Genomic DNA, 56,924 nt, shown 5'->3' on the forward strand with positions numbered 1-56,924 from the left:
ACGCCGATCACCATCCAGACCGAAGCGTTCACCACGATCGAGTCCATCGCGTTCGGCACGATGTGGCGGGTCAGCACCTTCGGTTTCGATACGCCGAGAACACGCGCGGCCAGCACGTACTCACGCGACTGCTGAGACAGCCACGCCGCCCGGGCCAGCCGGCCGGCCGTGGGCATACCGGAGATCAGGATGGTCAGGAACAGGGCGAGCCAGCCCGGGCCGAGGACCGCCACCAAGCAGATGCCCAGCAGCAGACCCGGGAACCCGACCACCACGTCGAACAGTCGCTGCACGCCCTCGCCGAGCCGTTCCGAGATCGCCCCGGCCAGCCCAAGCAGCATCCCGAGCGCCATGCTCAGCGGTACGGCGGCGAAGATCAGACTGAGGTCGATCCGCAGCCCGTAGACGCTGCGGGTGAGGATGTCGCGGCCGAACTCGTCCAGCCCGAACGGGTGTGCGGCCGACATCCCGGTCAGCGACGAACTGCCCTGCTGGTCGTAGCCGCCGGGGAACAGTACCGGCGCCAGCACCGCCGCGAGGACGAGGATGCTCAGCAGGGTCAGGCCGATGATGCCGCGCGGGGTGCGGAATGCCGACAGGTAACGCGTCACCGTCGGGTTGAGCCGGCGGGTGGTCCGGGCTCGTTCTGTGGCTTCGATGCTCGTCATCTCTACTCTCCCAGCCGGATTCGGGGATCGAGGGCGGCCAGGATGATCTCGGTGAACAACTGGCACACGACGGCCACGAAGACCGCACCCAGGATCAGCACCTGCAGGACGGTGAAGTCCCGCGACTGCACACTCGTCACGGCCAGCTGGCCGAGGCCGTTCCGGGCGAAGATCGCCTCGATCACGACCGCACCGGCCAGCACGTGCCCCATCTGCAGGCCGACCGCGACGACCGCGCTGCCGAGGCTGTTGCGGAACACGTGCCGGAAGGTGATCCGCCGCCGCGACGCGCCCTTGCTGACGGCCAGATCGACGAACTCCGCTTTCCGCATCGTCGCCATCTCGGTCTGGATGAACCGGGCCACGACCGCCGCCGGACCGAGCGCGAGGGCGAGCGAGGGCAGCACCAGGTACTGGATCCCGATCGCCGGATTCTCCAGGATGCCGACCTCACCGCTGACCGGGAGCCAGCGGTTGAACACGCCGAACACGAGGATGAAGCCCAGCCCGACCACGAACGACGGAACGGCGACGAACAGGCTGTCGGTGAAGTCGAGCAGCGCCCGCACCCAGCCGATCCGGGCCGAGCCGGCCAGGATGCCGAGCCCGGCCCCGATGACGATCACGAACAGCGTGGACAGCACGGCCAGCTCGAGCGTGCTGCCGATCCGGTCCCCGATCAGACTGCCCACGCTGCGGTGCAACAGGAACGACTCCCCCAGGTCCCCGCGGAACAGTCCGCCGACCCAGTCGACGTACTGCACCACCGGAGACCGGTTCAATCCCAACTGCTCACGAATCGCCGCGATGGTCTCCGCGTCCGGGTTCTCCCCAGCCAGGACGACCGCCACGTCCCCCGGCGCGAGCCGGGGCAATGCGAACGCGATGATCGAACTCGCGAACAGCACGAAGAACACCGATGGTGCCTTGCGTAGCAGGAACCTGGTCATCAGGTCGTACCCTTCAGTCGCTCAGCCAGGCTTGGCCGAGGTTCAGGAAGCCCATCTGGGTCGGCGCGATGTCGTTCAGTGAGCTGGTCCGGACCGTCAGCGTCGGGCGGATGATCAGCGGCACCGCGAAGGACTCGTCCAGGAAGTAGGTGTTGAAGTCCTTCAGCGCCTTCTCCTGGTCGGCCTTCACACTCGCATTCGTCACCGCCTGGGTGAGCTTGGTGTACTCCGCACTCTCGAACTTGGAGACGTTGTTACTGGCAACAAGCTCGGGACGGGCCACCATCGCGGTGGCCGGCGAGTTGCCGTTGCCGGCCTGCATCAGGACCGCGGAGGTGGTGAACGTCCGGGTGGCGAGTCTCTGCTCGTAGTCGGGCACGTTCATGATCGCCGGGGTGGCGTTCAGGCCGACGGCGGTGAGGTTGTTCTTGACGATCTGGAAGATCGCGAGCGATTCGGGACCGTCCGCCACCGCGATGGTGATCGCCGTACCCGGCTTGACGCCCGCGTCGGTCAGCATCTGCTTCGCCTTGGCCTGGTCGTACTTGTAGTGACCCGCCTGGGCGGCGTCGTACCCGACCGTCGACGGTCGCCACGGCAAGCTGGCCGACTGGGCCTTGCCGCCTTCGACCTGCTGGACGATCCGGTGGCGGTCCATCGCGTACTGGACGGCCTGCCGGACGGCCTTGTTGTCGAACGGAGGCTTCGTCACGTTGAGAGCGAGCGGGAACGCCGCACCGCCGGAGCTGACCAGGGCGAAGCCCTGCTGCTCACCGAGACTGCGTGCGTCCACCGGTGGTACGCCGACCGCGTACTGCGCCCGTCCGCTACGGATCGCCGACACCAGCGCCGTCGGGTCCTTGATCATGCTGATCTCGATCGCGTCGAGGTGCGTGTTCGCCGCGTCGCGGTACTTGGCGTACTTGGCGAGCTCGATCTTGCCGCCCGGTGTGTACGACTTCCACTCGAACCGGCCGGTGCCGTCCACATTCTTGCCGGCCGCATAGTCGGCGTACGAGTCCTTGTTCAGGATCGGCAGCGTCTCGAACAGGTCGAAGACGTTCGGCAGCGGTTTGGCGAAGGTCAGCGCGAGCTCGGTGTCGCTCTTGGCCTCCACGCCGCTGATCTGGGCGGCGATCTTCTGGTTCGCGGCACCGACGGCCGGGTCCTTCGCCTTGTTCAGCGTGAACACGACATCGGCGGCGGTCAGCTTGCGGCCGCTGTGGAAGGTGACGTCGTCGCGCAGCTTGACCGTCATACTCTTGCCGTCCGAGGCCAGCGTCCACGACGACGCAAGCACGCCCTTGGGTTCAGCGGTCTGCGGATCGATCAGAGTGAGCGTCTCGAGGACGGCGTACTCCGACACGATGTTGCCGATCGCGGTCTTCAGGAACGAGCCCGGGTCGGCGTCGTAGGCCTGAGCGACCACCAGCGTGCCGCCGTTGCGGGCCGGCCCGGCGCTCTGCGCGGCCTGGCCGGCGTTCTGCGTGGCGGCACTGCATGCCGCGCCGGCCAGCATCACCGCGGCGGCCGCCGCCGCTACCGCTGTCTTCTTGAGTGACATCGAAACTCCTCGAGCTAGTCCTGACACCTGCCGTGAACGGGAGTGCGAAGCGCAGTGAGGAAACGCCGGGGCGGCGACCGGATCGGGTCCGGTCCTCGCAGTGATCGCCACACTGTAGGACTGGCGGATCGGCCCCGCGCCGCTCTCGGTTCGCTGACCGGAACACCGTCCGGCCGAGGCTCACGGGCGGCGGCTAGCGTCCGATGTCATGCCCCTCGCTTACGGCTTCACCTCGTACGGCGGCCCTGACGTCCAGCGCTTCCTCGACCTCCCCAGCCCCGAACCCGGACCCGGTGAGGTGCTCGTCGAGGTCCAGGCGGCCGGCGTGAACCCGGTGGACTGGAAGGTCCGGGAAGGCATGCACCGCGCGTTCCTTCCGCTCGAGTTTCCCGCCGTACTCGGTCGTGAGGTCGCCGGGATCGTCGTACGGTCCGGGCCTGATGCCGGTTTCGAGCCGGGCGATCGGATCTGCGGTCCCACGGTTGGCGGCTGCGGCGGTTACGCCGAGTTCGCGCTGGTCCCGGCGGAACGTGCGGCCCGGATGCCGGCCGGCCTGTCGTTCACGGATGCCGCTGTGCTTCCGATCGCGGCTGGTACGGCGTACGACTCGATCGAAGCGTTGGACCTCAGACCGGGTGAGAGCCTGCTGATTCTCGGGGTCGGCGGCGGTGTCGGCACGGTTGCCGCGCAACTGGCGGTCATGCGTGGGATCGAGGTGGCCGGGACGGCCAGCCCGGCGAAACACGTGTACGTCGAGTCACTCGGAGTCGTTGCCTACGACCATGATCAGGTTCCGCCACCGGCGGACGCCGTACTCGATCTGGTCGGTGGGAACGCTTTGCACAAGGTGACCGGCGACCGGATCCTCAGCGTGGCGGATCCGGAGGTCCTCGCACAGTACGGCGCTCGTCCGCTCCAGCGCAGCGGCGATCCGAGTGTGCTCGCCGTACTGACAGAGTTGGTCGCGAACGGCAAGCTCGACCCAGGTGTCCGGCACGTACTCCCGTTCGCCGAAGCGGGTGACGCGCTCGCGCTGGTCGAAGCCGGTCAGGTGACCGGGAAGATCGTGATCGGTTTGCCTACCGGACCACGAGGCTGACCGTGCCCGCCGATTCGTCCTTAGCATGCGGCGACGGCCTCACCCCGACGGAAGGACGACCATGACCGCACTGCCCGGCTCGCGTCTCGCGCTCAACCCCATCCAATGGATGGCCACCGACGACGGCTGGCTCGACCCGTCCAAGGCCCCCGAGACCCCGGAGCTGCTGGCGCTGGTGAAGAAGGCCGGGTTCGACGGCGTGATGGCCGCGGTCCCGGCCGGCTGGTCGGTCCAGCAGTACGCCGAGCTCGTCGCTGACACCGGACTGGAGCTCGCCCCCGGGTACGTCGTCTGCCGGTCCGACGGCCGCGACGGCAAGCAGGACGAGGTCGTCGAGAACGCGGTCCAGATCGCCCGGCAGCACGCCGAGCTGGGACTCGACGTGGTCGGCCTCGGCATGGCCATGGGTCAGGACGCACCCCGGGTCGCACACCCGGCGCAGGGGTACGACCTGCAGGCCGACCGGCTCGGCGCGGTGACCGAACTGATCGCCAGGATCGCCGCGGCGATGGTCGCCGAGGGCGTGCGGCCGGCACTGCACCCGCACGTCGGCACCTGGATCGAGACCAACAGCGAGGGCCGCGCCGTACTGGAGGCGGTGCCCGCCGACCAGCTCGGCTTCCTGCCCGACACCGGTCACCTCGCCTGGGCCGGCGTCGACGTCCGTGCCCTGATCAGCGACTACGCCGACCGGGTGCCCTTCGTCCACGTGAAGGACTGCCGGCTGAGCGTCGCGCAGGAGGGCCGCGCCGGCGACTGGGACTACAAGAAGATCGTCCGCTCCGGTCTGTGGGTCGAGCCGGGCCGCGGCGAGCTGCCGCTGGTCGAGATCCTCAGTGCCCTGGGCAACGACTTCGGCGGCTGGCTGATGGTCGAGGTGGACAAGCCCGACATCGCCGACCCGTACGAGAGCGCGGTCGCGTCGGCGACCTGGATGCGGGCCACGTTCGGAGGCGGTCGGTAGTGGCGGATCACCGGATCGGAATTCTCGGCAGCGGCAACATCTTCGGCCGCTACGTCACCGGGCTGAGCCGCTACCCATCGCTGACGATCGCGCGGGTCGGCGACATCGACACCATCCGGGCGAAGGAGGCCGCGAACGAGTTCGGCATCCCGGACTGGGGTAACGACGAGGACCTGTACGCCGACGACTTGATCGACATCGTCATCAACCTCACCCCACCGGTGCACCACGCGGCCACGATCACGGCCGCGTTGCGCGCCGGGAAGCACGTGTACGTCGAGAAGCCGGTGGCGACCACGGTCGACGACGCTCGCGCCGTACTGGCGGTGGCTGCCGAGACCGGGAACATCCTCGGCTCGGCGCCCGACACCTTCCTCGGCAGTGCCGGCCAGACCGCGCGGAAGGCACTCGACGACGGGCTGATCGGTTCGCCGATCGGCGCGTCGTTCTTCATCGGTCACAGCAAGGCCGAGAAGTGGCACCCGGATCCGCGGTTCCTGTTCCAGGCCGGCGGCGGTCCGGTGCTGGACATGGGCCCGTACTCACTCGCGATCCTGGTGAACCTCCTCGGCCCGGTCGGCTCGGTCGCTGCCTCGAGCCGGATCGGCGCGCCCGTGCGGACCGTGACGTCCCCGAACCGCGCCGTCGACACGATCGACGTCGACGTACCGACGCATGCGGCCGCGATCTTCACCTTCGCCTCCGGTGCGGTCGCCACTGCCCAGCTGAGCTTCGACGTGTGGGACAGCGAACTGCCGCACATCGAGGTCTACGGCACCAAGGGCACGCTCTCGCTGGCCAACCCGAACCACTTCGACGGCGATGTTCGCGTCAAGCGCCACACCGACGACGAGTGGATCGTCCTGCCGCCTGTCACCGAACTCTTCGGTGCCGTCGGGACGCGCGAACAAGCCCGCCGAGGTCTCGGGGTACACGACCTGGCCACCGCCATCGAAGGCGGCCCGCACCGGGCCAACGCTGCCTTCGCGTTCCACATCCTCGAGTCGCTCATCGCCGTACAAGAGTCATCGGACAGCGGCGCGACCGTCCACCTCACCAGCACCTGCGACCGCCCGGCCGCCCTCGCCTGACGCGAATCCTCTGACGATCAGCAGGACGCCCAGGATGAGCTCGAACAGGCCGCCGGGGATGGAGAACACGAGCCCGACGCCGTACCCGAGGAGCTCGAGGATCCCCCCGCCTGCCAGGGCGGTGTAGCCGATCAGGCCCAGCACGGCGAGGGGACGCGGGATCAGCCGTGCCGTCAGCAGCACACGGCAGAAGAACAGGCTGCCGAGGGCCAGGCCGATCATGGCGACCCAGTAGACGACCTCGCTGTCGTTCGCCGCGAGAACGCCGACGGCGAGCAGGACTCCTTCGAGAATCCTGCTCGCCAGGTAGGCGTAGGCGCCGAGCTTGTGCGTACGGCGGAGCACGGGGAATGCCAGTACGCCGATGGCGATGACGTCGACGGAGTTGAGCAGCATGAGCACGTCGACGCCGGAGCCGTAGAGGGCGAAGGCGAGCAGGAACAGTACGCCGATGAGTCGAGCCTTCATGAGGTCACCTCGAAGCGGCCGGCGCGGATCAGGAGCCAGATGGCGAGGAGGAGTTCGCCGAGGAACGTGTAGGTGGAGACGGCGAGGTCCAGGCCGAGCAGGGCGCCGAAGCCGTCGGCGAGATAGCCCAAGCCTGCGATCGCCAGCAGGATGCCCAGCCAACCGGGAAGGTGGCTCGAGCGGAACGCCAGGCAGCCGAGCAACAGCAGGTGCACACCGAAGAGACCGAGGCTGGCTGTCCACAGGTCGGAGAAGCCGTCGATGCGGTCGAGGACCTGTTCGTCCAGGTGGCGGAGTGCGTCCAGGAGGCTGCCCAACGCGACCATGAAGACGGCTGAGTAGACCAGCCTGAAGGCCGCCGCCAGCAGGGACAAAGTTTGGTCGACCGAGGTGAAGACGCGGTAAAGCGCGCAGGCGACGATCACATCGAGTACGACGACCAGGAACATGCTCGCCACGCCGGCCCGGAACAGACCTTCGGATGCTGCGATGTCCCGCGCGGTCTTCGCGGCATCGCCTGACGTCACCAAACCCTCGATGGCGGCGAAGTTGCCGAAGCCGGCCAGGGCGGCCATCAGGAGCAACCCCACTCCCCCGGCGACTGCCCACGCGCGTGTCGAACTCACAGTGCCTCCCCTTGTTTCGTACTTAGTACGGCCAAGGTAACGTACTAAGTACGAAAACGCGAGGGAGGAGGCGACGAGCGCCGCAGGGTCGAGCCCGGTCCGTCAGAAGGCGACGGTCCAGCCTGACCGTTCGGCCTGAGCCTTCGTGTAGGCGACGCCGTGGATCTTGAGGCCCTTCGGGTTGAGCAGGGTGATCTCGCCGCCCTTGTTACCGAGCTGCACATTCGGCGGCAGCGGTACGACGAGAGTCGCGCCGGCCGCGAGGACGCCGCCGGGGACCGGGCCGACGTGGAGGGCGCGATCGACGAGATGCCAGCCGGTCAGGTCGATGGCGTCGGGTGAAGCGTTGAGCAGCGTGACCGTTTCCGCCTCGGGGGCAGGGCCGATCGGGTTGATCAACGCGGCCACTATGCGCACCGGCTCCGCGCCGAACTCCTCGACCGGAACGTCGAGAGCGTGACCGGTCGTGTCGTCGGTGTGCCACGACTGGCTCTGGAACGCCAGGAAGATGGCCACCCACCGTTGCTGATCCGGCAACTCGATCATCAACGCGCCGTCCTGCCAGACACCGTCGTCCTTGCGGAACGTGCCGACGTTCCCCTGGTTCATGTGGATGTCGTGTACCCCGTTGCCGGGCCGGAAGTCGAAGACCTTGTCGGCCACGCCGTTCTCCGGTCCCCACCGTTCCCCGAACGCGTAGACGACCGCGGCCGGTTCGCGGATCGCCCGTCGGACCTGGTCGTCCAGCAGGTCGGCGAGATCGTTGCCCGGCCCCTCGACATCAGCGGGGAGGGGTCGGAGCAGGTTGCGATCGAACAAGGTCTGCCGGACGTAGTCGAGGTTCACCCCGCGCGGACCGGTGTCGAGCCGGTGCCAGCCCGAGGTGAGTTCGCCGAGCTGCGCGGTGACCGGATGCCGGAAGTCCTCGTCGACCCGGAACAGCAGCTCCGACGGGTACTCCTTCGACATCACGTTCACCGCGATCCGGTAGTCCACCGCGGCTTCATCGCGTAGCTGGACCTGATAGTGCGGCGTGTCCGTGCCACCTTCGCGGCGTGCGTCGACTGCTCGGCCGACCAGGACGCCGTACGACTTCAAGGGCATGACCTGCTCCTCTCCCCCAAGGTATGGAGAGGCCGGAACCCGTTGAAATACACCGGATTCCGCGGTCAAGCGTTTGCGCGGATCAGACCAGGGCGAAACCGCCGGTCCAGGAGGTCTTCTCGGCGACCGCGAGGGTGAGCTGCAGGAAGCCGAGGGCCTCGAGCTCACGGGCCCGCTTGAGCGAACCCGCGTCGACCGCGCGGAGTCCACCGGCGGCGACGATCCCGGTCAGCAGCGACTTCGCGTCGGCGTCGTCACCGGCGATCAGGACCGTGGTGGGCACGTCGCCGGCCTGGCCGGTCGCCAGCGTCGCGGCGAACGTGGTGTTGAAGGCCTTCACGACCTTGGACTCCGGCAGCCGGGCCGCGAGCGCGGCGGCAGCCGAGCTGTCCGCGGGGACGACGAGTGAGTCGAAGGTCTCGAAGTTCAGCGGGTTGGTGATGTCGACGACGATCTTGCCGGCGAACTGACCGGCGCGCTCCTCGAGCACCTGCGCGACGGCCGGATACGGAACGGCGAGGACGACGACCTCACCGGTGATCTTCTGATCCTTGTCGGCGGTGCCGAACTGCTCGACAGTGTTGCCGCCCTTGGCGACGATGCTCGCGATCGCCTGGCTCATGTTGCCGGTGCCGATGATGCTGACGTGTGCCATGACCACTCCTGGATGAACGTTGAATAGTTGTTCCTACAACCATCACGATAGCTCAAAAAGGTTGTCGCTACAAGTGTTAGCTGGAACACTGGTGGCATGGCGACACGATGGCTCGACGAGACACAGCTCACGGCATGGGTGCGGCTGGCCGCCGTACTCGAACTCCTGCCCGGAGTGCTCGACTCACAGCTGCGGCGGGACGCGGGGCTGACGCACTTCGAGTACTACGTCCTGGCGATGCTCTCGGAGGCACCGAAACGCACGCTCCGGATGACCTCGCTGGCCCAGCAGACGAACGCCACGCTCCCCCGCCTGTCCCACGTCGTGAAGAAACTCGAGGACCGCGAGCTGGTCGAACGCTTTCCGTGCCCGGAGGACGCCCGCGCCACGAACGCGCGGTTGACCCCGACCGGCTGGAAGAAGGTGTGCGAGACGGCACCGGGCCATGTGGCCGCAGTACGGCAGCATGTGATCGACGTACTGACGCCGGAGCAAATCGACCAGCTCACCGCGATCACCGACGCCATCCTCGGAGCCGTGGACCCCGACGGCACCATGACGCCGATCTACCAGCGGTACGACGTTCCGGAGAGCTAGGTGGTGTTGGATGCCGGGTATGAACCAGCTGAGTGATGTCGAGGTGGCGATCAATGCGGCCGAGGCGGGGGCGGCCGTCGTACAGGAGAAGTACGGCGCTGTCGTGAGCCGCTACGACAAGTCGCCGACCGACTTCGCCACCGAGGCGGACCTTGAGGCCGAGCGGGCGATCCTCGAGGTCATCCGGGCGGCCCGGCCGGACGACGCGGTGATCGGCGAGGAGTACGGCGCAACCGGTGAAGCGACTCGCACCTGGCTGGTGGACCCGCTGTGCGGGACGCTCAACTTCGCCGCCGAGACACCCCTGTTCTCGGTCAACGTCGCGCTGCCAGGCGCCGTCGTCGCCGCGGTCGCTCAACCCTTGACCGGGGAGGTGTTCTGGACGGACGGCACGACGGCCAACCTCCGCCGGAACGGGACCGACTCCCCCGCCCAACCATCCGCCACCTCACGGCTGGTCGACGTCGACATCGACGCCCCGCCCGGCGCCGACTTCCTCGGTGCCCAGCTCCTGACCGACGAGAAGTTCCGCGCCACCTTCGCCGGGCGCGTGTCCTCCAGCACCCTCACCCTCGCCTGGGTCGCCGTCGGCCGCCGAGCCGCCTACATCACCAACGGCACCCTGAAGGACAGCGTCCACTTCACCGCCGGTACGACGCTCTGCGCAGCAGCCGGCTGCATCGTCACCGACTTCCGCGGCCAACCCCTCCACACCGGGCCCGGGCTACTCGCGGCCGCCGACCCCGCCACCCACCAACGACTCCTGGACCTGATCGCACCCCACCTGCCCTGACGGTCAGCGGGATTCGAGCAGCGACTTGAGACGCGCGAGGTCCTTCTGGTTGGCCCGGCGCATGGCAGCCGACATCAGGGGTGCGGCGACCCCGGCAAAGCCTGACGGCTCACCGCGGTTACGAAGGCTCATGTGGGTCGACCGGTCGTTCGGGGCGGACCACTGGTAGCTCGTCTCCATCGGGAACGGCCCTTGCGCGGTCCGCATCACCAGTCGCTCGTACGGGACGAACTCGACGATCTCGTAGGTGTAGGCGATCCGGCGACCGAGGAAATGGGCCACGAAGTCCATCCGCGACCCGACCATGACCGGCGGCTCGGTCTGCCACTTGACCGACTCGATGTTCACGTACCACTCGGGCGCGTTGGACGGATCCGCGGCGTACTCCGCGACCACCTGCACCGGCCGGTCGATCACGATCTCGGTGAGCACGTCGACTGCCATCGTTCCTCCCAGGCCACGGGTCGAGGCTTAGCACCGACAGTACGCCGGATCGTTGCGAAGGCGCCGTATCGTGATCATTGGTTGACCGACTCCGGGTGGTTTGCGGATTAGCCTGGAGGTATGGCCACGTACGGGCACAGCCCTCGAGGCGAAGTGGGGCTGCAGGAACTGATCGACGCGTCGCCGGCGCCACGGGCACGGATGTCCGCCGCCGCCGAGACCGCGCTCGTGTGCGGACTGGGAGCGGTGCTCACAGCAACGTTCTCGATCCTCTTCGGGGTGTCCCTGGTGTTCGGCGTGCTGGCAGTGCTGACCGGCCTGGTCGGCCTCATCAGCACCCACCGCCCGGACGTCGCAGGCAGCGCCCTCAACGTCTTGGGCCTCTTGCTGGGCCTCCTGGCCATCGCCGTCATCGGCGTCCGCTACCTAGGCATCGACACCGCCATCGGCGACCCCCTCATCCCCTGGCTCACCGACCAACTCCACCACTGGAACACCAAACTCCCCCAGCCCTGATAGTGGCTCACCTGAAGTCGCGGGAGGTTGTTTTGGCGGCTAGGGGGAGGCGTTCGAGGTGGTCGGCGGAGAGGTTGGTGACGTCGCCGGCGCGTTCGACCCGGCCGCGGATGATGAGGGCGCCGGAGGTGCGGGCGACGGTGGCGTGGCGGTGCCAGCAGCCGACGGTGATGACGATGTTGGCCATGCCGGTTTCGTCCTCGAGGTTCATGAAGGTGACCCCGGAGGCGGTGGCCGGGCGCTGTCGATGGGTGACCACCCCGGCGACCCGGACCCGGCTGCCCGCGGGGGCCTCGCGCAGTTGGGCGGCAGAAAGAATGCCTTCGGCCCGTAGCTGGTCGCGGATGCGCTGGATCGGGTGACTGGTGGTGGTGATCGCGGTCGACCACAGGTCGGCCATGTCGGACTCGATATCGCTCATCCCGGGCAGCGTCGGCGGCGGCCCGGCGGCGGTGATCCCGGCGAGCTGACCGGGGCGTTCCTCGGCGGCCCGGCCGGCCTCCCACAACGCCTGCCGGCGATCGAGCCCGAAGCAGTCGAAGGCCCCGGCGGTGGCCAGCGCCTCCACCTGCGCGGCAGTGATCCCGGTCCGACGGACGAGGTCGGCCATCTCCGCGTACGGGCCACCGCGATCGCGTTCCTCGACGATCAGCTTCGCCCCCTTCGCGCCGATCGTCCGCACCTCCGACAACCCCAGCCGGACCGCGAACGCGCCGTCGCGGCGATGGAGGGTGGTGTCGGACGGCGCCTTCGGATCGAACGTACCGACCAACGGCTGCGGATCCACCAGACAGTCCGGCGAACCGGTCGGCCCGGTCAGCTCCTGCCCCTCGACCAACTGCTCGAGCCCGGCGTCGATCCCGGAGAGGTGCAGGTCCGGCCGCCGTACCTCCACGCCGTGACGACGGGCGTCGGCGACCAGGGACTGGGGTGAGTAGAACCCCATCGGCTGGGCCCGCAACAGCGCGGCCAGGAACGCGGCTGGGTAGTGCAGCCGCAACCACGTGCTGGAGTAGACCAGCAGGGCGAAGCTGATCGAGTGGGACTCGGCGAAACCGAAGTTCGCGAACGCCTCGATCTTGTCGTAGATCTCGTCGGCCAGGTCCCCGGTGATCCCGTTGCGCGCCATCCCGGCGTACAGCTTCTCCTTCAAGGACGAGATCTTCTCGATCCCGCGCTTCGACCCCATCGCGCGCCGGAGCAGGTCGGCCTCGTCGCCGTCGATCTCGCCGACCGCCATCGCCATCTGCATCAGCTGCTCCTGGAACAGCGGCACGCCCATGGTCCGCTCCAGCACCGGCCGCAGCTTCGGGTGCAGGTAGGTGACCGGCTCCTCCCCGGTCCGGCGGCGGATGTACGGATGGACCGCACCGCCCTGGATCGGGCCGGGCCGGATCAACGCGATCTCGGTGACCAGGTCGTAGAACTTCCGCGGCTTCAACCGTGGCAGCGTTGCCATCTGCGCCCGTGACTCCACCTGGAACACCCCGACCGAGTCCGCCCGGCACAACTGGTCGTAGACGCCGGCCTCCTCCTTCGGGATCGTGTGCAGCAGCCACGACTCCCCCACCTGCTCGCGGACCATCTCCATGCAGTACTGCAACGCGGCCAGCATCCCGAGCCCGAGCAGGTCGAACTTCACCAGCCCCATCCAGGCGCAGTCGTCCTTGTCCCACTGCAGGACCGTCCGGTTCTCCATCCGGGCGTGCTCGATCGGCACCACCTCCCCCACCGGCCGCTCGGTCAGCACCATGCCACCGGAGTGGATCCCCAGATGTCGCGGGAACTTCAGCAACGCGGTCGCCATCTCCACCACCCGCGGCGGGATGTCGTGCTCGGTCGAGGTGATCTCCGGGCTCCACCCGTCCACCTGTTTCGACCACGCGTCCTGCTGACCGACCGAGTACCCGAGGGCCTTGGCCATGTCCCGTACGGCGGACTTCGGCCGGTAACTGATCACGTTCGCGACCTGGGCGGCGTTCCGGCGGCCGTACTTGCCGTAGACGTACTGGATCACCTCTTCCCGGCGGTCGGAGTCGAAGTCGACATCGATATCCGGCTCCTCGGTCCGGGTCGAGGCGAGGAACCGCTCGAACGGCAGGTTGTAGAGGATGCTGTCGACCGCGGTGATCCCGAGCGCGTAACAGACCGCAGAGTTCGCCGCCGATCCCCGGCCCTGGCACAGGATCCCGTTCTCGTGGGCGAATCCGACGATGTCCTGGACGATCAGGAAGTACCCCGGGAAGCCCTTCTCCTCGATCACCGCCAGCTCACGCTCCAGTCGCTCGTACGCATCCGGACGCTCCGCCCGTGTGCCGTAGCGCAGAGCGGCGCCCCGCCAGGTCAGCTCACGCAGCCACGACATCGGGGTCTCCCCCTTCGGCACGTCTCGCAACGGCAGCTTGGGTTTCGCCCGGGCCAGATCGAAAGCCAGCTGGTCGGCCAGTGTCACCGATCGCGCCACCGCCCCCGGGAACTTCTGGAACCGGGTGGTCATCTCGGCCCCCGACCGCAGGAACGCCATCCCGGCCGGCGGCAGCCAGCCGTCCATCGAGTCCAGGTCCCGCCGGGCCCGGACCGCGGCCACCGCGGCGGCCAGCTTGTGCTGCGCCGGGGTGGCGTAGTGAACGTTGTTGGTGGCAACTACCTGGAGACCGCAGTCCGCCGCCAGGCCGGCCAGCACTCGGTTCCGGGTCGAGTCGGCCGGTAGGTGGTGATCGATCAGCTCGACCACCACCCGATCCTGACCGAACAGGCCCACCAACCGGTCCAGCTCCCGTTTCGCGGCGGCCGGACCGTCGGCGTACCCACCCAGCTCCAGGGCCTGCCGGACCAGTCCTTTCCGGCACCCGGTCAGGATCAGCCAACTGTCGCGACCGCGCTCGGCGAGATCCTCCAGGTCGTAGACCGGGCGGCCCTTCTCACCACCGGCCAGCTGCGCCTCGGTGATCGCGCCCGCCAACCGGTGATACCCCTCCTGCCCCTCCGCCAGCACCAGCAGGTGACTGCCCTCGGGGTCGGCAACACCGTTCTGCGGGCCGGTCAGGCCGAGGGAGAGCTCCGCCCCGAACACCGTGGGCAGCTCGTACGCCGCGGCCGCCTCGGCGAACCGGGCCGCGCCGTAGAACCCGTCGTGATCGGTCAGCGCCAGCGCGTGCAGACCCTGCCGGACCGCTGCCTCGACCAGGTCCTCCGGCTGCGAGGCGCCGTCCAGGAAGGAGAAGTTCGAGTGCACGTGCAGCTCGGCGTAGGGCACCGCGTGCTCCGGCCTGCGGGCGGCGTGTGGCACATACGGTCCGCGATGCTGCGACCACGCCGGGCTGTCGCCGCCATCCGCCGTCACCGGGCGGTCGCCGTGACTGCCCGGGCGCGAGCGATCCGACAACTTGCGCTCCAGCTCCGACCACTTGATCGGCGGATTGTTGTAGCCCATCGCCCACACCTCCCGTCGACCACAAGACTAGAACATGTGTTCGAGGAAACACCAACGGCGTGCACACAGTTCACGCGTGAACTCTTGCCAAAGCAACTATTGCCAGGTACTACAGTCTCGGCGAGCGGTTGCAAACCACGAGCGGAAGGGGGCCGGCCCATGCTGAGGCAGGTCGCGGAGGGTGTGCTGGTCCATCAGAGCGAGTTGATCCAGAACAACACGGTTGTCGTCCAAGGCACGGCCGGTGTGTTGGTCATCGACGCGGGGATCACGGGCGATGAGATGGCTTGTCTCGCGAACGATCTTCGCGAGTTGGGCCAGCCCGTGGTGGCAGGCTTCTCGACGCATCCTGATTGGGATCACGTGCTCTGGCACGCCGACCTCGGCGAAGCTCCCCGTTACGGTACGGCCCGCTGCGCGGCTTTCATGCGAGATCTGCTGTCGGACCCGGACTGGAAGGCCAACGTCGCCGAGGGGTTGCCGCCGGAGATCGCCGAGGAGACACCGCTGGACCTGTTCGGCCTCATCACCGGTCTGCCTGCCGAAACCACAAAGCTTCCGTGGGACGGCCCTGAAGTCCGGATCATCGAGCATCCGGCCCATGCCCAGGGTCATGCGGCGCTGTTGATCGAGGACCGCAGGGTTCTCGCCGCCGGCGACATGCTTTCTGATGTCTTGATCCCGATGCCCGACTTCGGCACCGCTGACCCGATCGAGGACTACCTCGCCGGGCTGCAGCTGCTCGAAGGTGTGGCGGACGACGTCGATGTCGTCGTCCCGGGTCACGGGTCCGTCGGAGTTGATCAACTCCGCACCCGGATCGAACAGGACCGCGCGTACGTGCATGCCCTGCGTGACGGCAGTGTTCCCGACGACCCGCGGCTCGGCCCATCGGCCAAGCCTGGCTGGGAATGGGTGGACGACATCCACACAGGGCACCTGCAGCAGCTCGCCAAGAGACACCAATCCTGAGGCATCTGGTCGGTCAAGACAGGAGCTCGACGTACCCGTCAGTCCCGTGCACGCGGATCCGCTGCCCGTCCCGGATCAGCCGGGTGGCCTGGTCCACGCCCACGACGGCCGGCAAGCCGTACTCCCGGGCGATCACCGCGCCGTGGGTCATCAGGCCGCCCACCTCCGTCACCAGACCCGTGATGCCGACGAACAGGGGCGACCAACTGGGGTCCGTGTAGGCCGTGACCAGGATGTCGCCCGCTTCGAGATCGGCCTTCGCCAGGTCGAGGATGACGCGGGCTCTGCCCTCGATGGTGCCGGCGGACACCGGCAAGCCGACCAGGGCACCGTCCGGTACGTCGTCGCGCCGGTACGAGCCGACGATGGCCTCGCCGTCAGAGGTGAGCACCCGGGGCGGCGTCAGCGCCTCATAGGTCCGGAACGCGTCCTTGCGTTGCTGGATGAGCCGGTCGTCCACCTGTTTGGTGCGTACGACGTCCTGGAGCTCCTGGAAGGTGAGGTAGAAGATGTCCTCCTTCTCGGGCAGCACGTTGGTCTGCACGAGGCGCTCGGCCTCTTCCAGCAGGGCCTGCTTGTAGACGAAGTAGCGGCTGATGATGTTGTACTTCGGGTATTCGCGGTAGCCGATGAAGGTCCGGAGCCGGTCGATCATCCGTGCGGTCTCGTCGGCTTTCTGCTCCCCGTCCGGCAGCGCCCGCAGGCGTTCCAGCAGGTCCTCCTGCTTATTCTGCGCCTCCTGCCGCCCCTGCTCGAAGCGCCGCTGGGCGGCACCCGGCTCGAAGAGCTTGACGTTGTCGAGGATCAGCGGCACCAGCGTGCTGGGGCGTTCGCTCCAGCGCGGCCTGGTGATGTCGATCTCGCCGACGCAGCGCATGCCGTACCGGTCGAGGTAGGCCTCGATGGCGTCGCGCGCTTCGGTCCCGCCCGCGAACTTCGGCAACTCGTCCAGGAAGGCGTCGTCCTCGACCTGCTGCAGGAACGCGACCAGCTCCGGATACGGGCGGATCACATCGGCGACATCGAGCAGCGCCAGCCCCATCTCCGACGTGATGTTGTTGGGGGCGGACAGCGTGAGTGTGTCAGCCGCGTTCTTCTCGCCCAGCCATTCCTGCAGCTGGTCGTTGAGCCACCAGGTGGCCTCCATTCCCGCCATGATCGCCTGCATGGTCAGCGGATCACCGAGGACCCGCTTGTGCTCCTGGAAGGCCTCGAGCAGGACGTCGAACAGCGCCGGTCCGCTCTTCGATCGGAGGTCGCGCCGCAGGGCGACGATGGACGCCTCGCTGCGCTCGATCAGCTCGGTGACGATGACCGGATCGGTCTCCATCGATGCCGACGCGCCGCGGACCGGCGCGCCGCCGCCGGGACCCTCGTCGGGACGCGTCGGGATGAAGTCGCCGCGGTCGAGGACGGTCTCGACCGCGTCCGCGAACAGCGGATCGGATCTCCCCACCACGTCCAGGAAGGCGGCCCGGCTCGCCGGCGAGGCCAGCCGCGGGGTGGCGTCGACGAACAGCCGCCCGCCGGCCTCGAGCATCGGTGCCATCGCGGTCAGCTGCCACACGGAGATGCCCAGCGGTTTCATCGCGTCGGTCATCATCTGCTGGTGACCGACCGAGAGGTAGACGTGGTTCTCCTGGTCGCTGCTCTCGGGGATGGGGAACAGGGTGGTGATCGGCCGGCTCTGAACGATCTGGAAGCCGTCATCGGCCAGGCACCATTCGATGTCCTGCGGGCGTCCGAAGTGCGCTTCGATCCGCCGCCCGAGTTGCACGAGCCGCACGACCTGCGCATCCGTCAATGCGGGCTGCTCCTGCCGCTGCGGGTCGATCGCCAGCTGCTGCGTCCCACCCGTCGGCAGCGCCTGGATGGCGAGTTGCTTGGCGGCGATCGTCTTGGCGATGACCTCCCCGTCGCGCACCTTGAAGACGTCCGGGTTCACCAGGCCGGAGACCAATGCCTCGCCGAGGCCGAAGCCGGCGTCCACGGCGGCGACCCTCCGGTTGCCCGTGACGGGGTCGGCCGTGAACAGGATGCCGGCCGCCTGCGAGAAGACCATCTGCTGCACGACCACGGCCATGTGGACCTTCCGGTGGTCGAAGCCGTTCCGCAGGCGGTAGGTCACGGCCCGCTCGGTGAACAGCGACGCCCAGCACCGAGTGATGTGCTGGAGGATCGCCGCCAGGCCCACGACGTTCAGGTACGTGTCCTGCTGGCCCGCGAAGGACGCCGTCGGCAGGTCCTCGGCCGTCGCGCTGGACCGGACGGCGTACGCCGCCTGGTCGCCGAGCCGGGCGAGCGCGTCGGTGACCGCCGCCGCCAGATCGTCGGGGACGGCGACCTCTTCGAGCGTCTGACGGATCTCCGCACTGAGCGCGGAGATCGCCTCCCGGTCGTCCGGGTTCAGGCGCGACAGCCGATCGAGCCGATCGTCGATCGACGGCGCCGCCGCCAGGAAGCGCCGGAAGGCGGCCGTCGTCACGCAGAACCCGGGCGGCACGCGGATGCCTTCGATCCGCGACAACTCCCCCAGGTGTGCGCCCTTACCGCCCACGACCGCGACCTGCCGCTCGTCGATCTGGTGAAGGTCCAGCACGTACTGCTCGATCACGGGCACGTCCTCGTCTCTGGTCGGCTTGCCTCGGCCGACGATTCTGCGCCACGACCCGGTCCTTGCCGCAAGCCCACCCCTGCGCTATAACCTGAAAATGCAAGGAGATCCGTCTCCTTGCATTTTTCGTCTGTGCCCTCGCGCCATCGCACACACCTCCTGTCGACCACAAGACTAGAACATATGTTCGAAATAGCGCTAACCTGGGACCATGCTTGGGCGGTTCACGGTGCGACCTGCCGACGACGGATCGAACAGATTCGGCGTCTGGGACGGCGCGGTCAACGGGTGGCGGGCGACAGACATCGACGACGAGACGGAGGCACACCGGATAGCCAGTGATCTCGACGTCCAGTACGACGCTCACGGTCCGCGACCGGCCGACGCCGTACGGAAGGTGGACCCGGCCCAGCCGGTCCAGCGAGCCCAGTGGCAGAACGGCGAGCTCGACGTCTGGATCCGCGACAACGGCGAGTGGCTCGGCCGGGTAAGGGACAAGGACGGCCGGGTCACCTGGATCCCCGGCACCGACCTCCGCCCGCTCTAGCGGGTACGCCGTACCGGCCGGCGGGATCAGCCCGCGAAGCCGTGATGGAGCATCACATGCTTGATCCGCGTGTAGTCCTCCAGCCCGTACATGGACAGGTCCTTGCCGTAACCCGAGTGCTTGAAACCGCCGTGCGGCATCTCCGCGATCAACGGGATGTGGGTGTTCACCCAGACGCAGCCGAAGTCGAGCCGGGCGGACATCCGGGCCGCGGTGTTGACGTTCGTCGTCCACACCGACGAGGCCAGGCCGTACTCGCTGTCGTTCGCCAGCCGCAGCGCCTCCTCCTCGTCGGCGAACTTCTGCACCGTCAGCACCGGACCGAAGATCTCGGTCCGGATCAGCTCGTCGTCCTGGCGGAGGTCGGCGACGATCGTCGGCTCGTAGAAGTAGCCGCGGTCGCCGATCCGGTGCCCGCCGGTCGTCACCCGGGCGTGGTCGGGCGCCCGCTCGACCAGGCCGGCCACGTGCCCGAGCTGGTTGGCGTTGTTGATCGGCCCGTAGAGGATGTCCTCGTCGGCCGGGTCGTAGCCGGTCCGGGTCTGCCGGGCGGCCTCGGTCAGCGCGCCGACGAACTCGTCGTAGACGCCTTGCTGGACGAGCACCCGGGTGGCCGCCGTACAGTCCTGCCCGCCGTTGAACAGGCCGCCGACCGAGATCCCCTCGATCGCGCCCGGGATGTCGGCGTCGTCGAACACCACCACCGGCGCCTTGCCGCCGAGTTCGAGGTGGGCACGTTTGACGTCGGCCGCGGCCGCCATCGCGACGGCCATCCCGGCCCGGGTGGATCCGGTGATCGATACCAGCTGGGGCACCTTGTGCTTGGTCAGCGCGGCACCGGTGTCGCGATCGCCACAGACCAGGTTGCACACCCCGGGCGGGAAGATCTCCTGCATCTTCTCCACCATCCAGTACGACGACGCGGGAGTCGTGTCGGACGGCTTCAGGACGACCGTGTTCCCTGCGGCCAGGGCCGGAGCGAACTTCCAGACCGACATCATCATCGGGTAGTTCCACGGCGCCACCTGGGCCACCGGGCCGATCGGTTCGCGCCGGACCGACGAGGTGAAACCGCGCATGTACTCACCGGACGACTTGCCCTCCAGCACCCGCGCGGCACCGGCGAAGAAGCGGATCTGGTCGACCATCGGCGGGATCTCCTCCGACCGGGTCAGGGCCACCGGCTTGCCGGTGTTCTCGCTCTCGATCGCGATCAGTTCCTCGGCGTTGTCCTCGATCACGTCGGCCAGCTTCAGCAGTGCCCGCTGCCGCTCCCCCGGCGTCGACCAGCGCCACTTCTCGAACGCACCGGCGGCGGCGCGGAAGGCCAGGTCCACGTCGTGCTCGTCGGAGTTCGGCGCGGACGCGTACACCTCGCCGGTGGACGGGTTGACGATGTCCATCATCGCTCCGGACTCGGCAGCCTGGACGGTGCCGTCGATGATGTTGTGGAAGACCTTCTTGTCCGGCATGACAACAACCCCCTAGCGGCACCAGTCCCCCGTTCCCTCAATCTAGGCCCACCCACTCACGAGGAGAAGCCCATGGCGACGCATCCGCTCGAGCCCCTCGACGAGCAGTCGGAGAGCGACGACGGGATGACCCGGTGGATCGCCGACGACGAGTCGCTGGAGAACACCGACGTGGTGCTCTGGTACGTGTTCGGCATCCACCACATCACCCGGGTCGAGGACTGGCCGGTGATGCCGGCCGACACGATCGCCTTCTGGCTCAAGCCGTTCGGCTTCTTCGACCAGAACCCGTCGATCGACGTGGCGCCGGCCCACGGGCACAACCATGAGAGGACATCATGAGCATCAGCGGAGGTCCGGACCTTCCCCAGCGGCGGCAGGTGAACACGCCGATCCCCGGTCCGGCGTCACAGGCCCTGCAAGCACGCAAGGAGGCGTCGGTCGCGCGCGGAGTCGGCACGACGCTCCCGGTCTACGTCGTCGCCGCCGGCGGTGGCGTCATTGTGGATGCCGACGGCAACCACCTGATCGACCTCGGCTCCGGCATCGCGGTCACCACCGTGGGCAACAGCGCACCCCGGGTCGCGGCGGCGGTGACCGAACAGGTGCAGGCCTTCACCCACACCTGCTTCATGATCACGCCGTACGACGGCTATGTCCGGGTCGCCGAAGCACTCAACCGGATCACCCCGGGCAGCCACGACAAGCGCACCGTGCTGTTCAACTCCGGCGCCGAGGCCGTCGAGAACGCGGTCAAGATCGCCCGGTCGTTCACCGGCCGGCAGGCGGTCGTGGTGTTCGACCACGCCTACCACGGCCGGACCAACCTGACCATGGCGATGACCGCGAAGGGCATGCCGTACAAGAGCGGCTTCGGGCCGTTCGCCGCGGAGATCTACCGCGCTCCGCTGTCCTACCCGTTCCGCGACGGCGGCCTCGACGGTGTGGCCGCCGCGGAACGCGCGATCGACGTGATCGACAAGCAGGTCGGCGCCGGCAACCTGGCCGCGGTCGTGATCGAACCCATCCAGGGCGAGGGTGGCTTCATCGTCCCGGCGGCGGGTTTCCTCCCCACGCTGCTGGACTGGTGCCACGCCAACGACGTCGTCTTCGCCGCCGACGAGGTCCAGACCGGGTTCGCCCGCACCGGCGCGATGTTCGCCTGCGACCACGAAGGCGTCGTACCCGATCTGATCGCCACCGCCAAGGGCATCGCCGGCGGGCTGCCGCTGTCGGCCGTCACCGGCCGCGCCGACATCATGGACGCACCCCACGTCGGCGGTCTCGGCGGGACGTACGGCGGCAATCCGCTCGCCTGCGCCGCCGCGTTGGCCGTGATCGAGACCATCGAGGCCGACGGGCTCGTCGACCGTGCCCGCGCTATCGGCAAGACACTGCTCGAACGACTCACCACCCTGCAGGCACAGGACAACCGGATCGGGGATGTTCGCGGCCGGGGCGCCATGGCCGCGATCGAGCTCGTCATTCCCGGCACGAGCGAACCCGATGCCAACCTGACCAAGCGCATCGCGGCAGCGGTCCATGCCAAGGGCGTCGTGGTCCTCACCTGCGGAACCTACGGCAACGTACTGCGCTTCCTGCCACCACTGGCCATCCCCGACCACCTGTTGCACGAGGGCCTCGACGTACTGCGGGACGCCTTCGCGGAAACCAGTTAGCCGGGCGTGGGCGTCGTTGTCGGTTGGTCTGGTTGGCGGTACTTCGGGTCGCCCTCGACGATCTTCTTGCTCGGCGCGACGAAGCGCTCCAGCGGCATGCCCTTCAGCGCGCCTTCCATCGCGGTCTGCCAGAGCGGACCGGCGGTACCGGAGCCGGTCGGGTCGGAGATGTCCCGACCGTCCAGGGTGTGGCGGTACATCAGGTTCGTGTACGGCAGGTTCGCGTCGGCCACGACAGCGGCCGCGGCCAGGTTCGGCGCGTAACCGGCGTACCAGACCGCCTTGTTCTCCTGGATCGTTCCGGTCTTGCCGGCCAGGTCCCAGTTGCCGAAGTTCAGCCGGCCGCCGGTGCCGCCGGGCTCCATCACCGCGCTGAGCACCCGGTTCACCCCGTCGGCCACCTCAGGCTTGAGGACCTGCTTGCAGTTCATGGCCGGGGTGTCGATCGGCCGGCGGGACTTGTCCTGCAGGCCGATGACGAGCAGCGGCTCGCAGTACTTGCCGCGGGCCGCGAAGGTCGCGTACGCGTTGGAGAGCATCAGCGGCGTGACGTAGCCGACGCCGAGCGTGTAGGAGATCACCTGGTCCAGCGGCTTCAAGGTCTGCCCGTTGTACATCCCCAACGCCTCCGCCGTCTTCGCGATCGGACAGAGGCCGACGCGCTGCGCCAGTTGGAGGAAGTACGTGTTCGTGGAGTACCGGGTCGCCTCGACCAGCGTGATGTTGCCGCCCCTGGTCGAGTTCTGCGGCCGGTACGACGGATCCCTCGTCCAGCCCGAGCAGGTCTGGAACCTCTTGCCGCTGAGATCGATCTGCTGCGGCGAGTTGATCCGGTAGCCCAGCGGAACGCCCTTCGAGATCGCGGCGGCGAGGGTGAACGCCTTCATCGTCGAGCCGTTCTGGAACCCGCCGAACCCGCCGGGGTAGGACTTCTCCACGTTGTAGTTGTAGGCGGTCTGGAAGCGGCCGTTGCCGTACGGCCTGCTCTGCACCATCGCCTTCACCAGGCCGGTGCCGGGCTCGACGACGGTGATCGCGGCGACGGCACTGTCGGTTCGCCTGCTGTGCTCGTTGATCGACGCCTGGGCGGCCTTCTGGATCCGCCGGTCGAGTGAGGTCGTCACGGTCAGGCCGCCGGTCTTGAGGTAGTGCTCCCGGTCCTTGACCGTCCGGCCGAGCTCCGGGTTCTGGAGCAGCTTCGAGACGACGTACTCGCAGTAGAAGGGGTAGCGGGAGTTGGCGCAGCCGTTCGGGACCTTCAGCACCTTGGCCGGGTCGATCACCGGCGTCTTGAGCGCGTTGTTCGCCTGGTGCAGCGAGATGACCTTGAGCTCGAGCATCCGCTTGATCACCACGTCGCGGCGGTCCTTGGCGCGCTTCATGTCGTTGGTCGGGTCGTAGCCGGTCGGGTTCTTCACCAGTCCGGCCAGCAGGGCGGCCTGCGGGAGGGTGAGGTTCTTGGCGGTGGTCCGGAAGTAGTGCTGCGCGGCGGCCTGGACGCCGTACGTGCCGTCGCCGAAGTTGACCAGGTTGAGGTACCGCTCGAGGATCTGGTCCTTGGAGTACTGGCTCTCGACCGCGATCGCGTAGCGCAACTCGGCCAGCTTGCGTGCGTACGTCACCGCCGTGGCACGCCGGATCTCGGTGGCGTTGCGGGCCTTCTCGATCAGGCTCAGCTTCACGTACTGCTGGGTGATGGTCGATCCACCCTGCTGGACCTCACCCTCGGTCTGGTTGCGGACCATCGCGCGCAGCGTGCCCTTCAGATCGAGGGCGCCGTGCTCGTAGAAGCGCGAGTCCTCGATCGCGATGATCGCCTTGCGCATGATCGGGCTGATGTAGCTCAGCGACACCGGGACGCGGTTCTGCTCGTACAGGGTGGCAATCAGCGTGCCGTCCGCGGCCAGGATCCGGCTCCGGACGGCGACCGGCTCGATCTCCAGCTCACGCGGCAGCGTCTGGACCGTCTCGACGACCTTCTCACTGCCGAGCCCGGCCATGCCGGCGAACGGGACCGCCAGCCCCGCGGCCAGCGCACCTGACATCACGCTCACGATGAGGAATGTCACCAGTGCGCGAATCTTGTTGCCACCGCCCGTGTCGGTGCGCATACCTCCAGGTTAGGCGCCCCCGTGATTACGGGCCAATCCAGCGGCGATTGCCTCGATCAACTGCGGCCGCAGCTCGTGTGCGCTGATCACCGCATCGACCGAGCCGACCTCGACGGCCCGCTGGATGCTGTGCACCCGGTCGAACCCGGTCGCGACCTCGCCGAGCTTCTCCGACCGTACGGCGGTCCGCACCTCGGCCAACTCGGTCGCCAACGCGGCCCGCTCCGCACCGGTTGCCTCACGCACCCGCTCGGCCAGCGACGCCACCCGCGGGTCGGACGCGGTCCGCGCGTCGACCTCACCGGCGAACACGACCGCGGCCGCCGGCGCACCACCGATCACCGACGCGAACGAGCCCTCGACCGCGAGCACCGTCATCGACGGGTTCAGCGCCTTGGAGAACACCACGAATGCGCCGCCGTGATAGCGCGACACCACGCAGAACACGATCGGGCCCTCGAAGTTCACGATCGCCCGGCCGATCTCGGCGCCGTACTCGAGCTGCAGGTTCCGCATCGAGTCGGGCGAGCCGTCGAAACCGGACAGGTTGGCCAGCACCACCAGCGGCCGGTTCCCGCTGGCCGCGTTGATCGCCCGGGCCGCCTTCTTCGACGAGCGCGGGAACAACGTGCCCGCGGTGTAGGTGTCCGGGCCGTCGGTGGGCGGGAAGCCCCGGCGCGGCACCGACCGGGACTCGATCCCGAGCAGGCAGACCGGGTATCCGCCCAGCCGCGCGTCCTGCACCACCGCGGTGTCCGCGTCGGCCATCCCGGCCCAGCGCTCCAGCACCGGGTGGTCCTGGTCGGTGACGGCCCGCATCAGCGTGCGGATGTCGAACGCCTTCTTGCGTTCCGGGTTCGTCGCCGCCGAGAAGATCTCGCCGACAGTGCGGAAGTCGCTGCCCGCGACGTTGTGCGGGTACGTCGTGACATCGCGATCCACCGGGTCGGACGTCTCCGCCCGACGCGGCCCCGTCTCCCCAGGTACGACGTACGTGTGGTCGTAATGCGCCATCAGCACATCCCGGGCACCCTTCAGATCGGGCGCCCAGTACTGCGCCTGACCGTTCGGGCCCATCACCCGGTCATAACCGCCGATACCGAAGTTGTCCTCCGCGGAGACGCCGCCGGAGAAGTCCAGCGACTGCTTGCCGGTCAGCACCATCGCACTGTCCGGCGTCATCACCAGGATGCCCTTGGTGTGCATCAGCATCGTGGCCTCGGCGTTCCAGTACGGCTGTGCGCCGACGTTGATACCGGCCACCACGATGTTGATCTCGCCGCCGTCCTGGGTGAACTCGACGATCCGCTTCAGCGCCTTCGCGACCCAGTCCATGTTCTCGGTGCCGGAGTCCATCGAGATCCGGGCACCGGCGGACAGCGAGTACCACTCCACCGGCACCTGCATCCGCTCGGCCAGGTCGAGTGCCGCGATGATCCGCGAGCACTCCCCTTCCGCCACCGCACCGAGTGCCTTGGTCGGGTCGCCGCTGAGCACGACCCGGGTGACACCCTCGGGATGCCGGGAGGTCGGTGTCGTGACCACACCGGCGATCAGGCCGGCCTTGTTCAGTCCGCGCGGCCGCTCCGCCGGCACCAGGGCACCGGCGTCGTCCAAGTCGTACTCGGTCCAGGTGCCACCCGGTCCGGCCACCATGCCGGCGACCTCGTACGGGTAGACGGTGTTGCGGCGGCGGGACCGCTGGACCTTCTGCGCGTAGTCGTCGAGCGGCTTCAGTCGCTCGGTCGGCGGCTGCTCCACCGACGTGACGACACCCGCGCCGTGCTGGTAGTAGAACCGCGCGGCCAGCAGGTTGAGCGAGCCGTCCGGGGTCGCCACCCGGCCCTGCACCAGGACCTCCTCGATCCCGGCGCCGGCGGTCATCGGTGCGATGTTGCGGCGCAGGGCGGTGAGCTCGTCGACCTGAGCGTCGACCTGCGGCCAGATGTGCACCCAGACGTGGTTCATGTCGAGCTTGGCCCCGGCCGCGCCGCGCTCGGTGCGGGCCCGGCGGATCGCCTCCAGACAGTTCGCGATCGCCCGCTCGGCGTGCGGCAGCGAGGTGACCTGCCCGTCCTCATCGCGGACCACAGCGAACTGGCGGACCTGGGCCAGTGCGACGAGCCGCTGGTCGGCCTCGTTGTCTCGGGCGACACAGTGGTAGAGCAGTACGTCCTCGGGCGCGTCCAGCCGGGTGATCCGGAAGTCGTGCAGCCGCCACAGGGTCAACCGGCGGCCGACCATCGGGTGCACCCCGCGGACGTTGTCGTCCTCGAGTACGTAGCCGCCGGTCGGGCGATAGGTGAAGTACGAGACCGGCCGGTCCTGACCCGGTGCGATCGCGACGGAAAGGCGCCGTACCTGCTGAGAGACCGGCAGGGCGGCGACGAGGTCGCGGAGGTGGTCGGACGCCTCCTGCTGCGCCTCCGGGATGTCCGGGCCGTAGAGGTAGAGCTCGGCCACGGCCTCGTGGCCGGCCGGGCGGGCCTCGACCTGCGCGGTCAGTGCCTGGACCAGCCCGCTGTCCGGGTCGGCCAGCTCGGCCACCGTGCCGACCGTGGTGACCAGGTGGCTCAGCCGGTCGTCGATCGAGTAGTCGGCGGTCGCGAACGGCCGTCCGTCCACGGCGAACTCGGCCAGGTCGTGCAGCTCGTACTCGCGGTAGTGCCGGCGGATGAGCACCTCGAGCATCGGCTCCCGCTCACCCCAGCCCCGCTCGAGTCGCTGGGCCAGGAAGCGGACGATCGGCTCCGGGATACTCGCCAGCGCGTCGATCCGCTCCTTGCGGTTCGGCGCGGCCGGGTCCGCGGCGAGTGCCGCGACCTCGTCGCCGACACCCGCCAGCACCGAGGCTCGATCCGCGTCCACCAGCGGCTGGTCGTACCAGCGGAACCGCACGCTCCGGGCCAGGTCGCCGATCACCGGGAAGCGCAGCTGAGTGGCCAGGACGAGCCGGTCGAGCAGCTCGTGGGCGCGCTCGTCCAGCGTGGCTTCCGGCCGCGACTCGGCGATCCAGCGCTGCAGCACCGACGTCACCAGCAACACGTCCGGGGTGGATCGCTGCTGGGCGAGGAAGATCCGGAAGACCGCTTCCTCCAGCTCGGTACTGCGCTCGAAGTCGGTCACACCGTAGTGGCCGAGCACCCGGCCCAGCCGCGCCTCGAACTCGGCCGGCAGACCGCCCCGCTCGGTGTCCAAGCTCTGCAGGTAGGTGTGGAAGTGCTCACGCGGGCTGTGCACCCGGTTCTCCGTGTTGATGTCCGCATCGGCCGGCCGGTTCCGGCTCAGCTCGGCGAAGTCGGCGAACACCTGCAGCAGCTCGATCTCGGCGTCCACCGGCGGCTCCGCCAGCTCCGACCGCGCGGCGAGGTAGTCGGCCAGCATGCCGCCCTCGTCCCGCGGGTCGATGTCGAACCCGAGCAGCATGCTGCGCAGGTCGTCCAGACCCCGCTCGACCCGCTCGGCCGCGGACTTCTCCCCCGACCCGTTCGGCAGATCCAGCTGTACGCCGTTCTCCACCGGCGCAGCCTCTTCCACGGCATCGTCGTCGACGGGCTCGAGCCGGACCAACGGTGCACCGGTCTCCACCTGGCTACCGGTGGAAACCAGCAACTCCTTCACCGTGGCCTTGAACGGCGCGTTCAGCACCGTCTCCATCTTCATGCTCTCCAGCACGAGCACCGGAGCACCGGCCTCGACCACACTGCCGCTCTGGATCGGCGTCGCGACCACGAGGGCCGGTGCGGGAGAACGCAGTACGCCGCCTTCGTCCCGGCTGACCCGGTGGGTGACACCGTCGACCTCGACGAGGTGCACCGGCCCGTGCGTGGCGGTGACCAGGCGGAACCGCTGCCCGCCGACGACGAGCCGCCCGGTGTAGGCGTCCAGCCTTTCCAGCTCGGCGTCGACCACCTTGAACGTGTCGCCGCTGCCGACACCGACCCGGAACCGGTCCGGACCAATCCGCGCGACGGTCACCCGGTACACGACCCCGCGGAGCTTCAGGTCGATCGCCCGGCCCACCTCGTGCTGAACCTGCGGGCGGCCGCCGTGCGCCGTTTCCAGCAACCGCGTCCGCTCGACCTGCTCGGCCTCCTCGTACCCCTCGATCGCCGCCGCGACCAGCGCGACGCCGGAGTGCCGGTGTGAGACCAGCCGCCCCTCGCCGCGAACCCGGTCGATCCACCCGGTGTCGGCGATGCCGTCGATCACCTCAGGCTGGTCCAGCAGCTCGAGGATGAAGCTCTTGTTCGTGGTGCCGCCGTCGATTAGCACGGTGGTCGCGGCCATCGCCCGGCGCAGTCGCGCGAGTGCCTCCTCGCGAGTCCGGCCGTAGGCGATGATCTTCGCGATCATCGAGTCGAAATCGGCCGGGATGCTGTCCCCCGCGCTGACCCCGGTGTCCACCCGCACCCCGGGCCCGGCCGGCAGATCGAGTACGGCGATCCGGCCCGGCGAGGGCGCGAAGTCGCGGTCCGGGTCCTCGGCGTTCAGCCGGGCCTCGACGGCATGCCCGGTCTCGGCCGGCTTGGTGCCCTCCAGCCGGCCGCCGGCGGCGACGTGCAACTGGGCCTTCACCAGGTCGAAGTCGGTGGTCAGCTCGGTGATCGGGTGCTCGACCTGCAGCCGGGTGTTCACCTCGAGGAAGGCGAAGGTCTTGTCGCCCGGGTGGTACAGGAACTCGACTGTCGCGGCACCGCGGTAGCCGACCGCGAGCGCCAGCCGCTCCGCCGACGCCTTCAGGTCCTCGACCTGCGCCGCGGACAGCAGCGGGGAGGCGGACTCCTCGATCACCTTCTGGTTCCGGCGCTGCACTGAGCAGTCGCGCACACCGAGCGCCCAGGCGGTGCCCTGACCGTCGGCGATGACCTGCACCTCGACGTGCCGGGCGCCGGTGACCAGGCGCTCCAGGAAGACGACGCCACTGCCGAAGGCGCGGGCCGCTTCGTCACTGGTCCGCGCGTACGCGTCCTCGAGCTCCTCGGCCGACCGGACCACTCGGATCCCCCGGCCGCCACCGCCCGCGGTGGCCTTCAGCATCAGCGGGTAGCCGATCGACGCGGCCGCCTCCAGTGCGGCGTCCAGCGACTCGACCGCACCACGGCTCCAAGGAGCGACCGGTACGCCGACCTCCTCGGCGATCAGCTTCGACCCGATCTTGTCGCCCAGCTTGCGCATCGCCTCCGGCGGCGGCCCGATGAACGTCACGCCGATCCGCCCGCACAGCTCCGCGAAGGCGGGATCCTCGGCGACGAAGCCCCAGCCGACCCAGGCGGCGTCGGCCTCGGTCTCACGCAGCGCCCGCTCGAGCACCTGCAGATCGAGGTACGGCCGCGCCGACGCCGGGCCGAGCGGGTAGGCGATGTCGGCCTCCCGGATGAACGTAGCGGTCCGCTCACCCTCCGTGTACAGAGCGATCGTCTGGATGGGCTCACCGCCCTCGGCGTTGAGCTCTCGCACCGCGTTGATCAGCCGCATCGCGGCCTCGCCCCGGTTCACCACTGCGATACGCTTGAACATCGACCGCCTCCGTGTCTCACCCTGCATTCTGCGGACAGGATCGCCGTCCGCTGGCACAGGTTTTCAGTCCGGAAGCCCTACCGTCGAGTCGGGTCCCTCTTCGGGAGCGTCGTCACGCGTGGTAATCAGCCCAACAGCGCCTTCGTAGCCGGTACGACGTCCTCCGCAAACCGGCTGATCTGGGTCAGATCATGCTGCTCCGGCCAGAAGATGAACGTCCGGAACGGCTGCTCGGTCGCGAGCCGGGCGAAGAAAGCTGCCCACTGGTCCGGAGTGCCCCGCAGTGGAGCCTCGCCACGCGTGGTGTCGGTGTCCCCGGGTACGTCGGTGATCGTCCCGACGACCTGGGCGATCCGGACCACCTCAGCTGGATCTCGGCCGGCCTTCTTGGCCGCCTCGTCGATGATCGCGTTCGCACCGGCCCATTCGTCGTACGGGAGGTAGTGCGGGATCGGCGCGGCCCAGCCGTCGGCCAGCCGGCCGGTGAGTCGCATCGATCGTGGTCCGACCGAGCCGACCCAGATCGCGATGTCGTGCACAGGCTTCGGCCCGGGTCGCAGGTTCAGCGGGTAGTACTTGCCGTCAGCAACCACTCGGTCGGCCTCCGTCCAGAGGCGCCGGAGCAGGCCGATCCCCTCGGCGAGGGCTTCAAGCGCCTCGGCCGGCGTACGGTCCGGGCCGCCGATACTGGTGATGCCGCGCCGGAACCCGCCGGCGCCGAGTCCGAGCTCGAACCGTCCTCCCGACAGTACGTCGAGTGCCGCGGCCGACTGCGCCAGCAGACCTGGCGGCCGGAGCGGCAGTGGCGCCACGTCCGGGAAGAACCGCAGCCGCTCGGTCCTGGCCAGTAGATCCCCGATGAGCGTCATCGCGTCGATCTGGCTGGGCGCGTACGGATGGTCCTGCACCGCGACCAGGTCGAGCCCACCTTCCTCAGCCGCCGCGACCAGTTCCCGATGGAGGCCGACCTCCGCGGTCGGCGTCACCTGTACTCCGAATTCGACCATGCCGAAAGGATGTCAGTTGAAGAGCACTTGAACTCAAGCCAGCTGGATGGAATCCCCGGAGACCTTGATCTGCTTGGCGGCCAGCGGCTGTGGGGCCGGGTCCTTGACCACCGAACCGTCGTTGATGTCGAACTTGCTGCCGTGGCAGGTGCAGTTGATCGTGCCACCCTCGACACTGGCGACCTGACACTGCTGATGCGTGCAGACCGAGGTGAAGGCCTTGAACGTGCCCGCGGTGGGCTGCGTGATCACTACCTGGCTGTCGCCGATGATCAACCCGCCGCCGACCGGGACGTCAGCGGTCTTCGCGAGCACCGTGTCCGCGGGAGCCGAACTGGCCGGTGCACTGGTCTTCGGTTCGCCGTACGTGCTGCACCCGGCGACCGTCGCGACGGCGGCCGCGCTGGCGGCGAGGACAGTACGGCGACTCGGTTCGTCCACAGCGGGTCCTCTCAACGAATGATGCCGAAGGTGGTGAAGAACCACAGCGACGAGGTCAGCCACAGTCCGACCAGGCCGGTGAAGACAGCCCCGCCGACCACCGGCAGCAGCCAGCGCGGCAGGTCGTTCCGGCTCAGCGTCAGCATCTTGGCCGCGAACGCGCCGTAGAAGAAACAGCCGAGCAGCGAGTGCAGGAGGACGCGCGGCTCGTCGTACCGGAATCCCAACGCATAAAGGCAATGCGCGACCACCGGCAGCGTGACCGCAACGGCGGCCCGTCCCGACCACCGATGCAACGGTCCAACCCATCGCCGGCCCGACAGCCCTTTCAGGTGACCGAACAAAGCCAGGGCCGAGATCAGCTGTACGACGGCCAGCACCAGAGCCGCCGTGGCCAGCCAGGCCTTCACCGACTGTGGACTGGAGAAGCCGGCCACGTTCACCGCGACGCCGGTCGGATCGTGCAGCCGACCGTAGACACCGAGCGCGACCGCGACCGCGGCTCCGACGGACAGCGGGATCACGACCCTGCTCGCGGCCCGGACCGGCACAGTCGTCGTCATGGCTCCCCCTAGAACGTCTCGTCGCCGGTGATGGAGGTGGCCGTGACCGCGGTACCGCCGACGGTCGCCGTACCGCTGGCCGGGTCGAGCGGCGGCGCGGGAGCCGGGGTGCCGTCGTTGTCGATGCCAACCTGGCTGCCGTCGGGGAGGACGATCCAGCCGATGGTGTTGCTGGAGGTCTTTGATCGGTAGAGGCCCGCCGGTGGGGCTGCCTTCTCGATCGTGAAGGACCACTGCCGACCGCGCACCGTGACTGTGCCGGTGACGGCGTCCGCCGCGACTGTGCCGGCGAGTTGGTCACCGGCTTTGGAGCGGAGCGCGAGGCGGCCGGCTGTGTGTGTTCCGGTCAGCCAGGCCTCGACGCGGCGGCCGTCACAGACGTACGCCGCGGCCCGGCCACCCTTCACCGCGATCGCGAGGGTGGCCTCGCGTCCCGTCGTACGCCCGGTGTAGACCGCGACGATCTGCTGTGTCGGAGTTGTGGCGGGCGGAGTCGTCGGCGCAGATGTCGGAGCGGGAGCCTCCGAGGCCGGCGGTGCGCTGGTTGTGGCGGGTGCGGTGGTCGCGGCGACGCCCGGGCCGGTTGTGCCGGTTTGCGTGCTGTTCACGACAAGCAGCGCCACCAGGCCGACTGCTGTGGCGCCCAGCGTCACCAGCGGACTGCGGTATCCCATCTCCCCCACCACCCCCGCATCGAGAATCCTGTAGCCCACGCCTCGCCGTCAACGGCTGACGGCCCGTTGCTACATTCGGCAAGTGAGTCAGCACGGACACACCCACCGACTGGACCTGGACGACGCCACGCTGCGGGAGTGGGAGGCGGTCGTCGTCGGCGTCGATCCCGACCGCGGCATCGTGCTCGACCGGTCCGCGTTCTACCCGGGCGGAGGCGGCCAGCCGCCGGACCAAGGCGTCCTGCTCTGGGGCGGCGTGCGGACCCGGATCATGGGCACGGTCAAGGGTGACGACCTCTACCTGGTGCCGCACGAGGACGACCCGGTTCCACCAGTGGGTACCGCTGTCCGCGGTGCGCTCGACGACCAGCGCCGCACCGAGTTGATGCGGACGCACTCCGGCCTGCATGTCCTGACCGGCGTGGTCTTCCGGGACTTCGGCGCGCTCGTCACCGGCGGCAACATGGAGCCGCTGACGGCCCGGATGGACTTCGACCTGGCCGAGGTACCGCCCGACTTCAAGGACCGGGTGGCCGAGGCGGTGAACGCGGAGATCCGCACCGACCGCCGGATCACGGTGGCGAACCTGCCGCGGGAGGAGGCGTTCGCGATCCCCGACATCATCCGCACCGCCACCAACCTGCTGCCGCCGGACATCGAGATCGTCCGCATCGTCGACATCGCCGGCCTCGACACCCAGGCCGACGGCGGCACCCACGTCGCCTCCACCGCGATGATCGGCCGGATGGACGTCGTGAAGATGGAGAGCAAAGGCCGGGGCTTCCGCCGCCTCCGCGTCCGCATCACCTGACCCCTTGGAGGGGCAGACTGCGGGGTTGGAGAGGGGAGGCTCTTGATGACTGGAATCGTGGAGCAGCTTCGGGGTGTGGTGGCGGGTCCGGTGTTCGGGCCGTCGGATGAAGGTTTTGCCGAAGAGGTGGCGGGGTTCAACCTCGCCGCGCGGCACACGCCTGAGGTGGCGGTCGGGATCACCTCGGAGGCGGATGCGGTCGCGGTGGTTCGGGCGGCCAGGGACAGCGGTACGCCGGTCCGCGTACTGGCGACTGGTCACGGGGCACCTGTCCCGATCACCGACGGTGTCCTGGTCACCACCTCTCGGTTGTCGAACGTCACGATCGACGGCCGGATCGCACACATCGAGGCCGGCTGCCGCTGGGCCGAGGTCATCGCGGCCGCGGGCGAGCACGGGCTGGCGCCGATCACCGGCGCGTCCGACGCCGTCGGCTGCATCGGCTACACGCTCGGCGGTGGTCTGGGACCGCTGACCAGGACGTACGGCGTCTCCTCCGACTTCGCCCGCGGGTTCCGCGTCGCCACCGGCGCCGGTGAGGTCGTCACAGCCAACGCCGAGGAGAACTCCGACCTGTTCTGGGCACTCCGCGGCGGCAAGGGCGGACTCGGCCTGGTCGTGTCGATGGACTTCGAACTCGTCGAGCTGAGCACCCTGTACGGCGGTTCGCTCTTCTTCGCCGCGGACGACCTCCCAGCCGTCTTCACCACCTGGGTCGAGTGGACCAAGACTGCTCCGGAGACGGTGAACTCCTCGGTCGCGATCCTCCGCCTGCCGCCGATCGAGGCCATCCCGGAACTGCTCCGGGGCAAGACCAGCCTCACCGTCCGCTACGCCTTCGCCGGCGACCCGGCCGAGGGCGAGCGCCTGCTCCAGCCGATCCGGGACGCCGGTACGGCGTTCATCGACAGTGTCGGCGAGATGCCGGCGAGCAACATCGCGCTGATCCACAACGACCCGAAGGATCCGGTCACGGCGTGGGACCGCGGCATGCTGCTGTCCGACCTGGACGCGGACTTCGCTACCGCGTTTCTCGACATCGCCGGGCCGGACCAGCAGCTACCGCTGGTCGCGATCGAGATTCGGCTGCTGGGTGGCGCGATGCACCGCGACGTACCCGAAGGAAGTGCGGTCGGTGGACGCGGCGGGGCCTACAGCCTGGTGTTGATCGGCGTGCCCGATCCGAGCCTGTTCGAGAAGGTCCTGCCCGCCGCGGCCGACGGCGTACTCGCACCTCTGTCCCGCTGGATCTCGGCCGAGCACACCGTCAACTTCGCCGGTGCGTTCGCCCTGCCGGGTTCGTACGAGGGGTCGTGGCCGGCCGACACGTTCAGCCGGTTGGCCGAGGTGCGGACGACGTACGACCCCGACCGGGTGTTCCCGTACGGGCCCTAGTCGCGCCAGGAGTGCTGCGGGTCGTAGCCGAGGAGTTTGCGGGCCTTGTCGATGGACAGCAGGGTCTCGTTCGGTCCGAACGGCCGTTTCACCGGTACGCCGGGGAAGACCTCGGCCAGCAGCTCCTCGTTCGGCCGGGTCATCACCGTGTCCGCGTTCGCGATGATGAACACGTCCGTGCCGGTGACGTCGTACTCGAGCGCCTTGCGGACCGCCTGGGCGCCGTCGCGGGCGTCGATGTAGCCCCACAGGTTCCACTTGCGCGACCGGGCGTCGGCGTCGAACGACGGGAACTGCGCGTAGTCCTCGGGGTACATCACGTTGGAGAACCGCAGCCCGATCAGCTTGAGGTCCGGGTGCCACCGGACCAACTGCCGGGCCAGCTCCTCCTCCAGCGTCTTCACCAGCGAGTAGGTGCTGTTCGGCTGCGGCGGATACTCCTCGTCCACCGGCACGTACGGCGGGAACTCGTCGAACGGCAGTCCCAGCACGGTCTCGCTCGACGCCCAGACGATGTTGCGAACACCGGCCCGCAACGCCGCCGAGAACACGTTGTAGGTGGCCACCATGTTGTTCTCGAACGTGGCCGCGTTCGGCCGCAGCCCAGGCGCCGGGATCGCGGCCAGGTGGACGACCGCGTCGACACCGTCGTGCCGGTCGTCGATGCCGGCCAGCGCCTCGTAGGTCTGGCCGAAATCGGTCAGATCGACCCGCGTCGACGTGACGCCGGCCCGGGCCGGTGGCACCTGGTCGAGGGCGACCACGTCCCAGCCGTTGTCCAGTAGGTGATCGACGACTGCCCGACCGAGCTTGCCGCTGCTTCCGGTGACCGCAACCCGTGCCATCCACACTCCTTCTCGAGCTGTTGGTCCCGATGATTCCACGCCGGGCAATCGATATCAGCTGATAGTCAAAGGGTGGACTAGGCTCGGTCCTGTGAAACTAGCTGGGCGGATGGAACGTCTCGGGACCGAGTCAGCGTTCGAGGTGCTGGCCAAGGCCAAGGCCTTGGAGGCGAGCGGCCGGGAGATCGTGCACCTCGAGATCGGCGAGCCCGACTTCGACACCCCGGCGCACGTCGCGGCCGCCGCACAACAGGCCATCGACAAGGGCCACACGCACTACGTGCCCGCCCCCGGCATCCCCGAGCTGCGGACCGCGGTGACGGACTTCCTCGAACGCACCGGACGGCTCAGCACCTCGCCTGACCGGGTGCTGATCACGCCGGGTGCCAAACCCATCATGTTCTTCGCCATCCTGGCGCTGTGCGAGGAGGGCGACGAGGTCCTCTACCCGGACCCGGGCTTCCCGATGTACGCCTCGATCACCGCGTTCGCCGGCGCGAAGCCGGTCCCGGTGCCGCTGCGCGAGGAGAACGGGTTCGTCATCGACCCCGAGGAGCTGGCGTCGCTGGTAACCCCGCGCACCAAGCTGCTCATCCTCAACTCCCCGCACAACCCGTGCGGCAGCGCCTCGACACCCGAGCAGCTCGAAGCGATCGCCGAGATCGCCATCCGGCACGACCTCGTCGTGCTCAGCGACGAGGTCTACTGGGCGCTCCGGTACGACGGCGAGCACCACAGCGTGCTCGACATCGACGGTATGGCCGAGCGGACGATCCTGCTCGACGGCTGGTCCAAGACGTTCGCGATGACCGGCTGGCGGCTGGGCTTCGGCGTGTTCCCGCAGCCACTGGTCGAGCCGATCACCCGCCTGGTGATCAACTCGGTCTCGTGTACGTCGGCCTTCAGTCAGCACGCCGCGATCGCCGCTCTCGAGGGCCCCTGGGACGACGTTGACACGATGCTCGACGCGTTCCGGCAGCGCCGCGAGGTGATCGTCTCGGGCCTGAACGCCGTACCAGGCGTCTCGTGTGTCGAACCGGGCGGCGCGTTCTACGCGTTCCCGAACATCACTGAGCTCGGGATGTCCGCCGCGACGCTGGCCGACCGCCTGCTCGAGGAAGCCGGCGTCGCCTGCCTGCCGGGCACGTCGTTCGGCGCGTACGGCGAGGGCCACCTGCGCTTCTCGTATGCGAACTCGATCGAGAACATCCGCCGCGCCTTGGCGGCCTTCACCGACCTCACGTCCTAGAGCTCAGCCTCGGCGGGCTCGAGGTGCCGTTGGCCCGAGTCGCGTTCGGGGCTCACGGTGATGGTCGGAGGTGCTTCACCGGCGTCGATCATCCGGCTGAGCAGTCTCTCCCGCAGTCGAGTCGCGACGTGGGCGTGTGAGCGGTAGCCGATGAGGTTGTCCAGCTCGTACGGGTCGGCCATCAGATCGAACAGGTAGGTCTCGACGTAGTGGTCCGAGCCGGGTGCGGCGGGATCGCAGTCCGGTGCGACAACGCCGTACTTCCACCGCTGGGTCCGCACCGCGCGTGCGGTCTCGGACTCGCTGACCTGGACGAAGACGTCGTCACCCCACTCGGACCTGCGGTCGTGCAGCAGCGGTACCGCGGACCTCCCCTGCATCTCCTTCGGCACTGGCAGTCCGGCGGCGTCGAGCAGGGTCGGCGCGAGGTCGACGTGGCTGAGCAACTGATTCACCTTGCCGCCGCCGGTGAAGATGCCGCCGGTCGCGACGGTCGGGACCCGGATCGAGGCGTCGTGGACGGAGCGCTTGTACTCGGAGTTGCGCGTCTTGAAGTGGTTCCCGTGGTCGGAGCTGAACAGGACGATCGTGTCGTCCCGCAATCCGAGGCTGGTCAGTGCATCGAGCAACCGTCCGTATGCCTCGTCGATCCGCTTGATCATCCCGTAGTACCCAGGCAATTGCCGGTACGACGTCCCACCCAGCGTCGCCAGGTCGGGCGGCGTCCACGCACCGCGATAGGTCTCTTCGTAACCCTCGGGAGCCGGGTAGTCGTCGCGGCGGTTCTGGTGATGTGGTTCGAGCAGCGAGAGGAACAGGAAGAACGGGCGGTCTTTCGGCTGGGCGACGTACCGGATGGCGGCGTCGGTCAACGCGTCGACGCGGTAGCCGGGCAGCTTCACCTCCGTGCCGCTGTCGTCGTACACGATCGTGTTGTAGGAGTCCGAGGTGTGTTCGAGCGCGTTCGCGGCCAGCCAGTACTCGTACCCGCCGCGTTGTGCCGGGGCGACCGGGCCGCGGGAGGCGGAGTCGCCCAGATGCCACTTACCGACGTACGCCGTTCCGTAGCCGGCGGCACCGAAATGGTGCGCGAGCGTCTTGGCGTCTGTGGGCAGCGGAATGCCGTTGCGATGCGGGCCGGCGGTCGTCGGGTAGAGGCCGGTCTGCAGGGTCGCGCGCGCCGGGGTGCACAGCGGCTGGTTGGTGAACGAGTTGGCGAAATGCGTCCCGGCCCGCCCGATCCGGTCCAGGTTCGGCGTCAACCCCATCGGGTTCCCCTGCAGCCCGGTGGTGTCCCAGCGCTGCTGGTCGGTGAGGAAGACGATCACGTTCGGGCTCATGGTGTCGATCCTTTACCGATGCGCCCGCGGGTGTCACGGTGAGTGGCAGGAACCGGTCGCACCTGTGGAGGTCGGCATGAAACCGTTCGCGTCCTCGGCTGACCTGGCTGAGAAGACCGAGACGCTCGAGATCCTCGCCGACGGGGTGTACGCGCTGACCGCGGAGGGTGATCCGAACGTCGGTGCGATCGAGGCCGAGGACTTCGTGATCGCCTTCGAGGCCCGGGCCACGCCAGTCGCGGCCCGGGAGTGGCTGGACAAGCTGCGCGAGCACACCACGAAACCGGTGCGGTATCTGGTGCTGAGCCACTACCACGCAGTGCGGGTGCTGGGCGCATCCGCGTTCGAGGCCGACGTCATCATCACGCACGACAACACCCGCAAGCTGATCGCGGAACGCGGCCAACAGGACTGGGACAGCGAGTTCGGCCGGATGCCGCGACTGTTCAAGGACCCCTCCTCGATTCCCGGGCTCACCTGGCCTTCTTTGACGTTCTCCGATCAGCTGACCATCGACCTCGGCGGGCAACGCGGTCAGCTCGTCCTTCAGTACTGCGGTCGCGGCCACACGGCTGGAGACATCCTGGCCTGGCTCCCCCAGCAGCGTGTGTTGTTCGCCGGTGATCTGGTCGAGGCGCAGGCTGCGCTGTACACCGGTGACGCCTTCCACACCGATTGGTCGACCGGGACGCTCGACCGGGTGAAGGCGTTCGAGGCCGAGGTGCTCGTCGGCGGCCGTGGCGCCGTACCGCGGGGGCGTGCGGCGGTCGACGCTGCGATCGAGCAGACCCGGCATTTCCTGTTCGTGCTGCAGGAGAAGGTCGGGGCGGTGCACTCGCGTGGTGGGACGGTCCGCGAAGCGTTCCAGGACGCGCATGACGCGCTGGCTCCGCAGTACGGTCAGTGGCCGATCTTCGAGCACTGCCTGCCGTTCGACGTACAGCGTCTGTGGGACGAACTGGACGGCATCGACTGGCCACGGATCTGGACCGCCGAACGTGACCGCGAGGTGTGGGACAGCCTTGTTTGACGGCACTCCGGTCGCGGTGATCGGCAACGGACCGGTCGGGCAGACCACCGCGTTGCTGCTGGCTCGCTGGGGTATCCGGGTGATCCTGCTCGACCAGCGACCGGCCCGGGACGTCGTCGGCTCGAAGTCGATCTGCCAACAGCGGGACGTGCTCGACATCTGGGCCTCCGTCGGTGCGGACCGGATCGCCCGCGAAGGTCTGGCCTGGACGACGGCGCGCACGTTCTACCGCGACCGCGAACTGTTCTCCTGGTCGTTCGCGGACCCCGGTCGCTCGGCGCTGCCGCCGTGCGTGAACATCTCGCAGAGCCGCACCGAGGAGATCCTCGACGAACGCATCGCCGCTCAACCGCTGATCGACGTACGTTGGGGCCAAGAGGTCACCGAGATCTCGCAGGACGACAGCGGTGTGACGGTGACCTGCTCCGCGGGCAGTGTGCAGGTTTCGTACGCCGTTCTGTGCGCCGGGGCGCGGGCGGAGACGCTGCGGCAGCAGCTCGGGGTCACGTTCGAGGGCGAGAGCTTCGACGACCGGTTCCTGATCTGCGACATCCGGGCGGACCTGCCGGGGTGGGAGAACGAGCGGCGGTTCTACTTCGACCCGGTCTGGAACCCGGATCGCCAGGTCCTCATCCATCCGTGCCCGGACTCGACGTACCGGATCGACTGGCAGGTGCCCGAGGACTTCGATGCTGACGCCGAGCGCGCTGATGGTCGATTGGATGCGCGGATCCGGCAGATCGTGGGCGATCGTCCGTACGAGATCGTGTGGCAGTCGGTGTACCGGTTCCAGTCCCGGTGTGCGGACCGGATGCGGGTCGGCCGGGTGCTGCTCGCCGGGGACTGTGCACATCTGTACGCGCCGTTCGGCGCCCGCGGTCTCAACTCCGGAGTTCCCGACGCCGAGAACGCGGCCTGGAAGCTCGCTTTCGTCCTGCACGGGTGGGCGCCGGAGTCACTCCTCGAGACCTACCACCTCGAACGGCACGCGGCCGCGCTCGAGAACCTCGCCGTCACCAGCGCGACGATGCGGTTCCTGGTACCGCCGGACTCGGACCATTGGTCGCGGCGCCGCGCCCTGCTCGACGCTGCCGCCGCCGATCCGGCCAAGGTGGCGGACGTCGACTCGGGCCGCTTCGCCGAACCCTTCTGGTACGTCGATTCCCCGCTGACGACCGCCGATGCGACCCGCCCGTTCGCCGGCCGACCACCACGCGGCCAACTGCCGCAGCCCGGTCCGGGCATCCTCATCCCCGACGCGCCGGTCACCGGCGGTGGCCGCCTCCGTGAACTGGTCCGCGACGGATTGTTGCTCCTGACAACTGTGCCGGTCCAGCTCACCGGATTCACCACCGCACCGCATCGCATCATCAGCCTGACGGACCTCGGCCTCGACAACGCCGTACTCGGCGCACGTCCGGGCGAAGCCTGGCTGATCCGACCGGACGGCTACGTCTCCGCCGTACTGACCGACCTGTCACCAGAGTCTGTTAGCGCGGCTGCCCGCCGTACCCTCAACGACCGGAGAACACAAAGGGTCAATCCCGGCGCCACCACGCGCCACTGAGATACTTCGCCGGTGGATACGAGTGACGTAGTGCAGCAGCGGACTGCTTGGGGCCGCTGTGTGGATTGGGCGCTGCGCCCCGCCGAACCCGCCGATGTCGAGGAGATCGCCGAACTCCGGGCCAAGGTGATGCGCCCGGACCTGGAGCGCTTGGGCCGGTACGACGAGCATCGAGTCCGGCAGCGACTGCGCGACTCCTTCTCATCGCAGCACACCTCAGTCATCGTGGCCGACGGCACCTTCGCGGGCTGCGTCACCGTCCGCCCGGCCGACGACGGCCGATGGCTGGAGCACTTCTACCTCGCCCCAGACCTCCAGGGCCGCGGCCTAGGCTCAGCCGTCCTGCGAACCCTCCTGGAACAGATCGACGCCGAAGCCGTCCCCGTCCGCCTGAACGTCCTGCAAGGCAGCCCCGCCCAACGCCTCTACGAACGCCACGGCTTCACCGTGGAAGACGAAGACCCAGTAGACGTCTACATGGTCCGCGAGCCGCACGCTACGCGGTGAGCACACCCGTGCGGCGGAGCCAGGATTGTCGTGCAGGCAGCTGGCGTTGACACCCAGCGCGCGAACCGCTCGACCAGAGGGCAGAGTTGCCGTTGGCCTACTGCTCGCGGGTTTGTTCCTTCTGGCGGGCCGCTTCCTTGCGGACGTCGGCCTGGATCGCGCGCTCGTGCTCGAGCCAGTCGGGGTTTTCGGACTTGAGGGCTTCGATCTCGTCGGTGGTGAGGGCCTCGGTGATTCCCGCCCGGGCCAGGCCGCTGATCGAGACGCCCAGCTTGGCGGCGACCACGGACCGCGGATGCGGGCCGTCGCGGCGGAGGTCCCGCAGCCACTCGGGCGGGTCGGCCTGCAGCGCGTTCAGCTCGTCGCGGGACACGACGCCCTCCTGGAAGTCGGGCGGAGTGGCCTGGAGGTACACGCCCAGCTTCTTCGCCGCTGTAGCGGGCTTCATCGTCTGGACTGCCTTACGCGACGTCATGGCGCAAGAGTAGCGAGCGGGTGCCCGGCCGCCGATCACGCCCGGTAACCTGAGCACGTGACCGGGTCGCGTATGTCGTTCAGGCTCGGGTACGTCCCGGGGGTGACACCGGCCAAATGGGCGCGGATCTGGCAGGAGCGGTCGCCCGGGATCCCGCTGGACCTAATCCAGGTCGCGGCCGCCGACGCCGTCGCCCTGATCCGCAGCCACGACGCCGACGCCGCCCTGCTGCGGTTGCCGATCGACCGCACAGGCCTCCATGCGATTCCCTTGTACGTCGAGACGACGGTCGTCGTGGTCCCCAAGGATCACGTCGTGACGGCGGTCGAAGAGGTGACCGCCGAGGACCTCGCCGACGAACTCATGCTGCACCCGCTGGACGACGTACTCGACTGGGAGCGTCCACCCGGCCGACTGATCGATGAGCGGCCGCCGACGACCGCGGACGCCATCTCACTCGTCGCGGCCGGCACCGGGCTGGTCGTCGTACCGCAGTCGCTCGCTCGGCTGCATCACCGCCGAGATCTCACCTATCGGCCGCTCATGGACGCACCGGAGTCAGGCGTCGCGCTGTCGTGGCCGGAGGACGAGACGAGCGAGCTGATGGAGCAGTTCATCGGCATCGTCCGCGGCCGCACCGCCAACACCAGCCGCGGCCCCGCCACCCCCGCCAAACCGGCCGCCCAGAAAACCACCCAGAAGCAGCCGCGGAAGCCCGCGAAGTCGCCGGATCGCCGCGGCGGTCAGCGCCGCAAGCCCCGCCGCTAGCACCTCCCCTCGAGCAGGCGCGGAACCCGAACTGGCATAAAGTTGAGTCTTCAACTATCATCAGGAGGTGCAGTCGACGAGAAGGAGTACGTCATGGCGATCTTCCGGTTGAACCACGCGGTGCTGTTCGTGCGCGACCTGGCCGCCAGCGTCGCCTTCTACCGTGACGTGCTCGGTTTCGGGTACACCGAGAGCGGCGACTCGTTCCAGGGCGCCGCGTTCCTGCGCGCACCGGGCTCGACCAACGACCACGACCTCGGGCTGTTCGAGCTCGGCGCCCAGGCCGGTCCGTCCGGCGCCGGGCAGACGACGGTCGGGCTGTACCACCTCGCCTGGGAGGTCGACACCCTCGGCGATCTCGAGGACCTGGCCACGACCCTGCGCGAGGCCGGCGCGCTGGTCGGGGCGTCGGACCACGGCACGACCAAGTCGCTGTACGGCAAGGACCCGAACGGGCTGGAGTTCGAGGTCGTCTGGATCATCCCGGCCGACCTGCTCACCGACGAGGACCGGCAGAAGTCCGGAGTCAGCCGGCTGGACCTCGCCGCCGAGGTCGCGAAGTACGGCCGCGACGCCCGCAGCGGCGTCGGCATCTCCCGCGTCCTCGGCTGACCGCTCGAGCCGTTCAGCCGACGAGGTGCTCGGCGATGCGAAGCGAGTTGGCCAGGACAGTCAGCACCGGGTTCACACCACCATTGGTCACGTGCACCGAGGCATCGGCGATCCACACGTTGTCGTGCCCCCAGACCCGGCCGTAGGGATCCGTCACCGACCGCGCCGGATCGTCACCCATCCGGCAGCTGCCCGCCTGATGCTGTCCGACACTCGCTTGCTGAGTAGTCCCAAGACCGTTGATAACAGCCCGCACCGCACCCGCCTCGACCAGCCACTGCCGAGCCTTCTCGCTCATGAACGCCTGCACCCGGACGTCCTCGGGATGAATCGACCCGCTGATCACCACGACCGGGTTCCCGAACCGGTCCACGACGCCCGGATCCACCCGAACCCTGGACTCCGCTGACGTGACCTCCTGGATCGGCCCGACCACCCGCATCGTCCGCCGGGCCTCACGCCGCATCGCGTGTTTCCCGGCCGCGCCGGCCCGCGGGATCAGGCCTGCCGAGGTCAGATAGTCGTACGTCGCTGCCGGCGTCGGAACGAATTCGTTGGCCAGCATCCCGCCGCCTACGACCCCGTCGTTGCCGTGCCGGAAGTCGCACGTCGCGATCGACACCCCAGGCCCGACCAGATCGGACACCTCGTCGTCGAACAGCCCGACGGCACCGGCGTACACATGCGCCTGGAGATACCGCCCGACCTGATCCTGGTTGTTGCCGAGCCCGTCAGGCTCACCGTCGTGCGCGCTGTTGAGCAGCAACCGTGGCGTCTCGGTGGCGCCCGCAGCGACGACCACCTCCGCGCAGTTCACCGTACGACGCCAGACGCGACCGGCCTCGTCGTACCCGACCAACGCCACCCCAACAACCCGGCCGTGAGAGGTCACCAACCGCTCAGCCGTCGTCGAGGTCACCAACGTGCACCGACCTGTGGCGAGCGCGGCCGGCAACGCGGTGTTGTGCGTTCCGCTCTTGGCCTCGACCGGGCACGCGAACCCGACACACTGCCCACATCGCACACAGCCCGCCCGGCCTTGGTACTCGACGGAGTTGATCAGCAGCGGTACGTCGAGAGTCCCCCAGCCCAACCGCTGAGCCGCGGCCGCGAGGAGTTGAGCCGGAGCAGTCCGAGGTAAGGCCGGCATCGGCAACGGAATCGACCGCGCGCCATGCCACGGGTCCGCTCCCCCGCCGCTGACGCCGAATCGCTGCTCGGCCAGGCTGTAGTGCGGCTCCAAGTCGTCGTACGTGATCGGCCAGTCGGCCAGGCTGCTGCCAGACGGAACCCCGTACGTGCTGGCCATGGTGAAGTCGCGCGGGACGAACCGCCACGCCTGCGCGCCGTACACCCGGGTGCCGCCGCCGACCGTGAAGGCGTTGTTCCCCCAACCAGGATCCGGCGGCAGGACAGTACGTCGTACGCCGTCCATCACCGCGATCCGCGGTCGACCGTGCGGATCCGGGTCGGTCGGGGCCGGGAGGGCGGACCAGGAACGCGGGTTCCGCAGGTGGTCGTGGGTCAGCGAGGCTGTCGTCGGGTAGCCGCCGGTCTCGACGACGAGCACCGAGCGGCCGGATTCGGCGAGCACCTGCGCTGCGGCGCCACCGCCTGCACCCGAGCCGATGACGATGGCGTCGTACCGATCGACCAGCGCCGAGGGCGGCGTGATGGCGAGCTCGGTCTGCACCACCTGACCGCCGCCGGGTTCCCACCCGACCACCGTCCAGCCCGGCGGTTGGTTGCCGTAGGCATCGGGAATGTGCCCGTCACCCGCGTAGTACCCCTGCACGACCAGCCGAACGAGCCAGGCGCCGTCCTCATCCGCGAGCACCGCGTCGAGATCCGGCTCATCCCCGGCCACCTCCAACGCCCGCTCCACCCGCGGCCGCCAATCCGGCCGATCGACCGCAAGCACCCGCTCGACGAACGCGACCGCACCGACGTCCGCCGCCGAAGGAAACTCATCCGCCGGAACAGCCACCTCAGCCAACCGCCCGAGTACCACCCGCTGCCATGCCGAGAGCCCATCCACCGCGCATTCCCTTCGCCGCCGTCGCCCCCAGCCTTCCAGACGGTCAGCCGCAGCGGGCTGAGAGGCCGCCGTCGACAGGCAGGCACACCGCGTTGATGTACGACGCGTGGTCGGAGGCGAGGAAGACGGCCGCGTTGGCGACGTCGTACGGCGAACCCATCCGGCCAGTCGGGCTGCGCGCGTGCCGAGCCGCGAGGGCCTGCGGGTCGTTGAGCAGCTGCGCGAGCGGCGTGTCGATCAGGCCCGGGAGCAGGGCGTTGACGCGGATCCCCTGCGCCGCGTACGTCAGGGCGAGCGAGACGGTCAACTGGTTCACGGCAGCCTTGGTGGCGCTGTAGGCCGGGTAGACATAACCCGTGTCGCGGATGGCGGCTACCGAGGACACATTCGTGATGACGCCTCGGCCCGCGCTGAGCATGTGCGGCAGGATGTGGCGGCAGGTCAGATAGGTGCCGGTGAGGTTCACCGCGATGGAGGTGTTCCACGCCTCCGTGCCGGTGTCGATGATCGAGCCGAGATGGACGATGCCGACATTGTTGTGCAGCACGTGCGGCGCACCGAACTCCGCGACGATCGCCGCCACGGCCGCCATGACGTCGTCTTCGGACGAGATGTCGGCGGTGACCGGAAGCGCGATTCCGCCACGTTTCTCGACGACTGCCGCGACCCGGTGGGCCTCGTCGGGGTTGCGATCGACGACCGCTACAGCGGCTCCAGCGTCCGCATAGGCCAGCGTCGCGGCCTCGCCGTTGCTGACGCCGTTGCTGGATCCGTTGCTGAGGCCGCCGCCACTCGACCCCGCGCCGATCACGACCGCCACACGTCCCTCGAGAACCCGGCTCACGTCGTACTCCTTCCCGGACAGAAACGTCTCTCCTCCCAGCCGGCAAAGCACCCGCCCGCAGGCGAGATCAGCCGGCGCCGGTTCCTCTCTCTGTAGAATTCGGGCGTGCCCGGGGACGAGATCCAGCGCGCCGTCGACGAGCTCGCGCATCGGTTGCGCCGTTCGGTGGTCATCAACGACCCGGCGGTGCACCTGCTCTACACCAGCCCGCACTTCGGCGATGAGGACGAGGTCCGGATCCGGGCCGTGCTGCAGCGCGACGCGGGCACCAAAGCGATCGGGCACGTCCTTGCCCAGGGCGTCACGACCTGGACGACGGCCGGCGTGATCCCGCCCAACGACGAGCTCGGCATGAAGGCGAGGGTCTGCGTACCGATCCGCTGGCGCGGTGAGCTCCTCGGCCTGCTGATCGTCATGGACGCCGACGGGTCGCTGACCACCGGCGAGCTGGCCGGCATCGACCAGGTGGCCCGGGACGTGGCCCCGGTGATGTCAGCGCAGAGTACGACGTACGACGCCGCCCGGGAGCAGACGGTGCTCGACCTGCTGACCGGTGAGCCCGCAGTACGACGGCGTGCGCTGGCCGACCTGGCGCCCCGGGACACGGACCGGTTCACGACGGCGATCGCTTTGATCGTACGGCGAGCCGAGGCCGCGGCACCGGCGCACGTCGAAACCGCACTGCGCAACGCGTTACAGGCTCCGTTCGCACCGGCGCAACTGCTCGCGGTCGACGGCCGGAGAGGCTTTCTGCTGGTGGGCAGCGCGGCCCCGCTTCAGCCGGAGGCCGTGCGGATGAGGACCGCGGGGATCCTCGAGCGGGTCCGCGACCTGGCCGCCGGGCACTTCGACTGCGTGGCGGGGACAGGCACCAGCGTGCCCGGCCTCGACCGGGCTCATGAATCGGTCGAACAAGCCCTGCTCGCGGCTCGCGCCGCCGGGTCGCTCTTCCCGCAGAACGCCGTACCCTGGACCGACCTCGGCGCGTACGGGCCGCTGCTCCGGATCCCGCCCGAGCGCCTCACGCCGGACGCGTTGCCGGCCGAGATTCAGCGGCTGCTGGCCGTCGACCGGGACGGCACCCTCACCGACAGCCTGCGGGCCTACCTCGACCACGCGTGTCTCGCACCGGCGGCCGCCGACGCGTTGCACATCCACCGCACCACGCTGTACTACCGGCTCGGGCGGATCAGCGACCTCACCGGTCTCGATCTGACCGACGGACGGACGCGCCTGGTGCTGCATCTCGGGCTCACGATGCTGACGATGATGGACGCCGACCTTCGACAATGAGAGGAAACCACGCTCGGTGATCTCATCGCTGTGCTGTGGTGAGGCGAGCGGCTCGGGTCGATGCTGCTGTCACATCGCCGGGATCGTAGGGAGGATGTCGGATGACCGGAGAGTTCACCACCCGCGACGGCTGCGTGCTGCGGTACCGCGACACCGTGACGGGAGCCGCGACCGTCGTACTGCTGCATGGCTGGTCGCAGTCGCAGGCCATGTTCGACCGGCTGTTGCCCGAGTTGCCGGCGGAGTTCCGGGTGATCAGCTACGACATGCGGAATCACGGACTGTCCGGCCGCACCGATCGCGGTGCGCGCGTCAGCAGCCTCGCCGCCGACCTCCGCGAACTGCTCGACCACCTCGGTGTCGAGCACGCCCACTTCGCCGGGCACTCGATGGGCGCCTCGGTCCTGTGGTCGTACATCGACCAGCACGGCACCGGCCGGCTGGACTCGCTGACCATCATCGACCAGCCGAGTGTGGTCGCGATCCTGCCGGGGATGGATCCCGCGGACGCGCCCACTGTCGGCGCGATCCTCGACTTCCCCGGCGTCGAGGGATTGTGCAACGCCGTGATGGGCGAGAACCAGGCCGCGGTACGACGTGAGTTCCTCGCCTCGATGGTGACCAAGGACATCCCGGCTGACGACCTCGACTGGATGTACGAGCAGAACCTGCTGCTGCCGATGCCGTGGGGATCGGAGTTGCTGCGGGACCACGCATTGCAGGACTGGCGCGACGTTCTTCCGCACATCGACGTACCGACGTTGGTGATCGGAGGTGAGGTCTCACATGTCGCCTCGACCTCGCAGGCCTGGATCGCGTCCCAGATCCCCGGCGCGCAACTGAAGGTCTTCAGCAAGGACGAAGGCGGGGCCCACTTCCCGTTCTTCGAGTCCCCGAAGGACTTCGCCCCGGTCTTCACCGACTTCATCAACGCCCACGCCTGACTTCTGTACTTGTGGGTCCATTTTTTCCGGGCCACGATCGAGGACATGTCACTTGATCAGTACTACCTACTGGGCCGGTCCGGGCTTCGGGTGAGCCGATTGGCGCTCGGCACGATGAACTTCGGGACCGGCGGTTTCCACGCCGCGTACGGGAAGACCGCGGACGAGGCCCGACCCATCTTCCGGCGGTACGTCGATGCCGGGGGCAACTTCATCGACACGGCCGACTTCTACACCGCGGGTGAGAGCGAGACGATCCTCGGCACGCTGATCGAGGAGGCCGGCCTGCGGGAGCGGATGGTGCTCACGACCAAGTTCACCAACAGCGTCGACCCCGGCGATCCGAACGCGGGCGGCAACGGCCGCAAGGCAATGATCCGAGCGGTCGAGGCCTCCCTGCGCCGCCTGCGCACCGACTACGTCGACCTGTTCCTCCTGCACACCTGGGACCGGATCACTCCGGTCGAAGAGGTACTGCGCACGTTCGACGACCTCACCACCGCAGGCAAGATCCGGTACGCCGGCCTGTCCGACGTACCGGCCTGGTACGCCGCCCGCGCACAGACACTCGCGGATGCGCACTCGCTCGTGCCGATGGTCAACCTGCAACTGCCGTACTCCCTGGTCGAGCGGACGATCGAGACAGAGCACGTCGCGGTCGGTCAGACGTTGGGTCTCGGCATCACGGCGTGGAGCCCGCTAGGCAGTGGTTTCCTCACCGGCAAGTACCGGAACACCGAGCACGGCGTGGCCGGCGCCGGTCGTCTCACCGGCGACGGCGCACCCGTGCGAACGTGGACCGACCAGCACTGGGAGCTGCTCAAGACCGTCGAGACCGTCGCCGACAAGCTCGGCGTGACGATGGCCCAGGTCGCCCTGAACTGGGTCGCCACCCAGCCCGGCATCGCCTCGGCGATCGTCGGCGCGAGCAGTCCGGAACAGTTGGACAGCAGCCTGTCGGCACTCGACTTCGAGCTCCCCGCGGAGTTGCGTGCCGCGCTGGACGAGGCGAGCGCCGTACCGCCGGAGTCGGTGTACCGGATGTTCACACCCGAATACCAAGGCTGGCTGGTCAGCCCGGGAGCGCAAGTCGGCGACAAGCCGGCCGACTATCAACCGGCCGTGCACAACTGGACGCCTCAGCCGCGTAGGTAGTCCAGGCAGAGGTCGAGCGCGGACTCCAGGTGTTTGGCGGAGCCCGTGGACATCAGGATCGACACCCCGCCCTGAATCGCGGCGATCACCGCCTGCGCGGCCCGCTCCGGGTCGACGCCGGAACGGATCTCGCCACGGGCCCGCATGTCCTCGATGCCCGCCTGCACCTGGCGCTGCCACTGCTCGAGCAACTGCGCGGTCACCGCCTGGGCGGCCGGCGTGTGCCGGCCGACCTCGGTGATCAGCACGCCGAGCGGGCAGTGCACACCCTGCCGCCGGTACCGCTCGACCACCACGTCACGCCAGTCCTGCCACGCCTTCCAGGAGGTCAACTGCCCCAGCTGCGGCTGCTGATCCTCGAGTACGCGGTCGGCCTCGCGCTGAGCGACTGCCAGCAGCAGTTGCTCCTTGCCCTCGGGGAAGTAGTGGAACAGCTGGCTCTTCCCGGTCCTGCTCCGCCGGCCGACGTCGTCGAGCGTGACCGCCGTGATCCCCCGCTCACGGATCTCTGCCGCGGCCGCGTCCACGATCCGCTGCCGCGTCGCCGTACCCTTCGCCGTCAACACCCGGAAAGTGTACCGAGAAGTCCACTTCCACCCAGCTGGTCTGATTCAGCGGGTTTGCCCACGGCGGGCGCGGGCACCGGCAGGCGGATCGAGGATCCGGAGGTTGTCTGCATGCCCATCGTCGGGTGGCACGCGTCGCACGAGCAGATTCCGCCCAGCCAGTTGTTGCGGGACATTCAACTGGCCGAGCAGGCGGGGTTCCAGGCTGCGTGGTCTTCGGACCACTTCACGCCGTGGAGCCGGCGGCAGGGTGAGTCCGGGTTCGCACTGTCGTGGTTGGGGGCGGCGATGGCGACGACGTCGATCCCGGTCGGAGTCGTGAGTACGCCGGGACAGCGCTACCACCCGGCGATCGTCGCGCAGGCCTTGGCGACGCTGGCCGAGATGTTCCCGGCACGGCTGTCTGCGGGGTTCGGCAGCGGCGAGTTCCTGAACGAGCACATCACCGGCGATCCCTGGCCGGACAAGGACACCCGGAATGCGCGCCTGAAAGAGTCCGTGGACGTGATCCGTGCACTGCTGGCCGGTGAGGAGGTCACCCACAACGGCCTGGTTCGGGTGGACCGAGCGAAGCTGTGGTCGCTGCCCGAGCAGCCGCCTCGGTTGCTGGCGCTCGCGGTGAGTGAGGCGACCGCGCGGTGGGCCGCTGAATGGGCCGACGGGCTGGTCACGATCTGGCAGCCGCCGGGGATGCTGAAGCCGATTGTCGCCGCGTTCCGTGAGAACGGCGGTGAGGGGAAGCCGCTCGCGGTGCAGATCCATGTCAGCTGGGCGCCGGACGAGGACGAGGCGCTGAACATCGCCTTCGACCAGTGGCGGTCCAATGTGTTCGAGGCGCCACTGTGCTGGAACCTCGCGACGGCGGACGAGTTCGACCTGGCCGCGAAGTACGTGCAGCCCGAGGACATGTACCGCAGCGTGGTGATCTCCTCGGACCCGGCACGCTTCATCGCGTGTGTTCGTGAGGCGGTAGACCTCGGCTTCGACGAGGTCTACCTCCATCACGTCGGCCAGAACCAGCAACCGTTCCTCGAAACCTTCGGCGAGCAGGTCCTGCCCGCGTTGAGCTAGAGGCTGGTGCGGAACGGGCCGGTGACCTCGTAGGTGATACCGCCGCTGCTCGAACCGCTGGTACCGCGCTGGGACGAGAAGTAGAGGCGGTTGCCGGCCGGGTTGAACGCCACGCCGCAGAGTTCGGAGCCGGACTGGCCGGTCACGCGCAGGAACGGCGCGACGATGTCGTTCGGCGTGATGATGCAGATCTCCATGTTGCCGCCGTCCTCGGCGACGTACAGGTCACCGACGGTCGCGCCGGTGATGTTGTCCACGCCGGTCAGCGGTGGGTTGCTGGTGAGATTGTCGTCGTACGCGATGGCGATCGTGTTGTTGACCGCGTTGTACGCCCACACGCGGTTGTCGCCCTTGGTGGTGAAGAAGCAGGTGCCGTTGCGGTAGTAGCAGCCCTCGCCGCCGTTGAAGACCTTCATCCCGGAGACCTGCTTGCGCGTCCGGGTCGGGCTGCCGTCCGGGTCGGGGATGTTGACCCACGACAATGCGCCACCGGACTCACGGAGTACCTGCAAAGTGCCAGTGGACAGGTTGCCCCAGGTCGTCGGGACGAAGCGGTAGAAGCCGCCGTCGGGGACGTCCTCGGTCAGGTAGATCACTCGACGGTCCGGGTCGACCGCGGCCGCCTCGTGGGAGAACCGGCCGAGAGCGGGACGCCGTACTGCTGTCTGAGACCCCGTCGGGTAGGTCTCCCAGATGTAGCCGAGGTCGGTCTCCTCGCCGGACAGCCAGGTACCCCACGGGGTCGCGCCGCCGGAGCAGTTTCGTGTCGTACCGGACAGGATCCGGTAGGCGCCGGTGATCGAGCCGCTGCTGTTGAACCGCAGCGCGCTGGCACCACCGCTGCCGCTGCTCATCTCTGAGTTGGACACGTAGATCCAGCCACTGCCGTCGGCGAAGCACGCTCCACCGTCCGGAGCGCTGTGCCAGGTGTAGCCGGTCCCGGACACGGTCTGCGTCGATCGCGCCAGGATGCGGCTGGTAAAGCCCTGCGGAAGCATGATGCCCCTCGCGTCGGCTGCCTGCAGGCCGCCGTACGGACTCGGGCCGGTCTGGGCCGGGAAGGCGAGCGCCTCGGGCGCCACGCTGAATCCGAAGGCCACCGATGTCGACGTGCCGATCACTGCCGCGCGAAGAAACGTACGACGATCCACGACTACTCCTCACAACGTTGGGCGGTTGTTGTGCGAGCCAGTCAATCGGACCGGACGTGAACACCGCCCGGGGTCCGCAGTGAACCCCAGGCGGCTTTTCCGGAGTCGCTGACGCGCTCCGCTACGAGTAACGCCGTACCAGCTCACGGATCGACGATCGGCGGAACCACGCGATGCTTGCGGCGATCACCAGGTAGGCGAATGGGACCACTGGCGAGTAGCCGAGGACGAACACGTTCGTGACGACCGCGCCGGCCATGACGCCGGCCAGCCCCAGGGCCGCCAGGCCGCAGAGTCGCGGGATCAGGAGACCGATCGCGCCGGCGAGCTCGAGGGCGCCGACGACATAGCGGAACCACTGCCCCGCGCCGATGTTGGCGAACAGGTCGACCATGACCGGACTGCCGGACAGCTTCATCAGGGCCGTCGGCACGAACCCGACCGCCAGCACCACCTGCACTGCCCAGAGCGCCACCGATCCCGTCCGGACCCTGCGCATCGTAACCGTCGTACTCATGATGTCCTCCTTCGTCGTTCTGGTACGACGAAGATCCCGTCACGGACCCAGGAGCCACATCCGTGCCGAGTACGGAGGCACTACGGAACGACCACGGGGTCAGCGCAGGTGGCGGGCGATGGTGTAGGCGGAGTTGATGGATTCTGTGTGGGTGGTGTCGACTTCCACGTCGTACTTCACGCCCTCGTGGACGATCTCGGCCTGCAATGCGGCCATGCCGGTGACGCGGTCGCCACGGGCCATTTCGCGGCCGGCGGCGACTGCCGGGTCACAGCGGACGCCGACCCACAGCACGTCGAGGTCGCCGACCGCGTCGCGCCAGCGCTGCTGCGAGGCCGCGCCACCGAGGAACACGTCGTCGACGATCACGCGCGCCCCGGCCCGGCACATCGCGACGATCCCCTCCACCCAGGCCGCTTCGAGTTGCCGGAACACCGGACCGATGGCGATGTCACCGTCCGGCTTGAACTCGATCCCCGCATCCGAGGCCTGCATCGCCGCCGGCAGCGCGTCGACGAAACTGTCCACGCCGAACGCCAGCCAGGGCTCCGGCAACACCGCCTGCAAGCACCGCACGATCCCCGACTTGCCCGAACTGGATCCACCGTTCAGCACAATCATCCGCACCTTCACGGCGCCAACGCTAAACGGCAAGCGCCTCGCGAGCACGCTCATTTCCCGGCTGCGCGCGGCGGGCCAGGTGGATGAACGGCAGCGCCAGAAGCTGGATGACGGCGCCGAGGAGGTACGCCGGGCCGTAGCCCCAGACGTCGGCGGCACGGCCGAGCGTCGGCTGGATGACCACGCCACCACTCGAGCCGAGCAGACTGTCCGAGGACAACACGGTCGCCCGCTGCGCCGACGGAATCAGCTCGTTCAGGTACGCCTGCCGGACCGGCGTAACCGCCGCGAACAGCACACTCCAGACCGCCAGCAGAACCAACGCGGCCCAGAAGTTCGTCGTCAGACCGATCAGCACGAGTACGACGAAGACCGACCCCACTGCCGCGAGCATGACCGACGTACGACGACGGAACATGCGAGCCACAGACGATGCCGACGCGCCACCCACGATCTGGGCACCGGCAACCAGTCCGGCGCTCACGCCCGCGACCGCATACGAGTCGCTGCTGCCGTACAACTCCAGCAGGTAAGGCTGCGCGGCGTAGAAACCGTAGACGCTGACACCCGCGGTGAACGGCGCGGCCAGCATCACCCATCGCACCGGCGGGTTCAGCAGCCCGTGGTCCAGCGACGACCGCAAAATGCCGCGCATCTCCGCGACGACCGATACCCGCGGCTTCGGCGTGAAGCCGACGTCATGCATCGCACGCCACGCCACCACGAGAGTGACCCCGAGCAGCACCGCACGAACGACGTACGGGACACCGAGATTCGTCCACTGCGCCAGCAGGCCGCCGCCGATCGAACCGCCCAGCATCGCGACACCGCTGGCGACCTGCCCCTTGGCGAACGCCGCGTCCAGCGAGCCCTCGTACCCGGTCGCGTGCAGCCCGTCCACCAGCCACGCCTCGGTCGCACCGCTGAAGAACGTGAACCCCAGTCCGAGCAGCATCGACACCACAGCCCACGCCGCGAACGGCGCACCGGTCTGCCACAACAGCAGATACAGCAGTGTGGACCCGATCAACGTGACCGTCCCGAGGAGGTACGACGTACGCCGTCCGACCGTATCCGCGACGACACCGGTGGGGACCTCGAACAGCACCATGCCCACGGTGAAGAACGCGTTGGCCGCGAACGCCTCCCCGATGCTCAATCCGGCATCGAGCAAGAACAACGTGTTGACGCCCCAGATCATCGACGCCGCGGTCGTGGACACCACGACCAGCGTCAGGTAGGTCCGCAGAACCTGCTCCGACCTCGTCATGAGGCACCTCCTCCGTAGTCACCTGCTACGTCGGAGCCACTCCGCGCTTCTCGACACGTCCAGGGCTTACCATCCGGGAATGCGGAGACGGTCGGGATTCGCCTCACGGTTGGTGCGGACGGGCGCCGCGGGTGAGATGCCGCAGGTCGAGAGCGATCTGCGGCACGCGATCCTGACCGGCGACCAGCCGCCCGGCACCGGCATCCCGATCGACGAGGTCGCGGCGTTCTTCGGGGTCAGCGCGATCCCGGTCCGCGAGGCGCTCAAGACACTGCTCGGCGAAGGGCTGGTCGAACACAAACCGCATGTCGGGTACAGCGTCGCCAAGCTGACGTTCCTGGAGTTCCAGGAGTTGTACGACGTACGCCAGGCACTGGAGTCCGCGGCGCTGCGGGCCTCGACGGCAAACGCGACCACGGCGGACCACGAGAACGTCCAGGCCATCCACGCGGCGACGGCTGTCGAGTCGGCGGACGAGCGGGAGTACGGCGCCGCCACTCGCCGGTTCCACTTCGCGTTGATCGCGCCGTCGGGGATGCACCGGTTGATCCGGATGTACGAATCCGCGTGGAACATCACCGAACCGGCCCGGCCGATGTCCCGGGTGCCGGCGCCCGAGCGGGCCGCGTTCCACGCCGACCACAGCCGGATGGTGGCCGCGTTCGTGGCCCGGGACGCGGACGCGCTGATCGCCGAGTCGGACCGGCACTACGCGCATCTGAAGGACGCGATCGCGGAGTTCGCCGACGACCCGGAGTGCTTCGCCGACCCGCGCTGAGGTCCGCGTTTCCTATATTTGACTCGAAACCTGGGGTTCACCGGGAGCGTCGGCGGACGAAACGCGCCGTTCCTAGCTTCGGTGCACTGGTCGCGCGATTCCGCCACGCGGCCCGGCCCGAGGAGAGATCATGACCTACGATCCCAGGCTCACGAACGAGGATCTGGCACCGCTCAAGAAGCAGTCCTGGGGCAGCTACAACATCTTCGCGTTCTGGATGTCCGACGTACACAGTGTCGGTGGCTACCTGACCGCCGGCAGCCTGTTCGCGCTCGGGCTGACCAGCTGGCAGGTGTTCGTCTGCCTGATCGCCGGTATCTGCATCGTCCAGTTCTTCTGCAACCTGGTGGCCAAACCGAGCCAGGTCACCGGCGTCCCGTATCCGGTCATCAGCCGGGTCTCCTTCGGCGTCCTCGGCGCGAACATCCCGGCGATCATCCGCGGCCTGATCGCAGTGGCCTGGTACGGCGTCCAGACCTTCCTGGCCGCGGAGTCGCTGAACATCGTGTTCCTCAAGCTGTGGCCGGGACTCGGTCCCTGGGCGGATGTGGACGTGCACGGCTTCCTCGGCCTCTCGGTCCTCGGCTACGTCAGCTACGCCATCCTCTGGGTCGCGCAGGCCGCCCTGTTCTGGCGTGGCATGGAGAGCATCCGCAAGTTCATCGACCTGGCCGGCCCGGCCGTCTACGTCACCATGCTGCTACTTTGCGGCTATCTCTTGGTGAAGTCCGATTTCGCCATCGACCTCAACCTGTCCAACCACACGCTGTCGGGGTGGACGACGGTCGGCACGATGCTCGGCGCGATCGCGCTGGTGGTCTCCTACTTCTCCGGCCCGATGCTGAACTTCGGCGACTTCGCCCGCTACGGAAAGAGCTTCGGGAGCGTGAAGAAGGGCAACTTCTGGGGCCTGCCGGTGAACTTCGTCTTCTTCTCGCTGCTGACCGTGCTCACCGCCGGCGCGACGGTTCCGGTGTACGGCGAACTCCTCACCGACCCGATCAAGACGGTGGAGCGGATCGACAGCACCTTCGCGATCCTGCTCGGCGCGGCCACCTTCGTCACCGCGACCGTGGGGATCAACATCGTCGCGAACTTCATCTCACCCGCCTTCGACTTCTCCCACGTCAGCCCGCAGAAGATCAGCTGGCGGATGGGCGGCATGATCGCGGCCGTCGGCTCGGTCCTGCTGACGCCGTGGAACTGGTACAACAACGACACCGCCATCCACTACACCCTCGGCATCCTCGGCGCGCTGATCGGTCCGCTGTTCGGCATCCTGATCGCGGACTACTACCTGATCCGCCGGCAGAAGGTGGTTGTGGACGATCTGTTCACGATGGCCGAGGACGGGGCGTACCACTACCGCAAGGGCTACAACCCGGTGGCCATTCAGTCGGTGATCGCTGCCGGTCTCGTCTCGGTCGCCTCGGTGCTGCTGCCGCGCTGGATCGGCAGCGGGCTGTGGATCAGCGACTACAGCTGGTTCATCGGCTGCGGCATCG

51 protein-coding genes (2 of these 51 cut by a window edge) are annotated in these 56,924 nt (G+C 68.5%); 24 read left to right on the plus strand and 27 right to left on the minus strand.

Annotated elements, in window-relative coordinates; genetic code table 11:
* The 3 genes in view from V9K99_RS40835 to V9K99_RS40845 are tightly spaced (at most 13 nt apart) and all read right to left on the minus strand, a layout consistent with a single transcriptional unit that may run on beyond the window.
* Positions 1–668: the 5' portion of an ABC transporter permease gene (locus tag V9K99_RS40835; protein ID WP_337324225.1), read on the minus strand. It extends 199 nt beyond the left edge of the window; only the first 668 of its 867 coding nucleotides appear in the window; the start codon lies at positions 666–668; its stop codon lies beyond the left edge, outside the window.
* A 2-nt stretch (positions 669–670) separates the two neighbouring features.
* Positions 671–1,618 (minus strand): ABC transporter permease, encoded by a 948-nt coding sequence (locus V9K99_RS40840; protein WP_337324226.1) that lies wholly within the window; start codon positions 1,616–1,618, stop codon positions 671–673.
* A 13-nt stretch (positions 1,619–1,631) separates the two neighbouring features.
* Positions 1,632–3,182: an ABC transporter substrate-binding protein gene (locus tag V9K99_RS40845; RefSeq protein ID WP_337324227.1), complete on the minus strand. Its 1,551-nt coding sequence runs from the start codon at positions 3,180–3,182 to the stop codon at positions 1,632–1,634.
* 208 nt (positions 3,183–3,390) lie between these two features.
* On the opposite strand from V9K99_RS40845, the gene V9K99_RS40850 reads away from it, so the two are divergent.
* The 3 genes from V9K99_RS40850 to V9K99_RS40860 all read left to right on the plus strand — a co-directional run bounded on the left by V9K99_RS40850 (position 3,391) and on the right by V9K99_RS40860 (position 6,336).
* Positions 3,391–4,281, plus strand: coding sequence for an NADP-dependent oxidoreductase (locus V9K99_RS40850; RefSeq protein WP_337324228.1), 891 nt, complete (start codon positions 3,391–3,393; stop codon positions 4,279–4,281).
* Positions 4,282–4,342: 61 nt separating this feature from the next.
* Positions 4,343–5,245, plus strand: coding sequence for a sugar phosphate isomerase/epimerase family protein (locus V9K99_RS40855; protein WP_337324229.1), 903 nt, complete (start codon positions 4,343–4,345; stop codon positions 5,243–5,245).
* Positions 5,245–6,336: a Gfo/Idh/MocA family protein gene (locus V9K99_RS40860; RefSeq protein ID WP_337324230.1), complete on the plus strand. Its 1,092-nt coding sequence runs from the start codon at positions 5,245–5,247 to the stop codon at positions 6,334–6,336. Before V9K99_RS40855 ends, V9K99_RS40860 begins: the two co-directional genes overlap by 1 nt.
* On the opposite strand, the gene V9K99_RS40865 is transcribed toward V9K99_RS40860, so the two are convergent.
* The 4 genes from V9K99_RS40865 to V9K99_RS40880 form a co-directional block, all read right to left on the minus strand.
* Complete coding sequence (locus tag V9K99_RS40865) at positions 6,271–6,804, minus strand: DUF4386 family protein (RefSeq protein WP_337324231.1); 534 nt, start codon at positions 6,802–6,804, stop codon at positions 6,271–6,273. The genes V9K99_RS40860 and V9K99_RS40865 overlap by 66 nt on opposite strands.
* Positions 6,801–7,430 (minus strand): DUF4386 domain-containing protein, encoded by a 630-nt coding sequence (locus V9K99_RS40870; RefSeq protein ID WP_337324232.1) that lies wholly within the window; start codon positions 7,428–7,430, stop codon positions 6,801–6,803. Before V9K99_RS40870 ends, V9K99_RS40865 begins: the two co-directional genes overlap by 4 nt.
* A 102-nt stretch (positions 7,431–7,532) precedes the next feature.
* Complete coding sequence (locus V9K99_RS40875) at positions 7,533–8,534, minus strand: DUF2278 family protein (RefSeq protein WP_337324233.1); 1,002 nt, start codon at positions 8,532–8,534, stop codon at positions 7,533–7,535.
* 82 nt (positions 8,535–8,616) lie between these two features.
* The gene (locus tag V9K99_RS40880) at positions 8,617–9,189 is read right to left on the minus strand and encodes an NADPH-dependent F420 reductase (RefSeq protein WP_337324234.1); all 573 of its coding nucleotides are present in this window, start codon (positions 9,187–9,189) and stop codon (positions 8,617–8,619) included.
* Positions 9,190–9,285: 96 nt separating this feature from the next.
* On the opposite strand from V9K99_RS40880, the gene V9K99_RS40885 reads away from it, so the two are divergent.
* Complete coding sequence (locus V9K99_RS40885) at positions 9,286–9,786, plus strand: MarR family winged helix-turn-helix transcriptional regulator (RefSeq protein WP_337324235.1); 501 nt, start codon at positions 9,286–9,288, stop codon at positions 9,784–9,786.
* A gap of 19 nt (positions 9,787–9,805) precedes the next feature.
* Positions 9,806–10,579 carry an inositol monophosphatase family protein gene (locus tag V9K99_RS40890; RefSeq protein WP_337324236.1) on the plus strand — a complete coding sequence of 258 codons (774 nt, stop codon included), beginning with the start codon at positions 9,806–9,808 and terminating at the stop codon, positions 10,577–10,579.
* 3 nt (positions 10,580–10,582) lie between these two features.
* On the opposite strand, the gene V9K99_RS40895 is transcribed toward V9K99_RS40890, so the two are convergent.
* The gene (locus V9K99_RS40895; protein ID WP_337324237.1) at positions 10,583–11,023 is read right to left on the minus strand and encodes an SRPBCC family protein; all 441 of its coding nucleotides are present in this window, start codon (positions 11,021–11,023) and stop codon (positions 10,583–10,585) included.
* Positions 11,024–11,143: 120 nt separating this feature from the next.
* On the opposite strand from V9K99_RS40895, the gene V9K99_RS40900 reads away from it, so the two are divergent.
* On the plus strand, positions 11,144–11,539 hold the full coding sequence (locus V9K99_RS40900) for a hypothetical protein (RefSeq protein ID WP_337324238.1): 396 nt from the start codon (positions 11,144–11,146) through the stop codon (positions 11,537–11,539).
* Between the two features lie 7 nt (positions 11,540–11,546).
* Here the strand turns inward: V9K99_RS40900 and V9K99_RS40905 are convergent, their stop codons facing one another.
* Complete coding sequence (locus tag V9K99_RS40905; RefSeq protein ID WP_337324239.1) at positions 11,547–14,972, minus strand: error-prone DNA polymerase; 3,426 nt, start codon at positions 14,970–14,972, stop codon at positions 11,547–11,549.
* A 36-nt stretch (positions 14,973–15,008) separates the two neighbouring features.
* Here V9K99_RS40905 and V9K99_RS40910 point away from each other — a divergent pair, with 36 nt between their 5' ends.
* Positions 15,009–15,944 carry an MBL fold metallo-hydrolase gene (locus tag V9K99_RS40910; protein WP_337324240.1) on the plus strand — a complete coding sequence of 312 codons (936 nt, stop codon included), beginning with the start codon at positions 15,009–15,011 and terminating at the stop codon, positions 15,942–15,944.
* A gap of 13 nt (positions 15,945–15,957) precedes the next feature.
* Here the strand turns inward: V9K99_RS40910 and rph are convergent, their stop codons facing one another.
* Positions 15,958–18,558, minus strand: a complete 2,601-nt coding sequence (gene rph / locus V9K99_RS40915) for a rifamycin-inactivating phosphotransferase (RefSeq protein WP_337324241.1) — start codon at positions 18,556–18,558, stop codon at positions 15,958–15,960.
* A gap of 211 nt (positions 18,559–18,769) precedes the next feature.
* Here rph and V9K99_RS40920 point away from each other — a divergent pair, with 211 nt between their 5' ends.
* The gene (locus V9K99_RS40920; RefSeq protein ID WP_337324242.1) at positions 18,770–19,105 is read left to right on the plus strand and encodes a hypothetical protein; all 336 of its coding nucleotides are present in this window, start codon (positions 18,770–18,772) and stop codon (positions 19,103–19,105) included.
* Positions 19,106–19,131: 26 nt separating this feature from the next.
* Here V9K99_RS40920 and V9K99_RS40925 read toward each other — a convergent pair whose 3' ends face one another.
* Positions 19,132–20,577 (minus strand): gamma-aminobutyraldehyde dehydrogenase, encoded by a 1,446-nt coding sequence (locus V9K99_RS40925; RefSeq protein WP_337324243.1) that lies wholly within the window; start codon positions 20,575–20,577, stop codon positions 19,132–19,134.
* A 72-nt stretch (positions 20,578–20,649) separates the two neighbouring features.
* Here V9K99_RS40925 and V9K99_RS40930 point away from each other — a divergent pair, with 72 nt between their 5' ends.
* The gene (locus V9K99_RS40930) at positions 20,650–20,919 is read left to right on the plus strand and encodes a copper amine oxidase (protein WP_337324244.1); all 270 of its coding nucleotides are present in this window, start codon (positions 20,650–20,652) and stop codon (positions 20,917–20,919) included.
* The gene (gabT, locus tag V9K99_RS40935; protein WP_337324245.1) at positions 20,916–22,256 is read left to right on the plus strand and encodes a 4-aminobutyrate--2-oxoglutarate transaminase; all 1,341 of its coding nucleotides are present in this window, start codon (positions 20,916–20,918) and stop codon (positions 22,254–22,256) included. Before V9K99_RS40930 ends, gabT begins: the two co-directional genes overlap by 4 nt.
* Here the strand turns inward: gabT and V9K99_RS40940 are convergent.
* The 6 genes from V9K99_RS40940 to V9K99_RS40965 form a co-directional block, all read right to left on the minus strand.
* Complete coding sequence (locus tag V9K99_RS40940) at positions 22,253–24,367, minus strand: transglycosylase domain-containing protein (protein ID WP_337324246.1); 2,115 nt, start codon at positions 24,365–24,367, stop codon at positions 22,253–22,255. The genes gabT and V9K99_RS40940 overlap by 4 nt on opposite strands.
* A gap of 9 nt (positions 24,368–24,376) precedes the next feature.
* On the minus strand, positions 24,377–29,887 hold the full coding sequence (locus tag V9K99_RS40945) for an ATP-binding protein (RefSeq protein ID WP_337324247.1): 5,511 nt from the start codon (positions 29,885–29,887) through the stop codon (positions 24,377–24,379).
* Between the two features lie 125 nt (positions 29,888–30,012).
* Positions 30,013–30,894 (minus strand): LLM class flavin-dependent oxidoreductase, encoded by an 882-nt coding sequence (locus V9K99_RS40950; protein ID WP_337324248.1) that lies wholly within the window; start codon positions 30,892–30,894, stop codon positions 30,013–30,015.
* 33 nt (positions 30,895–30,927) lie between these two features.
* Positions 30,928–31,335, minus strand: a complete 408-nt coding sequence (locus V9K99_RS40955; RefSeq protein ID WP_337324249.1) for a Rieske (2Fe-2S) protein — start codon at positions 31,333–31,335, stop codon at positions 30,928–30,930.
* A gap of 11 nt (positions 31,336–31,346) precedes the next feature.
* Positions 31,347–31,898, minus strand: coding sequence for a DUF6529 family protein (locus tag V9K99_RS40960; RefSeq protein ID WP_337324250.1), 552 nt, complete (start codon positions 31,896–31,898; stop codon positions 31,347–31,349).
* An 8-nt stretch (positions 31,899–31,906) separates the two neighbouring features.
* Positions 31,907–32,572, minus strand: a complete 666-nt coding sequence (locus tag V9K99_RS40965) for a hypothetical protein (RefSeq protein ID WP_337324251.1) — start codon at positions 32,570–32,572, stop codon at positions 31,907–31,909.
* An 82-nt stretch (positions 32,573–32,654) separates the two neighbouring features.
* Between V9K99_RS40965 and V9K99_RS40970 the strand changes: the two genes are divergently transcribed.
* Both V9K99_RS40970 and V9K99_RS40975 read left to right on the plus strand, forming a co-directional pair.
* Positions 32,655–33,383 (plus strand): alanyl-tRNA editing protein, encoded by a 729-nt coding sequence (locus tag V9K99_RS40970; RefSeq protein WP_337324252.1) that lies wholly within the window; start codon positions 32,655–32,657, stop codon positions 33,381–33,383.
* A gap of 45 nt (positions 33,384–33,428) precedes the next feature.
* A complete protein-coding gene (locus tag V9K99_RS40975) occupies positions 33,429–34,778 on the plus strand; it encodes an FAD-binding oxidoreductase (RefSeq protein ID WP_337324253.1) in 1,350 nt (449 codons plus the stop codon).
* On the opposite strand, the gene V9K99_RS40980 is transcribed toward V9K99_RS40975, so the two are convergent.
* Positions 34,775–35,623 carry an NAD-dependent epimerase/dehydratase family protein gene (locus tag V9K99_RS40980; protein WP_337324254.1) on the minus strand — a complete coding sequence of 283 codons (849 nt, stop codon included), beginning with the start codon at positions 35,621–35,623 and terminating at the stop codon, positions 34,775–34,777. The two genes, V9K99_RS40975 and V9K99_RS40980, sit on opposite strands and share 4 nt — an antisense overlap.
* 109 nt (positions 35,624–35,732) lie before the next feature.
* Between V9K99_RS40980 and V9K99_RS40985 the strand changes: the two genes are divergently transcribed.
* Positions 35,733–36,872, plus strand: coding sequence for a pyridoxal phosphate-dependent aminotransferase (locus V9K99_RS40985; protein ID WP_337324255.1), 1,140 nt, complete (start codon positions 35,733–35,735; stop codon positions 36,870–36,872).
* Here the strand turns inward: V9K99_RS40985 and V9K99_RS40990 are convergent.
* Positions 36,869–38,212 (minus strand): sulfatase-like hydrolase/transferase, encoded by a 1,344-nt coding sequence (locus V9K99_RS40990; RefSeq protein ID WP_337324256.1) that lies wholly within the window; start codon positions 38,210–38,212, stop codon positions 36,869–36,871. The genes V9K99_RS40985 and V9K99_RS40990 overlap by 4 nt on opposite strands.
* Before the next feature lie 76 nt (positions 38,213–38,288).
* On the opposite strand from V9K99_RS40990, the gene V9K99_RS40995 reads away from it, so the two are divergent.
* The 3 genes from V9K99_RS40995 to V9K99_RS41005 are packed head-to-tail and all read left to right on the plus strand — an operon-like array spanning position 38,289 to position 41,316.
* Positions 38,289–39,242 carry an MBL fold metallo-hydrolase gene (locus V9K99_RS40995; RefSeq protein WP_337324257.1) on the plus strand — a complete coding sequence of 318 codons (954 nt, stop codon included), beginning with the start codon at positions 38,289–38,291 and terminating at the stop codon, positions 39,240–39,242.
* A complete protein-coding gene (locus tag V9K99_RS41000) occupies positions 39,235–40,809 on the plus strand; it encodes an FAD-dependent monooxygenase (RefSeq protein ID WP_337324258.1) in 1,575 nt (524 codons plus the stop codon). The genes V9K99_RS40995 and V9K99_RS41000 overlap by 8 nt, the downstream gene beginning before the upstream one ends.
* Before the next feature lie 12 nt (positions 40,810–40,821).
* Complete coding sequence (locus V9K99_RS41005) at positions 40,822–41,316, plus strand: GNAT family N-acetyltransferase (RefSeq protein ID WP_337324259.1); 495 nt, start codon at positions 40,822–40,824, stop codon at positions 41,314–41,316.
* A gap of 97 nt (positions 41,317–41,413) precedes the next feature.
* Here the strand turns inward: V9K99_RS41005 and V9K99_RS41010 are convergent, their stop codons facing one another.
* Positions 41,414–41,791: a DUF5997 family protein gene (locus V9K99_RS41010; protein WP_337324260.1), complete on the minus strand. Its 378-nt coding sequence runs from the start codon at positions 41,789–41,791 to the stop codon at positions 41,414–41,416.
* 57 nt (positions 41,792–41,848) lie between these two features.
* Between V9K99_RS41010 and V9K99_RS41015 the strand changes: the two genes are divergently transcribed.
* Both V9K99_RS41015 and V9K99_RS41020 read left to right on the plus strand, forming a co-directional pair.
* Positions 41,849–42,559 carry a LysR substrate-binding domain-containing protein gene (locus V9K99_RS41015; protein ID WP_337324261.1) on the plus strand — a complete coding sequence of 237 codons (711 nt, stop codon included), beginning with the start codon at positions 41,849–41,851 and terminating at the stop codon, positions 42,557–42,559.
* A 93-nt stretch (positions 42,560–42,652) separates the two neighbouring features.
* Positions 42,653–43,171: a VOC family protein gene (locus V9K99_RS41020; RefSeq protein ID WP_337324262.1), complete on the plus strand. Its 519-nt coding sequence runs from the start codon at positions 42,653–42,655 to the stop codon at positions 43,169–43,171.
* 13 nt (positions 43,172–43,184) lie between these two features.
* On the opposite strand, the gene V9K99_RS41025 is transcribed toward V9K99_RS41020, so the two are convergent.
* Complete coding sequence (locus V9K99_RS41025; RefSeq protein ID WP_337324263.1) at positions 43,185–45,209, minus strand: GMC oxidoreductase; 2,025 nt, start codon at positions 45,207–45,209, stop codon at positions 43,185–43,187.
* A gap of 43 nt (positions 45,210–45,252) precedes the next feature.
* Positions 45,253–46,053 (minus strand): SDR family NAD(P)-dependent oxidoreductase, encoded by an 801-nt coding sequence (locus tag V9K99_RS41030; RefSeq protein WP_337324264.1) that lies wholly within the window; start codon positions 46,051–46,053, stop codon positions 45,253–45,255.
* A gap of 105 nt (positions 46,054–46,158) precedes the next feature.
* Between V9K99_RS41030 and V9K99_RS41035 the strand changes: the two genes are divergently transcribed.
* The 3 genes from V9K99_RS41035 to V9K99_RS41045 all read left to right on the plus strand — a co-directional run bounded on the left by V9K99_RS41035 (position 46,159) and on the right by V9K99_RS41045 (position 49,445).
* Positions 46,159–47,346, plus strand: a complete 1,188-nt coding sequence (locus tag V9K99_RS41035; protein ID WP_337324265.1) for a PucR family transcriptional regulator — start codon at positions 46,159–46,161, stop codon at positions 47,344–47,346.
* Between the two features lie 101 nt (positions 47,347–47,447).
* Positions 47,448–48,290: an alpha/beta fold hydrolase gene (locus V9K99_RS41040; protein ID WP_337324266.1), complete on the plus strand. Its 843-nt coding sequence runs from the start codon at positions 47,448–47,450 to the stop codon at positions 48,288–48,290.
* A gap of 45 nt (positions 48,291–48,335) precedes the next feature.
* The gene (locus V9K99_RS41045) at positions 48,336–49,445 is read left to right on the plus strand and encodes an aldo/keto reductase (RefSeq protein ID WP_337324267.1); all 1,110 of its coding nucleotides are present in this window, start codon (positions 48,336–48,338) and stop codon (positions 49,443–49,445) included.
* Here V9K99_RS41045 and V9K99_RS41050 read toward each other — a convergent pair.
* Positions 49,430–50,011 carry a TetR/AcrR family transcriptional regulator gene (locus V9K99_RS41050; RefSeq protein ID WP_337324268.1) on the minus strand — a complete coding sequence of 194 codons (582 nt, stop codon included), beginning with the start codon at positions 50,009–50,011 and terminating at the stop codon, positions 49,430–49,432. The two genes, V9K99_RS41045 and V9K99_RS41050, sit on opposite strands and share 16 nt — an antisense overlap.
* 111 nt (positions 50,012–50,122) lie before the next feature.
* Here V9K99_RS41050 and V9K99_RS41055 point away from each other — a divergent pair, with 111 nt between their 5' ends.
* Positions 50,123–51,082: a TIGR03885 family FMN-dependent LLM class oxidoreductase gene (locus V9K99_RS41055; RefSeq protein ID WP_337324269.1), complete on the plus strand. Its 960-nt coding sequence runs from the start codon at positions 50,123–50,125 to the stop codon at positions 51,080–51,082.
* Here the strand turns inward: V9K99_RS41055 and V9K99_RS41060 are convergent.
* The 4 genes from V9K99_RS41060 to V9K99_RS41075 form a co-directional block, all read right to left on the minus strand.
* Complete coding sequence (locus tag V9K99_RS41060; protein ID WP_337324270.1) at positions 51,079–52,233, minus strand: alkaline phosphatase PhoX; 1,155 nt, start codon at positions 52,231–52,233, stop codon at positions 51,079–51,081. The genes V9K99_RS41055 and V9K99_RS41060 overlap by 4 nt on opposite strands.
* A 121-nt stretch (positions 52,234–52,354) precedes the next feature.
* Complete coding sequence (locus V9K99_RS41065) at positions 52,355–52,750, minus strand: DoxX family protein (RefSeq protein WP_337324271.1); 396 nt, start codon at positions 52,748–52,750, stop codon at positions 52,355–52,357.
* Positions 52,751–52,849: 99 nt separating this feature from the next.
* A complete protein-coding gene (cpt, locus tag V9K99_RS41070) occupies positions 52,850–53,425 on the minus strand; it encodes a chloramphenicol phosphotransferase CPT (protein WP_337324272.1) in 576 nt (191 codons plus the stop codon).
* Complete coding sequence (locus tag V9K99_RS41075) at positions 53,394–54,641, minus strand: MFS transporter (RefSeq protein WP_337324273.1); 1,248 nt, start codon at positions 54,639–54,641, stop codon at positions 53,394–53,396. Before V9K99_RS41075 ends, cpt begins: the two co-directional genes overlap by 32 nt.
* Positions 54,642–54,720: 79 nt before the next feature.
* Between V9K99_RS41075 and V9K99_RS41080 the strand changes: the two genes are divergently transcribed.
* Both V9K99_RS41080 and V9K99_RS41085 read left to right on the plus strand, forming a co-directional pair.
* On the plus strand, positions 54,721–55,419 hold the full coding sequence (locus tag V9K99_RS41080) for a GntR family transcriptional regulator (RefSeq protein WP_337324274.1): 699 nt from the start codon (positions 54,721–54,723) through the stop codon (positions 55,417–55,419).
* Positions 55,420–55,549: 130 nt separating this feature from the next.
* Positions 55,550–56,924 carry the 5' portion of an NCS1 family nucleobase:cation symporter-1 gene (locus V9K99_RS41085; protein ID WP_337324275.1) on the plus strand. The gene runs 83 nt beyond the window's last position, so only the first 1,375 of its 1,458 coding nucleotides appear in the window; the start codon lies at positions 55,550–55,552; its stop codon lies beyond the right edge, outside the window.

The sequence above is a fragment of the Kribbella sp. CCNWLW201 genome (genome assembly GCF_037203805.1).
Lineage (GTDB): Bacteria > Actinomycetota > Actinomycetes > Propionibacteriales > Kribbellaceae > Kribbella.

Bases quoted from the DNA above. Each gene is read 5' to 3' on its own strand.
- V9K99_RS40840 (WP_337324226.1), bottom strand. From the start codon at position 1,618: ATGACCAGGTTCCTGCTACGCAAGGCACCATCGGTGTTCTTCGTGCTG.
- V9K99_RS40845 (WP_337324227.1), bottom strand. From the start codon at position 3,182: ATGTCACTCAAGAAGACAGCGGTAGCGGCGGCGGCCGCCGCGGTGATG.
- V9K99_RS40850 (WP_337324228.1), top strand. From the start codon at position 3,391: ATGCCCCTCGCTTACGGCTTCACCTCGTACGGCGGCCCTGACGTCCAG.
- V9K99_RS40855 (WP_337324229.1), top strand. From the start codon at position 4,343: ATGACCGCACTGCCCGGCTCGCGTCTCGCGCTCAACCCCATCCAATGG.
- V9K99_RS40865 (WP_337324231.1), bottom strand. From the start codon at position 6,804: ATGAAGGCTCGACTCATCGGCGTACTGTTCCTGCTCGCCTTCGCCCTC.
- V9K99_RS40875 (WP_337324233.1), bottom strand. From the start codon at position 8,534: ATGCCCTTGAAGTCGTACGGCGTCCTGGTCGGCCGAGCAGTCGACGCA.
- V9K99_RS40880 (WP_337324234.1), bottom strand. From the start codon at position 9,189: ATGGCACACGTCAGCATCATCGGCACCGGCAACATGAGCCAGGCGATC.
- V9K99_RS40885 (WP_337324235.1), top strand. From the start codon at position 9,286: ATGGCGACACGATGGCTCGACGAGACACAGCTCACGGCATGGGTGCGG.
- V9K99_RS40890 (WP_337324236.1), top strand. From the start codon at position 9,806: ATGAACCAGCTGAGTGATGTCGAGGTGGCGATCAATGCGGCCGAGGCG.
- V9K99_RS40895 (WP_337324237.1), bottom strand. From the start codon at position 11,023: ATGGCAGTCGACGTGCTCACCGAGATCGTGATCGACCGGCCGGTGCAG.
- V9K99_RS40900 (WP_337324238.1), top strand. From the start codon at position 11,144: ATGGCCACGTACGGGCACAGCCCTCGAGGCGAAGTGGGGCTGCAGGAA.
- V9K99_RS40905 (WP_337324239.1), bottom strand. From the start codon at position 14,972: ATGGGCTACAACAATCCGCCGATCAAGTGGTCGGAGCTGGAGCGCAAG.
- V9K99_RS40920 (WP_337324242.1), top strand. From the start codon at position 18,770: ATGCTTGGGCGGTTCACGGTGCGACCTGCCGACGACGGATCGAACAGA.
- V9K99_RS40925 (WP_337324243.1), bottom strand. From the start codon at position 20,577: ATGCCGGACAAGAAGGTCTTCCACAACATCATCGACGGCACCGTCCAG.
- V9K99_RS40930 (WP_337324244.1), top strand. From the start codon at position 20,650: ATGGCGACGCATCCGCTCGAGCCCCTCGACGAGCAGTCGGAGAGCGAC.
- gabT (WP_337324245.1), top strand. From the start codon at position 20,916: ATGAGCATCAGCGGAGGTCCGGACCTTCCCCAGCGGCGGCAGGTGAAC.
- V9K99_RS40940 (WP_337324246.1), bottom strand. From the start codon at position 24,367: ATGCGCACCGACACGGGCGGTGGCAACAAGATTCGCGCACTGGTGACA.
- V9K99_RS40945 (WP_337324247.1), bottom strand. From the start codon at position 29,887: ATGTTCAAGCGTATCGCAGTGGTGAACCGGGGCGAGGCCGCGATGCGG.
- V9K99_RS40950 (WP_337324248.1), bottom strand. From the start codon at position 30,894: ATGGTCGAATTCGGAGTACAGGTGACGCCGACCGCGGAGGTCGGCCTC.
- V9K99_RS40960 (WP_337324250.1), bottom strand. From the start codon at position 31,898: ATGACGACGACTGTGCCGGTCCGGGCCGCGAGCAGGGTCGTGATCCCG.
- V9K99_RS40965 (WP_337324251.1), bottom strand. From the start codon at position 32,572: ATGGGATACCGCAGTCCGCTGGTGACGCTGGGCGCCACAGCAGTCGGC.
- V9K99_RS40975 (WP_337324253.1), top strand. From the start codon at position 33,429: ATGACTGGAATCGTGGAGCAGCTTCGGGGTGTGGTGGCGGGTCCGGTG.
- V9K99_RS40980 (WP_337324254.1), bottom strand. From the start codon at position 35,623: ATGGCACGGGTTGCGGTCACCGGAAGCAGCGGCAAGCTCGGTCGGGCA.
- V9K99_RS40985 (WP_337324255.1), top strand. From the start codon at position 35,733: ATGGAACGTCTCGGGACCGAGTCAGCGTTCGAGGTGCTGGCCAAGGCC.
- V9K99_RS40990 (WP_337324256.1), bottom strand. From the start codon at position 38,212: ATGAGCCCGAACGTGATCGTCTTCCTCACCGACCAGCAGCGCTGGGAC.
- V9K99_RS40995 (WP_337324257.1), top strand. From the start codon at position 38,289: ATGAAACCGTTCGCGTCCTCGGCTGACCTGGCTGAGAAGACCGAGACG.
- V9K99_RS41010 (WP_337324260.1), bottom strand. From the start codon at position 41,791: ATGACGTCGCGTAAGGCAGTCCAGACGATGAAGCCCGCTACAGCGGCG.
- V9K99_RS41020 (WP_337324262.1), top strand. From the start codon at position 42,653: ATGGCGATCTTCCGGTTGAACCACGCGGTGCTGTTCGTGCGCGACCTG.
- V9K99_RS41040 (WP_337324266.1), top strand. From the start codon at position 47,448: ATGACCGGAGAGTTCACCACCCGCGACGGCTGCGTGCTGCGGTACCGC.
- V9K99_RS41045 (WP_337324267.1), top strand. From the start codon at position 48,336: ATGTCACTTGATCAGTACTACCTACTGGGCCGGTCCGGGCTTCGGGTG.
- V9K99_RS41055 (WP_337324269.1), top strand. From the start codon at position 50,123: ATGCCCATCGTCGGGTGGCACGCGTCGCACGAGCAGATTCCGCCCAGC.
- V9K99_RS41065 (WP_337324271.1), bottom strand. From the start codon at position 52,750: ATGAGTACGACGGTTACGATGCGCAGGGTCCGGACGGGATCGGTGGCG.
- cpt (WP_337324272.1), bottom strand. From the start codon at position 53,425: ATGAGCGTGCTCGCGAGGCGCTTGCCGTTTAGCGTTGGCGCCGTGAAG.
- V9K99_RS41075 (WP_337324273.1), bottom strand. From the start codon at position 54,641: ATGACGAGGTCGGAGCAGGTTCTGCGGACCTACCTGACGCTGGTCGTG.
- V9K99_RS41080 (WP_337324274.1), top strand. From the start codon at position 54,721: ATGCGGAGACGGTCGGGATTCGCCTCACGGTTGGTGCGGACGGGCGCC.